This window comes from Streptococcus dentasini, from assembly GCF_053206945.1.
Window position 1 is genome coordinate 1 of record NZ_JBRUHS010000012.1, and the last position, 57,671, is coordinate 57,671.

Sequence of the window (57,671 nt, forward strand, 5' to 3'; positions counted from 1 at the left end):
ATCATGATGTCGTAGGTTCGAGTCCTACTGGCGGAGTTTAGTAGAGAGGAGGAAGTCCTTCTCTTTTTTTGTGTTTTGGTAGGCAGGCTAGGAGTTTGACTGGAGAACTTCATTTGTAAACTTTTTTACTTAGATAGGTGTGGGGGTTGACGGTTTAGGTGTGAGATGTTAAGATACTAATTGTTAACTAGTTAAGGAGTTTTTATGTCAGATTTAGCTCATCATTTAGATCGTTTTTTTAATACTATCCTACTTTTGGCTGAACATCAAAATGAGTTGTTGCTAGGGCGTTGTCAATCTGATTTGGAGTTGACTAATACTCAAGAACATATTCTAATGCTCTTAGCCCAAGAGCGTCTTACAAATTCTGAATTGGCTAAACGATTGAATATCAGTCAGGCAGCGGTAACTAAGGCGGTTAAGGCGATGATTAGACAGGATTTGCTGGTGACGACGAAAGATAGTGCAGATGCTAGGATTTCATATTATAGTTTGACAGAAATCGCCAAAAATGTGGCTCAGGAGCATGATGAGCATCATCAGGCGACCTTATCTGTTTATGATAATATTTTAAAGGATTTTTCTGTGGAGGACCAAGAGGTGATTGCATCTTTCCTTGAAAAACTAGAAAGGGAGTTTAATAAGTGAGATATATTACGGTTGAGAATCTGTCCTTTCAATATGATGCAGAGCCGGTGCTAGAAGGTATCTACTACCATGTCAATAGTGGCGAATTTGTGACGTTGACAGGTGAGAATGGTGCTGCTAAGTCTACATTGATTAAGGCTACCTTGGGTATCTTGAAGCCAAAACATGGACAAGTACATATTTCTGAAATCAATAAGGAGGGTAAAAAGTTGCGCTTAGCTTATTTACCCCAACAAATAGCTAGCTTTAATGCAGGGTTCCCCTCTACTGTTTATGAATTTGTTAAGTCAGGACGTTATCCTCGTAATGGCTGGTTTCGCAGGCTTTCTCAGCATGATGAAGAGCATATTAAGGTTAGTTTAGAAGCAGTAGGAATGTGGGAAAATCACCATAAAAAAATAGGAGCCTTAAGCGGGGGGCAAAAACAAAGAGCCGTCATTGCCCGAATGTTTGCCTCGGATCCGGATGTTTTTGTTCTTGATGAACCAACAACGGGTATGGATGCTGGAACGACAGAGACTTTTTATGAACTAATGCATCATAGCGCTCATAAGCATGGAAAAGCAGTTTTAATGATTACGCATGATCCTGATGAAGTTAAAGATTATGCTGATCGAAATATCCATTTGGTTCGTAATCTGGATTTGCCTTGGCGCTGTTTTAATATCCATGATAAGGAGGAGAGTGGAGCAGATGCTTGAGATATTTCAGTATGAGTTTATGCAGCGAGCGCTTCTAGCTGTGGTAGCAATGAGTTTTTTTTCACCAATTTTGGGTTTATTTCTTATTTTACGACGACAAAGTTTATTGAGCGACACTCTAAGTCATGTCTCCTTAGCTGGAGTTGCTTTTGGAGTTTTGTTGGGGTGGAATAAAACCTGGATGACTATCTTGGTTGTAGTTGTAGCAGCAGTAGCTTTAGAATACTTGAGAACGATTTATCGATATTATAATGAAATTTCTACAGCAATTCTGATGTCATCAGGCTTGGCTGTATCTCTCCTTGTAATGAGTAAAACGAGCAGTTCTAATATTAGCTTAGACCAATATCTTTTTGGCTCTATCGTTACAATTAATCAGGAACAGATTGCTTTCTTGTTTGCTATAGCTGTCCTTGTATTATTTCTTACCGTGTTTTTTATTCGTCCCATGTATATTTTAACCTTTGATGAGGATACAGCGTTTGTAGATGGTTTACCTGTTCGGTGGATGTCACTGGCCTTTAATATTGTGACTGGAGTTGCTATTGCTCTTATGATTCCCGCAGCTGGTGCTCTTTTAGTCTCAACTATTTTGATTTTACCAGCAGCTATTGCGATGCGCATGGCTAATAGTTTCAAGGGGGTCATCCTCACAGCTATTGGGATTGGCTTTATTGGTATGTTTCTTGGTATCGTTCTCTCTTATTATTGGGAGACGCCAGCTAGTGCTACCATCACTGTTATTTTTGTTGCTATCTTTTTATTTGTGAGTCTGTTAGATCGCTTTGTCAAAGAGTAAAAGAGTTTGGGAACGGGATTGCTCCTAGTATCATAATAAGGAGAAAAAACAGCAGTTTTACCTCCGAACAAACTCTAGATAATTCTGCAGCCCAAGCCTCGCCCCTCACCTACGTCATTGGTCATAAAAGCTAAGATACTAAGGCCGTAAAATGCGACTAGGATTTTAAGAAGACGGCGCTGTGTGCTTGCACACAAGGAAACATACCTAAATCCTGAGTTTCTAGCTTGTGCTTACCTAACAAAAATATAAGAAAAAATCCCTTTGCTCTGAAGGGATTTTCGTGTATAAAAGCTAAGGAGCATAACTCCACAAGAATAGCTTCTGGACAGCAAAAATGCGGGTTTACCAGCCGTTAGTTTTTATGATTTACTTTTGGTTTAGCATTGACGAGGTCCTTAGGGGCAGTCTCCATCAAGGTTAAAAAAGTTTTGGCAAAAATCTCCGGTGGTTCAGGAAAATCCTCAGCTACCCACTCACCGACTAAGGCAAAAATGTAGTTGATGACAATCTTAATCATGCTGGGCGTCATCAAGGGACTTTTATTAATAATATAGATATCATCTGCTTCTAAGAGGAGCTTCAAATAACTCTCTTCAAGAAATTTGAAGGCTCTGCCGTCAATAGAGGTGTGATAGAGGATCCGCGCTTGTATCCGCTTTTGATAGACTTTGGGAATAACGTCTCTAGCGACAGCCTCGTAAATAGAATGAATACTAGGATCAGCCAGGCTTCGTTTAAAGGTCGCAAAGCCTTCCTCCGTCATGGATCTATGGATATAATCGAAGATCTCATCCACGCTACTGAAATGCTTTTGGTAAATAGCCTGTCGTGACATCCCAGCTTCCCTTGCGATTTCTGTCATCGTAAGGGTATTTTTGTCTGGATTTTTAGAAGCAATTCTAAATACAGCATTGATAATACTTTCTCTACTACCTTGAACCATAGTTCCTCCTTGTATGAAGCTAATCTTATAAAAAAATTGACAGGCTGTCAAATGTCCTCTCAAACTCAGGTCTTCTTTCACTTGGAGGCCCTTTGTTATAAGGCTTATGAACGAAAACTAGCTTGACAGGTTGTCAATTTTTAGGTCTTTAATAGCTGATAAAATTCTCTTATAATATCTAAGGTCGGTAAATAAATTAAACAGGGTTGCGACTCTGGGAAAAAGCAGGCAACTGTTTCAACTTTAGCAGATTACAGGCGCGACTTTTAAGTATAACATTTTCCCAGCGGACAAACGTCCTCGTCAGCTTTCCTGTTTTTATACGGATTTTTTACGCTCTTTGCGATGCTTCATTTCATTTGGTTAGTCGATCGTACTCACCAAACGAAGTTAGCGGGAGAGGTAGCCAATTCACTCTAGTGATTGGCGTTTGGTATCAAGTGCGAGGCGCTTAGATAACAATGCTCTGCCGTATCTTGATAATTGAACCCGCCTACGACTCTGTGAAATTAGACTCGCCCTCCTAGAATCTTCGGGGATTCTTCGTCAGGCTCCCTAAATTTCTTTGAGGCGCTTAACGGCTTGGTATCTTAGTAACTGAACACGAAGCTAATCTCTTCGGAAAAAAGATCGACTTCCTTGTGTCCAAGGATACGGTGCCTGTCGACTATTTTTCGGTCAGAGATTTTCGCTTAGCGAACCGCTTCTTTGTATCTTAACTTAACTGAACACGGGCTAAAAGCTCGGGATTTAGACAAGCTTCCTTGTGTGCTAGCACACAGCGTCACCGTCCTAAAATCCTAGTCGCTTTTGACGCCCTTGCGACACTCCGTTTGGTTAGTCGATTTTACTAACCAAACGGAGTTAGTGGGAGAGGTAGCCAATTCACCATAGTGATTGGCGTTTGGTATCAAGTGCGGAGCACTTAGATAACAAGCCTTTACCGTATCTTAGTAATTGAACACGGGCCTAATTTCCTCGGATAAAAGACCGACCTCCTCGTGTGTTAAGCACACGTCGTCACTCTCCTATTTTTCTGTCGGAAATTTTCGCCAAGCGAATCGGCCCTATGTATCTTAATAAAGGAGATATTACCAATGGCTTATATTGAAATGAAACATTCTTTTAAACGTTACCAAATGGGGGACACGGAGATTGTTGCTAATAAGGATATTACATTTGAAATTGAAAAAGGAGAATTAGTGATTATTCTAGGAGCTTCTGGTGCTGGTAAATCAACGATCCTCAATATCCTAGGCGGTATGGACAGCAATGATGAAGGGCAGGTCCTCATTGATGGGACGGATATTGCTAATTTCAACTCCAAACAACTGACAGATTATCGGCGGACAGACGTGGGTTTTGTCTTTCAGTTTTATAATCTTGTCCCGAATTTGACGGCCAAGGAAAATGTCGAGCTGGCTTCAGAGATTGTTACTGACGCCCGTGATGCTGCTGCAACTTTAAGAGAAGTTGGTTTGGGACAGCGTCTTGATAACTTCCCAGCCCAGCTTTCGGGTGGGGAACAGCAGCGGGTTTCCATTGCTCGAGCTGTGGCTAAAAACCCCAAGATCTTGCTTTGTGACGAACCGACGGGGGCTCTGGATTACCAGACAGGAAAGCAGGTTCTGCAGATTCTGCAGGATATGTCTCGCAAGCAAGGAGCAACTGTTATCATCGTGACTCACAACTCAGCTCTAGCCCCAATTGCTGATCGGGTTATCCATATGCACGATGCTAAAGTGAGCGCTATTGAGTTCAACGATCATCCTCAAGATATTGCTAGTTTGGAATATTAGGAGGCATTTAGATATGAAGAGAACATTTTGGAAGGATATTCGGAAATCTTTCACAGGTTCTAGCGGTCGTTTTATTTCCATTATGACCCTGATGTTCCTAGGCGCCTTTGCCCTGATTGGACTCAAGGTGACTGCCCCTGATATGGAACGGACGGCTAGTGATTATTTGCAGCGTCATCATACCATGGACCTCTCTGTTATCGCTAGTGCTGGCTTCAGCCAGACCGATCAAAGAGAATTAAATAGGATCAGAGGGGCCAAGGTCGAATATGGCTACATGACAGATGTTAGTATCAAAGGAAAAGACGATGCAGTGCAGATCTTTTCCAAAACGGATACATTATCGTCTTATAAGATAGTATCAGGAAAACTGCCTAGCAAGCCTGATCAGATAGCTTTATCATCATCTCTAAAAAAGGATTATCAGCTAGGCGATAAGATTAGCTTCACCCAAAAATCCCAAGGGATTCTAAAGCATACAACTTACAAGATTGTAGGTTTTGTCAATTCTTCTGAGATTTGGTCAACAAAAAATCTCGGAACTTCTACAGCAGGAGATGGTGATTTAGCTGCTTATGCTGTCACGACAGCAGACAGTTTTGCAAGTGATGTTTATAATTTAGCCCGCTTACGCTACCGAGATTTACAATCCCTGAATCCCTACGCTAGTGACTATAAAAAGAAGCTAAAGGAAAAGCAAGAAGCCTTGGATGATAGCCTGCTGGATAATGGGGAGCAGCGTTTAGCCGCTATAAAAAAGGATAAACAGGCAGCGCTTGCCAAATCCCAATCTCAGGTCGATCAAGCTAAGAGTCGACTGGAAGCGCAGGAGCGGCAGTTAGTTTACCTAAGCGGTCAGCAATTGCAGGCTGCAGAGGCTGCCATAAGTCAAGGCAAGACCAAGCTGGCTAAAAGTCAGGCCAGTATCCAAAACGCTAAGGCTGCCCTAAAAACACTGCCAACTCCTAGCTACAGGTCTTACAGTCGTACGACCTTACCCGGAAGTAATGGTTATCGGACCTATGGTGATATCAGTCGTAATATTGATCGCATCGGTGACATCTTTCCCGTTGTTCTCTACCTTGTAGCAGCTTTGGTGACCTTTACGACCATGACCCGCTTTGTCAATGAGGAACGCAACAAGGCTGGTATTCTCAAGGCTCTAGGATACTTTGATGGCGATGTTCTCAAGAAATTTGTTATTTATGGGCTTGTTGCTGGCTTATTGGGAACCCTTATTGGTGTTTTGGGCGGGCATTATCTGTTACCTTATATCTTGACTCAGAATCCTGCAAAATTGACCACATTGGGCCGGCCGCATTTTTATTTTTATTGGTCTTATACTGTTTTATCCCTGCTCTTAGCCCTTATCAGTGCTGTCCTTCCTGCCTTTTTGGTTGCTAGACGAGAATTAAGAGAAAAACCAGCCCAGCTCTTGCGTCCTAAACCCCCAGTCAGCGGTTCTAAGATTTTACTGGAGCGAATCAGTTTTATCTGGCAGCGCTTGAGCTTTACTCAAAAAGTTACGATTAGAAATATCTTCCGCTACAAACAGCGAATGGTCATGACCATCTTTGGCGTTGTTGGCTCTGTGGCCCTGCTATTTGCTGGTTTGGGGTTGCAATCGTCCTTAGGAAAAATCGTAGAGCGCCAGTTTAATCAGCTGACCCCTTACGATATGCTGATTCTGCGCAATGATCAGGCCAATCAAACAGAAAAACAGCAAGTTGATGACTTTTTGAATTCGGACAAGGTAGTTGATTATCAGGCTGTTCATACTCAGACCATTGATGAAAAAATTAGCGGTCAGGATGAGAAGAAAAGCATTACCATCATGTCGACGGACCAAAAAGATTTTGGCTCCTTTATCCGCCTGCGTGATCCTAAAACTAATAAATCGCTTGATCTGGATCATCAAGGTGCTTTAATCTCCAAAAAATTAGCAGCTTATTATGGTGTTAAAAAAGGCGACACCCTTACCCTAAAAGATGACCACGGCCATTCACGAACCATTAAGGTTGCAGGCCTAGCGGATATGAATGTTGGTCACTACATCTTTATGTCGGATAGTTACTACCAAAACGTTTTTGGTCAAAAAGCAACTCATAATGGTGAACTGATTAAGTTGAAGGATGGCTCCCAGTCGGATATTTCCAAACAGTCTAGCCACTTGTTGAATTTAGCAGGTGTTGCTTCCCTGACACAAAACTCATCCATGATTACGATGGTGAAGACAGCCGTTAATGGCCTCGATTCCTCCATGACCATTCTCATTGTGGTTTCCATCGTTCTAGCTATTGTTATCCTCTATAATCTGACCAATATTAATGTCGCTGAACGTATTCGGGAATTATCAACTATTAAGGTTCTAGGTTTTCATAGCCGAGAGGTCATGATGTATATCTATCGTGAAACCATCTTGCTATCGGTTATTGGTATGATTTTGGGTTTGGTTAGCGGCTATTATCTGCACCGCCTAATCATCACCATGATGAGCCAGGATACAGTCTATCCTAGCCAAGTAGATATCCATGTCTATCTAGTGCCACTAGCAGTGATCATCTTCATCCTCATTACCCTAGGTTGGGTCGTCTATCGCAGACTAAAAACAGTCGATATGCTGGAAGCCCTCAAAGCGGTAGATTAGCAGTAATAAATGTGATGAATAACAGGGAGTGGGACAAGGGGGTAATGACTTTGTTCTCCCGACACACAAGCTCTTGCTAGGAGTGCAATTCTCCCAGCGAGGGCTTTTTGGACCATTCATTTATGGTTTTCGTTTAGCAAAATCGACAAAGTGAAACTTTTCGAGTAAATGTCGGCTTTCCGTAAATTGGAACTGCTGACCATCCGCCAAATAAACGCGCGATCGGATAGATACGACATGGTGCTCACTACCCACATCAAGCCAAATTTTATCCTGCTCACTCATCTGTTCAATGGTGATTTCCTTTTCGGCGGTATCGATAAGAAGGTGCAGCTGATTTTCTAGGTAGTCATAAAGCGAGCGCTGAGCGATTTCCTTGGTTATCTGTTTAACCAAATCTGTTAGCAGGTAGTCAATGTCCAAAACCGAAGCAGTTCCATTGACAAGACGCTGCCGGGTGATACGCCAGACCTGCTTGCCAAGGGGAAAACTCGTCAGATCCCTTAATTTTTGGTCAACAATCAGGCGATCTAGAGACAAAACTCTGGTTTGGGATTCTAACCCCAGCCTGTCTACTAGTTCTTGGTAGCTGGTTAAATGTGACACAGGGAAATTAAAATGCTGACGGCGCAGAACTAACGTCTGTCTTCCTTGGGACTTCTGAACTAAACCTGTTTTTTCAAGTAACTTTAAAGCCTTGCGGACAGTATCACGACTGACTTTATAAGTTTTAGCCAAGTCGTTTTCGCTGGGTATTGCCGTCTCAGGCTGGTAGAAACCTTCAGCAATCTTTCTTTCTAAATCCTGAAAAACCTTTTGGTATTTTTTCATTAATAGTACTCCTTTAATTAAGATACAAAGGGCGTGAAGAAAGCGAGAAGAAAATAGGAGCCTAACGCTATGCGATTTTGCGCATAAGGCAGGCTATCTTTTTCTCGACGCTTTTAGCCCGTGTTCAGTTACTAAGATACAAAGGGCGTAAAAAACGACTAGGATTTTAGGAAGGTGACGCTGTATGCTGGCACACAAGGAAGCTTATCTAAATCCCGAGCTTTTAGCACGTGTTCAATTATCAAGATACAAAGGGCGTTTGCGGATTAAGCAAAATAGGAGGTTCAACTAGGAGTCTCAGAACTCAGGGAGAAACTCTTTTTTTTTTGACAAAGTCTCTAGCTCGATCTCAATTAATAAGGCTTGTTTTTAGTTTACCATACAAGTTGAAGAAAATCGCTAAAAAATCAAAGAAATTTCCCAGACAAGTTGCAAGTTTTAAACTCAATAGGATAAAATGAAAGCGTAAACAAAAAGAAGGTGCAGGATAAAATTGCTGCTGATAGTCATCTTTACCTCTTCTTTCTGCAAAAGTTGATTCAGATTGAGGCTGAGTAAAAACTCGTCCAGTCCTCGTGCTTTTGAAGCAGCACTTCAGGCGATGGTTGGCAGGCATTCCCTGAGTCACAAAGCCAATATGGAAAAGCTAGCCAACTGCACAGGAACTTGGAGAGTCTGGAAATAGACAGTCTGAGGTGTGAGTTTTAAAAAGGAGTAGGCAGATAACTTGGGGAGAGCGATTTCAGGCTATTGCCCAGAGATCAAGCGATTGAAGATGCCCTATTTTCTTAAAGCTGCTAAAAAGCAAGGGCGACCCTGTTACAGTTTTATCTATTCATTTGCCTAGTTTTTCAGATTGCCGAAATCATCAACTGCTGCTTTAAACTATTTTCACTGTAGGGACTGCAAGGCCAACAGCCTTTGTCTCAAATTAATCTTTTATCATAAAAGGAGTTCACATGGGAAAATTTGAACAAGATGCCCGCGAGATGCTGGAAGCAATCGGGGGCAAGGAAAACGTTGCCGCAGTTACTCACTGCGCGACCCGTATGCGTTTCGTTTTAAACGATGAGAGTAAGGCAGATGTTGAGCGCTTAGAAGCTATCCCTGCTGTCAAAGGAACCTTTACCAATGCTGGTCAATTCCAAGCCATCATCGGTAATGATGTTCCAATCTTCTATAACGACTTTACAGCTGTATCGGGAATTGAAGGAGTCTCCAAGGAAGCAGCTAAAACAGCAGCTCAGAAAAATCAAAATTGGCTGCAGCGCTCCTTGGCCATGCTGGCGGAAATCTTTACGCCAATTTTACCTGCCATCATTGTTGGTGGTCTGATTCTTGGCTTTCGCAATATCTTGGAAGGGGTCCAGTGGTCAGCCCTTGATGGCAAAACCATTGTAGAAGTTTCCACCTTCTGGCATGGAATCAATGATTTCCTCTGGCTGCCGGGTGAAGCTATTTTCCAATACCTGCCAGTAGGAATTACTTGGTCGGTCAGCCGCAAGATGGGAACCAGCCAGATCCTAGGGATTGTCTTGGGGATCTGCTTGATTTCGCCTAATCAGCTGCTCAATGCCTATGACTTTGCCTCAACCCCAGCTTCTGTAATTGCAGAAAAATGGACTTGGGATTTCGGCTTTTTCACTGTTGAGAAAGTTGGATATCAGGCTCAGGTTTTACCTGCTCTCTTGGCTGGTCTGTCTCTGGCATATCTGGAACGCTTCTGGCGCAAGCATATCCCAGAGGTTGTCTCCATGATTTTCGTACCCTTCCTATCCCTAATGCCAGCCTTAATCTTGGCTCATACAGTTTTAGGACCAATCGGTTGGACCATTGGCAGAGGCATTTCCTTTGTCGTTCTGGCTGGTTTGACAGGTCCTGTCAAATGGCTCTTTGGTGCTATCTTTGGTGCCCTCTATGCCCCGCTGGTTATTACAGGTCTCCACCACATGACCAATGCTATCGATACTCAACTGGTTGCCGATTCTGGAGGTACAGGCCTCTGGCCGATGATCGCTCTCTCTAATATTGCTCAAGGTTCAGCTGTTCTTTCCTACTATTGGATGAACCGCCACGATGAACGTGAGGCGCAAATTTCCCTACCTGCTGCCATCTCAGCTTATCTGGGCGTTACAGAGCCTGCCCTTTTCGGTGTCAATCTAAAATATATCTATCCATTTATCGCTGGAATGATTGGTTCTTCTATCGCTGGTCTTCTCTGTACGACTTTCAATGTTACCGCTAACGCCATCGGTATCGGTGGTTTGCCGGGAATTCTATCTATTCAGGCTAAGTATATGATTATCTTTGCCATCTTGATGGTTATTGCGATTGTAGTACCTTTTGTCCTAACTGTGGTCTTTCGCCGTATCGGCCTCTTTACCAAGACGGAAGATGCAACTGTCAAAGCACCTCAAGTAGATGCTGTTGCAGAAGCTAAGAAAACAACAGAAGTTGAAAGCGGTACCTTGATTGCGGTGCAAAGTCCGCTCCAAGGAACAGTAGATGTGCTCAGTCAAGCACCTGATCCAGTTTTTGCACAAGGAGTGATGGGGCAAGGTGTTGTGATTGAACCAAGTGAAGGGGAATTGGTTGCCCCTGTTGATGCCACCGTCTCTGTACTCTTCCCAACCAAACATGCGGTTGGTCTGGTGACAGATCAAGGCTTGGAAATGCTTATGCATATTGGCATGGATACCGTTAATCTTGATGGGCAGGGATTTACAGCCCACATTAACCAAGGTGACCGAGTTAAGGCTGGCGATAAATTGATTAGCTTCGATATTGAAGCGATCACAGCTGCTGGCTATCCTGTCGCAACACCAGTCATTGTAACCAATCAAAATGACTTTCAAACGGATGCTTTAGGCAGCTTACCACACGATGTCAAACGCGGTGATGAGCTCCTAACAGCAAGTAAACTTTAGACACAAAGTCGTTAGTGTTCCAAAGGAATTTAGGAAATAGAGTGACGATTCACTGAGAATCTAGCGACATTTATCTAATTCCACAGGAACGTAGGCGGGTTCAATTAACAAGATACTAAGGGCGTCCGCGGATCAAGCAAAAATAGGAGGTTCGACGAAGACGCTTGCGTCTAGGAAGAAACTATCTTTTTTGCACAATCCGCAGCCCGTGTTCAGTTAACAAGATACGGCAGAGACTTGTTTGTTATTTAAGGAGTCAGTACTTGATAACAAGCATCAATCACTACAGTGGCTGGCCGTCTACATTTAAAATAAATATGGTTTAAGAAGTTGTTTTGAAAATCAGAGGGGCTGGGACATTGTCTCAACCTCTCTAACTATATAAAGGGAAAGGAAATATATGACATTTGATAAGAGAAAAGTCGTCTACCAAATCTATCCAAAATCATTTAAAGACACAACTGGTAAGGGTACCGGAGATTTGCGCGGCGTCATTGAGAAACTGCCCTATTTAGCTGATCTAGGAGTAGATATGGTCTGGCTCAATCCTTTCTACCCAAGCCCCCAGCGGGACAATGGTTATGATGTGTCAGATTATACGGCTATCAATTCTGATTTTGGGACTATGGCTGATTTTAAGGAGATGATTGCCACTGGCAAGCGTCACAATATCGACTTCATGCTGGATATGGTCTTCAATCACTGCTCGACAGATCATGAGTGGTTTCAAAAAGCCTTAGCCGGCGATCCCTACTACCAGGACTTCTTTATTATTCGCGATCAGCCGACGGATTGGCGTTCTAAGTTTGGCGGCTCTGCCTGGTCTCCATTTGGAGATACAGGCAGATACTACCTCCATCTTTTCGATGAAACCCAAGCTGATCTCAACTGGCGTAATCCAAATGTTCGTGCGGAAATTTTTAAAATTGTTAATTTCTGGCGGGATAAGGGAGTCAAAGGCTTTCGCTTCGATGTTATCAACTTGATTGGTAAGGATGAGCTTCTGGCGGACTGTCCAGTAGATGATGGAAAACCAGCCTACACAGACAAACCCATCGTTCATGACTATCTGCGTATGATGAACGAGGCCAGTTTTGGTCAAGACGATGATTTTATGACCGTCGGTGAAATGAGTTCAACGACTATTGAGAGTTGTATCCTGTATTCGGCTGAGGAACGCCATGAGCTATCTATGGCCTTTAACTTTCACCACCTTAAGGTAGACTATAAGGACGGTCAAAAGTGGTCTATCACTCCCTTTGACTTTGAGGAGCTCAAAACTCTCTTTCACACATGGAATGAGGCGATGAGCAAGGCCAATGGTTGGCGGGCGCTCTTTTTAAACAACCATGACCAACCGCGGGCGCTCAACCGCTTTGTCGATGTTAAGCATTTCCGCAATGAAGGAGCGACCATGTTAGCTGCTAGCGTTCACCTATCACGCGGCACCCCTTATATCTATATGGGTGAGGAAATCGGTATGCTTGATCCCGATTTTGACAGCATGGATGACTATGTAGATGTCGAGAGCATCAATGCCTATCAGATCATGTTGGATCAGGGCAAGACAGCAGAAGAGGCCTTTGCCATTATCAAGGCCAAATCACGTGATAACTCCCGTACTCCTATGCAGTGGGATAATTCTGCCAATGCTGGCTTTACTACTGGCACCCCGTGGCTTAAGGTCAGCAAGTCTTACCCTGACATCAATGTAGAAAAAGAAAAAACGGGTAAAATTTATCCCTTCTACAAAGAACTGATTCGCCTGCGTAAGACTATGCCTCTGATAGCAGAAGGAAGTTATAAGGCGGCCTACAAAGACAGTCAGCAGGTTTATGCCTTTGAGCGTCAGCTTGATGGTGAGCACCTGCTGGTCCTCAATAATTTCTACGCTCAAGAGGTGACGTTGGAATTAGACCCAGCCTACCAAAATGGGCAAGTACTCCTCAGCAATTATGACGGTGATGTATTAGGGGAGACCATCACTCTCAGAGCTTATCAAACGCTAGCTATTCTGGTTAAAGACTAAGGAAAAGAGTCAAAGCAAGAGCAATTCTGGCTGGGACAGACCTGCACTGGCTATTCGTTTATATCGCGTTTGAGCATTAGTATCTTGCTAATTAGGCTCGACTTAACAGCTCGGACTTTAGAGATAGGTCGCCTTGCTTATAAGCAAACTGTCACCTCCTAAAATTCTAGTTGAGGGTCTTAGTGTCTTATAGAGCTGAACACGAGGCTATTCTTCTCAAAGAAGGTCAACTTCCTTGCGTCTAAAGATGCGGCGGTGGTGGCTTATGTCGCCTATTTTTCAGCCAAGCCAGAGAGTTTCCCCAAACAAGTCGCTTCTTTGTATCTTATACTTGCCTTGGAGTTAACTCCAAGTGATAAAATATATAATAAACAGCCTGCTTTAGGGGCTTATTATCTCAATCTCGATTGGAGGAAAATCTATGTTTGATTATACTTTAGCCAATGGTCAGAAAATCCCAGCTATTGGATTTGGGACTTGGCAAACACCAGATGGTGATGTCGCTGAAAGTTCTGTCAAGGCGGCTATTGAAGCCGGTTATCGCCACATTGACACGGCTGCTTTCTATGGTAATGAAGAGTCTGTCGGCCGTGGTATCAAAGCTGCTGGTGTACCTCGTGAGGAGCTTTTCATTACGACTAAACTTTGGAACAGCAACCACTCTTATGAAGCTGCCAAGGCAGCTATCGATGAGTCTATTGCTAAGCTGGACTGCGATTACTTGGATCTTTATCTTATTCACTGGCCAAATCCAAAAGCCTTCCGTGATAACTGGAAAGAAGCTAACGCCGGTGCATGGCGTGCCATGGAAGAAGCTGTAGAAGCTGGCAAAATTAAATCTATCGGTGTTTCTAATTTTTTACCTCACCACTTAGATGCTCTGCTGGAAACAGCCAATATCAAACCAGTTGTCAACCAAATCTACCTCAGCCCAAGCGTCCAACAAAAAGAGTTGGTGGCTTATAATCAAGAGCATGGTATCCTCAGTGAAGCTTACAGCCCGCTAGGAACAGGTAAGATTTTTAGCATTGAGTCTCTTCAAGACCTGGCTGCTAAATATAACAAAACCGTTGCTCAAGTGGTTCTGCGCTGGAGTTTGCAAAAAGGTTTCTTACCGCTGCCAAAATCAGTCCACCAAGATCGTATCGTCGAAAATTTCCAAGTCTTTGACTTTGAATTAACAGCTGATGATATGGCAATGATCGATGCCCTCGAAGGCCAAGCAGGAGAAGCACCAAAACCAGATGAAGTAAACTTCTAATAGAGCTAAAGAATCATATATGAAAAGTGTTCTGACTAATCAGAGCACTTTTTATTATTTTTTCAAATATATCCTTGACAGATATATCGGGGCATGATATATTTATTACATGAACTGATATATCGCATAACGATATAAGGAGGAAATATGAGTACACAGGCACTAACAGAAGCAGTTTACTATATCCTGCTGGTCTTACTTGAGCCAAAGCACGGCTATGGGATCATGCAGGAGGTAGAAGAACTGTCCAAAGGTCGCATTAAGTTGGCAGCTGGCACGCTTTACGGGGCGCTAACCAACCTGCAAAAAAAGGGCTGGATCGTCCTTGTTTCAGAGGTCAAAGAACGCAAGAAAAAAGAATATTTGATTACTGAACGAGGAAAAAAAGCCCTAGAAGCAGAAATCAGACGTTTGGAAGAACTGGTCAATAATGGTCATAAGCATTTGAAAAAATAGGAGAAGAACAATGGAGAAAAAAGTAAGGAAATTTTTTGGATTCGGTGATTTTCAAAAAGAAGAAGATTGGCTCAATGACATGAGTGCACAAGGGTGTATATAGCTATATCTTTGAGCCTTGTCAGCCCTCTCAGTATACTTATCGTCTGGATTACTTTGGCCGCAAGAGTAAAAAAGAAGTGGCGGACTACAGTGAGCTTGTCCAAGAGACAGGGGCTGATTGTGTCGAGCAATTTAATCATTGGGGCTATTTCCGACATACAGAACCTGATTTCAAGCTTTACTCAGATAGCGCCTCAAAACGAAGATTTTTAAATGAAATTTTGGCAGTATTGACTGCGTTTATTCCCGGCCTAACATTGTCTGTATACGCCGCGTCGTCATCGCTGACCCCCTTAATGACTATCGTCATTTGGGTCATGTGTGGCTTAGCCTTACTTCTCCTTCTAGGTCAAATCATCAAGATTCAGCGCCTCAAACATGACCTCAAAAAATCCAGTCAACCAGATATCTTTGAAGACGGTGAGGTATAAAAAGAAAGGAGTCATTCAATGAAAGGACTAAAATCAAAAATAGTATTACTATCGGGGATTATCTTCGGTATTATAGCGTCCCTAAGCGTTATCATGTATATCGTTTTTAAGGGGACATTGACTTCGGTAGATCATCTATGGCTCTGGTCAGTTTTAGTACTTGCCCTGATTGCAAGTGGCAGCGCCATTGCCAACCTGATTATACAGACAAAAAGTCAGGATGAAAAATCACGTCTTGTAAAATCAAAGGATAGGTAGGGGCTACCAATCAGCAGCGGTTCATTTGGACTGGGCAAAAACTTGTCCAGTCTCCCTGTTTTGGAATAAACTCTTGGCGCAGGGGTAAGACTTCTTGGCTACTCTTAGCCCACTGCGCCAATCTGGTAGATCTAGCATAGCGCTAACGGGTCTGGGCTTTTGTCTTGGGCTCTTTTTGTCTGTTCACTGGAGTATACATTTAAATAGATAAATATTTTATATATTTGTCTTGACATCTCTGAAGGATAGCAGTATATTTTATATATATAAAAAAATTATATATAAATGAATTGATGGTAAATCTGAGAACGACGTGACCTAATTGTATTAATACTTATTTGCTTAGTGCTAGGAGGTAGTCTTATGAAACATCGAGTTACAAGCTACTTAATTTGGACATTTGCCTGGGCCTGGGGATTTTGGGGACTGGCTATTGTACTCAAGACATTAGATTATGATGCTGGGTACATGCTTATGCCCCTGATGACCTTAGCGAGTTTTGGTCCCTTTTTAGGAGCCAAAGCTGCTCTTAATCTAACATGGAGGGACCTTCCGCATTTTCTGTTTTCAGGAACGAAAACCTCTTGGAAACTTTTGTTACCCTTTATTGGGCTACTGATCTTAAGCTCGTTTTTATTATCAGGCGGCGATCCTGTCGGCCAGGCTCCTTTATGGTTATTGCCGATTGATTGGGTGATCAATATCGTTATTATCACCTTGATTGGCGGAGGCAATGAAGAGCCGGGGTGGCGTGGCTTCTTGCAGCCGGAGCTGGAAAAGGTCACAAATGTTCCCTTAGCAACATTCTTGGTAGCTGTGATTTGGACGATTTGGCATCTGCCCTTGTGGTGGTTGGATAGAGGTCAAAATTCCTTCTTAGTATTTTTTATCAGTGTGCTCTTTCTGGCATTATGGCTGGCATCCTTACGTCGGGCGGGAGCATCTGTCCTCATCTGTGCCCTATTTCATGCTGCTGTTAACCGTATTCCTATTACCTTTAATGGTGTTTATGGGCTTTTATCAGTTGGTGATATGCACCAAATCTCAGTACCTTACCTGATTTTAGGTCTTTTAGCCCTAACAGCTTACAGCATACTTTTAATATCAAGGAAGGCTCAGAAAGTTGAAAAATACTAAGAGTGAGACAAAAACTGAGTAAAAATTGAGGCCTGATATAAATGTTGGAGACGTTTAAAGATTATCTTCTGGCTAATAAAGTGAACTGTTGCTGAATGTTTAACCGTTCAGGGTGAAATAACGACCGTTCACGACATAGACAAATAGAAGCAAAGCGGATTTGTTATAATTTGTCTATCAGAATGATAAAGGGACTATGGGAAAAATCATGAGACCATTAAATAAAGATATAACTAGGAGGTATCATATATGAACAAAATTGCTATAGAAATAAGACAATTATCGAAGGACTTTCAAATTGCTAAAAATAAAAAGATTGAAGTTTTAAAAGATATTTCTTTCACGACTCGCTATGGGGAGTTTATCTCTATATTGGGGATTAGTGGTTCAGGAAAGTCCACCTTACTCAACTGTATTTCCAGCCTATCAGAGCCAAGTCAGGGAGAGGTCAAGATCAATCATCGCAATCCTTATCAATTGAGTAATGGCAGGCTCTCAAAACTGCGTAGAGAAGAAATTGGTTTTATTTTTCAGTCCTACAATCTAGTCCCCGCTTTACCAGTGATAGAGAATATTGCCCTGCCACTTAGATTATCGCATAAGAAAGTTGATAAAGATACCATCAAAGCATTATTGGATCACATGAATTTCCAAGCTGACCTAATGGCGCCTGTATCGACCCTATCAGGCGGTGAGAAGCAGCGGGTAGCCATTGCTCGAACTCTGCTTTCTGATAGTCAAATCGTTTTTGCGGATGAGCCCACAGGTGCTCTAGACAGTTCCTCACGCACCATCATTTTTGACATGCTGCGGGAACTAGCTAATCAGGGGAGATGTGTCATCATGGTCACCCACGATATAGAGCTAGCTAGTCAGACAGATAGAGCACTGATTTTAAGAGATGGCAGGTTAGATCAGGAATTGCTAAAACCTTCTGCAGAGCTGCTTTATCAGGCCCTTGAGGTAAAAGATAGCGAGGCATCCTGATTATGTTAAAACTTATCTATTATCAATTCAGTTACTCTAAGAAACAATGGCTGAGTATCTTACCCTTATTCTTTGCTTCTAGCTTATTGGTTGGTATCTGTTTAGTAATTGCTTTTAATGTACGAGAGCACCATCAAGTATTTAACAAAGTGGGTACGCCGGCGCCCATATTTGTTGGACCAATAATCTTTGGTGGTGTGACGCTATTATTTTTAATCTCTGGTTTAATTAAATTGTTACTCCAATTTTTTAAAGAGGATTATCGCTTATGGGTGGTTAATGGAGCCAGTCGCATCCAATTATCTTTTCTGATCAGTGGTCAGTTGACCCTTTTAGCTAGTTTAACCAGTGCTATAGGCGGCAGTTGCGCCATTTTCTGTGCACGCTGGTACTATAGTTATGTGCAAACCTTAGTTGGTAAAGAAATGTTACCGACCATTCCCATTGCCTTTAACGGTTTATCTTTTCTACTAACTGTTATCATCTTAGCTACGGTTGCCTTTCTTGGTGGCTTTATCCATTCCTATAGGATATTAAATAAAAATGCCTTGCTTGGAGATAGTTTTGACTCAAGTAAAGGCAAACTTCCTAAAATAGCGAGACTCAGCTGTCTTCTTATTAGCTTAGTCCTTTGGTTAACATTAGCCTGGCCATTCCTTTCTATCACTAGTAAAACTAGATTGAGCGAGAGGCTGTTGATGCAAATAGACAGTTCGATTCTTCTTATTTTAGCCTTACATATCATTATTTTAAACTTGATGTCACCCTATATTCAGGTAAGGTTGACCAAGTGGCTATTAGGCTGGTCATCCTCTTACAATGCTGTCCTGGCTAAGTGGACCATCTTGCAGGATAGGGACTATTTAAAATCTTTAACGTCCTCAATAGCTATCATGGCTAGCCTTATTTCACAGTTTATGATTCTTTCAGATGTTGCTTACTCGAACTTCTCAAGTGAGGCGGGTAAGGCTGAAACAATGGCGGTTCTATTATTCTTTGTAGCAGGTCCCCTTATTGTCGCCTTGGCCAATATCTTATCCATAACCATTCTCTCCTCTATCAATGAATACCAGACGGTCAAACAATGGGCGACTCTGGGTATCTCCCATAAGCAGGCTATGCTTATCCGATTTACCCAATCTCTGGCCTATGGTGGTGTGACACTGGTGACGACCCTGATCTTTAATATGGTCTTTTTTTACCTCATGCGAAAAGAAGCCCTGTTATTAAACTATGAGGAGATTAAGTACAGCAATATTTACCTATACGCTGTCGCCATTACGGTGATGATGTTTGTCTTTGTATTTGTCACAAAAGCTATTGCAGACTTAAGAAATCAAGGGAAGACTGTGAAGTAAGTTCAATAATATAATTGTGGGGAACTACTATAGTCTCTGATTATGATGCTTTTGAAAAAAATCAAGAAAGAGACCGCTAACCATCGATAATCTTCCGCTCAAAAGTTCCACATTATGTAGCTAGACATCCCTCAAAAGTCCTCATTTTGGGACTTTTTTGTTACAATAGAGCCACTGATATTTGAAAGAGGAGATTTTTATGGTACGTTTACAAGATGATTTTTTTGATGCGGTTAATGGTGAGTGGGAAAAGACTGCCGTTATACCTGATGATAAGCCTCGTACGGGTGGCTTTTCGGATCTTTCTGACGCTATTGAGGAGCTGATGCTGAATACAACGGATAAATGGCTGGCAGGCCAGAACTTACCTCAGGACAGCGTCCTAGAGAACTTTGTCAAGTTCCACCGTCTGGTGGCTGACTATGATAAACGTGAAAAGCTGGGCGTAACGCCTGTGCTGCCCCTGATTGAAGAGTATCAAGCTTATGCATCTTTCTCAGACTTTGCTGCACAAATTGCTAAACTAGAAATGCAAGGTAAGCCTAACCTCTTGCCTTTTGGGGTCTCACCGGACTTTATGGATGCTAGAACCAATGTTCTCTGGGCAGAGGCGCCATCCACCATCTTGCCGGATACGACTTATTACGCTCCAGATAATGATAAGGGGAGAGAGCTTCTGGCTCTCTGGCGCCAGTCCCAAGAGGAGCTTTTGTCTCAATTTGGTTTTTCTGACAGCCAAATCAAGGATATGCTGGATAAGATTATCGCTCTTGATGCGAAGTTAGCCCAATACGTTCTCTCTAACGAAGAGTCTTCTGAGTATGTCAAGCTCTACCATCCTTATGATTGGGCAGAGTTTATCAAGCTAGCTCCTGAGTTGCCTTTAGATGCTATTTTCAGGGATATTTTAGGACAGTTGCCAGACAAGGTCATTGTTCCTGAGGAGCGCTTCTGGACCGACTTTGCCAAGGACTATTATAGTGAGGCTAACTGGCCATATCTCAAAGCTGTTCTAGTTCAAAGTGCCGCCACAGCCTACACCTCCTATCTGACTGATGATATCCGTGTTATGGCCGGTGCTTATAATCGTGCTCTCTCGGGGACGCCTCAGCCCATGGACAAGAAGAAAGCAGCCTATTATCTGGCTCAAGGCCCTTACAATCAAGCTATTGGCCTTTGGTATGCTAGTCAAAAATTCTCCCCTCAAGCCAAGGCAGATGTTGAGGCTAAGGTAGCTACTATGATTGACGTCTACAAAGATCGCCTGTCTCAGAATAACTGGTTGCAGCAGGAGACAATTGATAAGGCGATTACCAAGTTAAATGCTATTACGCCGCATATTGGCTATCCAGAAAAACTCCCGGAAACTTATGCTAAAAAGGTTATTGATGAGGATTTGTCTCTGCTTGAAAATGCCCAGAAGCTAGCTGAGATTTCGATTGCCCACAGCTGGAGTAAGTGGAATCAGCCTGTTGATCGCAGTGAGTGGCACATGCCAGCCCATATGGTTAACGCTTACTATGATCCTCAGCAGAACCAAATTGTTTTCCCAGCGGCTATTTTGCAGGCACCTTTCTATTCGTTGGAGCAGAGCTCATCGGCCAACTATGGCGGTATCGGAGCAGTTATTGCTCATGAGATTTCTCACGCATTTGACACTAATGGCGCTTCTTTTGATGAGAATGGCAGCCTGAAAAATTGGTGGACCGACGAAGATTATGTAGCTTTTAAAAAGCGCACAGATAAAGTTGTAGAGCAGTTTGACGGTATCGATTTTGCCGGCGGTAAGGTCAATGGCAAATTGACAGTTTCAGAAAATGTGGCTGACCTAGGTGGTTTGGCAGCAGCTCTCGAGGCCGCAAAAAGAGATGCTGATTTCTCTGCTGAGGACTACTTTACTAATTTTGCAAGAATTTGGCGCATGAAGGCGCGTGAAGAGTATCTGCAGCTCTTAATTTCTATCGATGTCCATGCTCCTGGGAAACTTCGCACCAATGTTCAAATACCAAACTTCGATGAATTCTTTGAGACTTTTGATGTTAAAGAAGGCGATGATATGTGGCGGGATCCGGAAGATCGTGTCGTTATTTGGTAAAAAATAGTTGGATCCTTTAAAATATTAAGGACACTTTAAGTAAGATTGAGTATACTATAGTCAATCCTAAATAAACTTTTCTTTTTCATAATCTCCGGGAAGTGCCTAACCGTTTGGTTAGGTTCTTTCTTTTTGTAAAGTTTAGTGGCTCCTTGTCAACTGTAGTGGGTGATGAAAAGCTATATTCTGGAGAGAGCTCGATTAGTTCTCTCCTTTTTGATGGTTAAGATAAGAAAAATCCCTTTCTTGAAGTTAAGAAAATGGCGATAGCCTAATCCTTGACGGTTATGGATAGGCGTGTATACACTGGATCAGGCCGCTTATATGATGATGCTATAAAAACATATATAAGTAAAAGTTATACTCCGCAGTAAGAAATATAGATTAGGCAGAGCTAGTAGGAAGTGGTATCATTAATAAAAACTCAGCTCTTAAGTCTTGCTACAGACTTTTAAGCCTAATTTCCAGAAAGGACGGCTGCTTATGTTGAAATGGTTCAAGTCACTCCTTATTTACGAAGAGTTAGAAAATGAGGAATATATCTATCGGCTTGCTGGCCTTGATTATCAAGGCTATCTATCTCAGGAAGCTGCGGTCTTACTGCGACCAGCTGATGCTTTATAAGAAATAATTTATCGGATTAAGTAGCGTTAAATATACTTTTAGGGGGATTGGTCATCTGTAGACAGCAGATAACCAATCCTTTTTATATGGATTATATGGATGTAGGTAGAATAACTTTGAATAGTTAAATTGATAAGTTGAGCCTATCGCCATGATAAAAAAATTCAAATCCGACTCTACCTTGGTGATTCAGTGGTATCTCAAGCCCGATCTTAAGGGGCTTGTTTCAGAGTGATAAGGAGAAACTATGGCTATATAGCTTTTATATATTATACAAGCTCTAATTTTGGGAGTATGATGATTAGCAACAAGCTCAAATGAGCAGACATTAAATCTTACGGCTATTAAGGAGGATGGTTTATGAAAAATATTAAAGCGATTGTTGGTCTGGTTATTGTTGTTATTTTAGTTATTGCAGTAGTTTTGGGTCTTAAAAAGAATGAGCAAGCCTCATCAGGTGGATCTGCTGATGAAAAGGTTATCCGAGTTGGAACGACTGCACAAACTTATCCTAACTCTTACAAAGATGATGCAGGTAATTTGAAGGGTTTTGATGTTGAATTAACTGAGGCTGTTGCAAAAGATCTAGGCTATAAGGTTGAGTGGAAAATCATTGGAGATGTTCCAGGCCTGTTGTCGGCGATAGATTCTAAAAAAATTGATACCGTCGCAAACGGGATTACAATCCTGCCAGAGCGTGAAAAACTTTATGATTTTTCAAAACCAGTTGGCTATTATGCAGCGCAAATTGCCGTTAAGACAGACTCGCCTTATCACTCTGTAGCGGATCTAGAGGGAAAAACCGTCTCGGGGACGCTTGGTTCTAGCAATATTACTCTGTTAGAAGATTATAATTCTAAGGTAAACATCAAGACTTATGATGATCGCAGTGCTGTTTTTACAGACGCTGATAAGGGAACTGTTGATGGCGTGGTTAATCAAAGGCAATTTTTGCAGCAAACGATTAAAGAACAAAAATTGGATCTACGTATTATTGATGAAGTCATTGGCTGGAATGTTTCTGCTTATCCATTCGCCAAAACGAAAGAAGGTCAGAACTTAAAATCAGACTTCAATAAAACCATTAAAAAATTACAAAAAGACGGCACAATCACTAAGTTATCCAAAAAATATTATGGGGAAGATGTGTCGAAAAAATCAGAGTAGTCACTAACTAAAGAGAGGTAACCGTATGGATTTGCGATATATGTTCGAGATTCTTCCCAGAATAGCAGCCTATCTGCCAGTTACGATTCTAATGGCCATAATATCCATGTTGCTGGCATTGATTCTAGGTGCAGGGCTGACCTATCTCTATCAAAATAAGTTGTTTCGCTGGTTGGTAGAGCTTTATTTGCTGATATTCAGAGGCTTTCCTACTATTGTTATTCTATTTGTCATTTATTTTGGCCTACCCCAGCTGTTGGGAGTAGGGTCTAGGTGGTCTGCTAATTTAGTGGCAACTCTAGCTCTAGGCTTAAAGCAAGCGGCCTACAGCATTGAAGTTTTTCGCTCTAGTATCAATGCAGTTGATATAGGCCAGCTAGAAGCAGGTCTAGCCATTGGTTTATCTCCTTTTCAAACCTATAGACGTATCATCATTCCTCAGGCTGTGCGCACTATGATACCACCGCTGGGCAATAACTTTGTAAGTCTGTTAAAAGAGACCTCGCTAGCCTTTTCCATTGGTGTAACGGAAATCTTCGGTGAAGGAAAGATGATTGCTTCTCAAAATTTTCGATATTTCGAAATCTATTTTCTGGTAGGAGTTCTCTATGTCTTGATTATTTTTGTCTACAGTCTTTTCCAAGAGTATTTAGAGCAACGTTTTAGCCAATATTAATATTAAGGAGGGAATATGTCAGAATCTATCTATTTAACGACAGCTAAGCAGGTATCCAACTATTTAGAACGTTATAAAGTTGAGAAAGACGGTGGTATTTACTGGGACATTAGTAAGGCTTTTCAGGGGGAGTGGGAATACTACGATGAGATCTCTCTCTATGCCGGCAGTAGTGGCATTATCAAATACTATATTGACCTCTATCGTGCTACAGCAGATAAGGTCTACTTGGAAAAGGCTAAACAAGCTGGGCGTTATATCCTGAATCGCTTAGATAAAAGCGACCAACTCATCGGTCGGGCCTTCTCAAAGTTTGCGATGACGACTGGTCTAGGTGGAGTTGCCTTCATCCTTGATGAACTCTATGATTTAACAGGGGATAAGGCCTATCATGATGCTGTGGAAAAGATTATCAGAGAAATAGTCGTGACTGATGACGGACGAGGAGCATGGAGCGGACAGGTAGGAATTACTGCAGATGGGGGAACAGCTCTCTTGCTCTTACGTCTAGCTGACAAGTATCCTGTGAATGGGCTGCAAGAGCGCTTGGAGCGCTTTGGTAGTTTTATCCTAACGCAAAAGAAAGTAGATGATGACGGTCAAGTTTACTACCTAGGTATGGAGCAACGCTTTGTCAATGGTCCGCATGATAAGTTTAATTCTGGTTTTCCTTTGGGACCTTCAGGTGTAGCTTATGTCCTTTTGAAACTGTGGGAAAAAACAGGAAAAGAAGAATTTCTAGAAGGTATTCAAGGAATTACGGAGTTCTATCACCATCATTCGGTGGATGATAAAAAGATTTTCCTTCCTCGCTTATTGCCAGACGACAATCACATCTGCTATGTCGGATACTGTGCTGGACCGGCAGGGACAGCTCGTTATTTCTATGAAGGGTACCTTAGAACTGGTGAACAGCACTACTTAGATGATTTTGAAAATGCAATCGCTGGTCTAACCTTAGTCAAGGCACCTTATGAGCGTTCAGCCGGCTACTGGGAAGTTGATAACTATTGCTGTGGAACAGCAAGTATCCTGCAATTGTTTATTGCTGCCTATATTGTAACTGGCAAGACTCGTTACCTTACATTAACCAAGGAAACTGGTGACATTCTAGTGAAAAGGGCAGAGCGTCTAGGTGAGGGAGTTTATTGGAAGCAAGCGCTTGAACGAAAAAATCCTGACAAAATCACGGTTGCCCTCGGTTACTATGATGGTATTGCTGGTATTGCCTCCTCGCTTCTTCAGTTGGACAGCTTATTAAATGGTCATTTAGACGTTATCCGCTTTGTAGATGATCCATTTCCGAGCAGATGGGAGGCTTAAATGATTGAAAGAACGATTCGTCAAAGTCCAGCAGAATATATTAATCAAGTAGGAATTCTCAAAGAATTACCAGATATACTTAGCTCGCATGACTATCAGAATCCGGTTGTTTTGACGGATAAAATCGTTTGCGAAGTCATCAAACCTTATTTGCCTCAAGGATTTTTAAACCAGTATCCTATCGCATGGTTTGAGGGAAATGCTACGCAATCTGAGATTGATCGTTTAACAGGTGTGATTGAAGGCAGAGGAGTTATTCTAGCATTTGGCGGAGGACAGCTTATGGATACGGCCAAGGTTGTTGCCGATAATTTAGAAATTGCCTTGATTAATATTCCGACGTTGCCTTCTAACTGTGCGGCTCTGACAACAAAAAGTATTCTTTACTCTGAAGGTGAGCATGAAATGGTTGGAGCTCATAGACAAAAGCAGGCTGTCAGTATCGTTTTGGTTGAGCCCGAATTATTAAAGCATGCACCCTATGAATACATCCTGTCAGGCATTGGTGATACGCTTGCAAAGTTTTATGAAATTCGCTTACGCTTGACGTTTGAAAAGACGTCTTTGATTTCTAGGGCCATAGGGAAATTTTACTTAGATATTTGTCGAGAGCAGATGCTGAAGGTAACAGATATTTCTGAATTGACGGGTGAAGCTCTCACGAACTTTTTAGATACTATATTCTTAGTAGCCGCTTCTGTCGATGGCATAGCCGATTTTGATGGCCGCAGCGTTTTGGCACATGCCTTTTACAATGCTTATGTCAAGTGGCAAAAAGGGCCTAAAAAAACGCACGGCGAAGTTGTCGCACTCGGTAATCTCTTTCAACTTTATGTTGAAGGGAACCAAGATGACTTAGTGGCTGAGGTACTTTCTTACCATAAAAAAGTAGGCTTGCCTATACATCTTGAGGATGTTTACTGGGATATTGATGAAGTTAGCGATTTTGCTGATTATATCTGTAATCCAGAAGACAGCCGAGTACAGTCATTGTTTCCAGGTTTATCTAAAGAGAAAGTGCTGGGTGCTATACAACAATTAAGGGGGGAGTAGATGTTTCTTAAAGCAGCTGAGCGAATGTCAGGTCGCGGAGACCATTTTTTAGCTAATCAACAAGAAATAATTAAACGTCTGCGTGAAAAGGGGAAGGAAGTAATTGATCTCGGTCGTGGGAACCCTGATCAACCTACTCTTTCTCCGATCGTCGATCATTTCCAAGAAGATGCAAAATTACCGAGTAACTTTGGCTATCCGCCGTATGGAGGTAAGACAAGCTTTAAGGCAGCTATTCGTGACTTCTACAAAGAAGAGTACGGTGTCGAGCTTTTGCTAGATGAGATTACAGTTTTTTCTGGTTCTCTTGCTGCCCTAACAGCTTTGCCCATGGTTCTAGCTAATCCAGGCGACTCAGTCCTAGTACCTGATCCAGCGTTTTTCGGCTATGAAGCAGGTGTTAGGATGGCGGGGGCGCAGACCATTAAAATGGCCTTAACAGCTGAAAATAACTATCTGCCAGATTTAGATAGATTGGACAGGGAGATACTTGCTAAAACTAAGTTGATGTTTTTGAACTACCCCCATAATCCAACAGGTGCTGGCGCAACCCGAGAATTTTTTGACCAAGCTGTTGCTTTTGCTAAACATAACAATATTGCTGTGGTTCATGACTTTGCCTACGCTGATATTAGTTTTGATACCCCTTCCCCAAGTTTTTTTGCAGTCCCTGGGGGCAAAATCAGTAGGTGTTGAAATTTATACCCTATCGAAAACTTTTAATATGGCGGGCTGGCGGATAGCCTTTGCAGTTGGTAACAAGGACATTATAAAGCTTTTGGAGCAGTACATACGCTCATCAGTAGGAGGTACTTTTGGAGCTGTCCAAGATGCAGCGAGTTACGCCCTGAAGCATACAAGAGAGGAAAGGGATGGCTTGAGAAGACTCTATAAAGAGCGCCGTCAGCTGGCGATGCGTTTATTGAAAAATTATGATATTTCGGTCTCACCTTCAAGTGGAACATTTTTTCTCTGGATTACTCTGCCTCAAGGTTGGGATGACCTAGCTTTTGCAAATGAGCTGTTAAAGGTGCATGGTCTAGCAGTTGTTGCAGGCTCAGCATTTGGAGCAGCAGGACGTGGTCATATCCGAATCAGTCTCGTATCTGATACAGCTGTTCTGAGACAGGGGATAGAAGAACTCGGGCGTTTTATGAACATGAAAATAGAGGGGGATAAGGATGCTGAAGGTTTCTAATCTTAAAAAATCATTTGCTGATAAAAAAGTTCTTGATGGTGTAGATTTAACAGTCAAGAAAGGGGATGTCGTTGCTATATTAGGACCATCTGGCTCAGGGAAGACAACCCTTCTTCGCAGCCTCAACTATCTAGAGCAGGCTGATAGTGGTCAAATAAATCTAGATGGCCATGTTTATGACTTAAGTCATTTGACACGAAAGGAGATCCTTGAAATTCGTAGGAAAACAGCGTTTGTTTTTCAAAACTATAATCTCTTTGCCAATAAAACAGCTCTAGAAAATATTACAGAAGGATTAGTTGTTGCAAGAAAAGTCCCTAAAGATGAGGCTATCAGAATTGCGGAAGAATCCTTAAAAAAAGTGGGACTCTTGGATCGCAAAGACTACTATCCTAGTCAACTGTCAGGGGGACAGCAACAGCGTATTGGCATTGCCAGAGCGATTGCGGTAAGACCCGATATTATCTTTTTTGATGAGCCAACATCAGCCTTGGATCCTGAGCTGATTGGTGATGTCTTAAAGGTTATGAAGACCTTAGCTGATGAAGGAGTTACTATGGTTGTGGTAACTCATGAGATGAGCTTTGCGCGCGATGTAGCTAATCATGTTATTTTCATGGCAGATGGTCATATCGTTGAGCAAGGCAGTCCTGAAGTTATTTTTGTACATCCCAAACAAGGGCGTACCAAGCAGTTTTTGACAAGAATTATCCCAGAACTGAATGTAGATCCTGTGATATAAGTAAGTCTCGGAACTTTATTAGAACGTGATTGGACAAAGAGTCTTCTTCACTTTAAATAGAGTGGAGGAGACTTTTTTGGTAGTCAAAAAGCCCTATAATCTTACCCACTACAGAAATTATAGAGCCATTAGTCATCAAGCTTGTACAGGCAAATACCTTTCTTGTCTATGACCTAAACAGAAGTTCCCATGGATAACGCCTGCCTTGGATGCTCGTAACTATAAGTCACCCACTACAGTTTATAAAGGGCCAAATAAAAAAGACCTGACTCCCGTGTCATACAGGAAAACAGGTCTTACAATAATGGTATAAGTCTCTGCTAAACTTATATAAGCATTAAGTCCCTTGGTTGACATCCTCAACAACATCCTGAACCATTTGGTTATAGGTGTCAATGCGCGGCAGATTATACTGACTCTGTACACTAGCAAGGTCGGTAGAATTAGACGGATCTACAGTCGTTCCGTCAGTTAGATTGACCTGATAGGACCCATCCTCATAAGTAGTAAGAGAAATCCCTGTATCCGTTGTCAGGAAATAGGTCTCATCAGTATAGGTCCGCGCTTCAGCACCTTCTGAAGATTTATAGTAGTAAGTATTATCAGCGTAGGTCGTTAAAGTTGAGCCATCATCATAGGCTGCTTTGAAGGTTTGATTTTCATTAACCGTTACTTTGGTTCCTTCTGGAATAGTATATTGGCCTGGGGAGGCCTTAACAATAGTTGTCTCTAATGGAACAGTGGTAACATCACTACTTGGAGTCGACGAAGCAGCAGTATCTTGACTGCTGGACTGGGTATTCGTTACTAGGGCTGTGGCGTCAGTTCTAGCCTTATCAAGATTAAGAAAAACAGCCAGAACAGTCGCTGCAGCAACTGTTAAAGTCAAATAGGTCAATTTTTTCATAATCATAAACATCTCCTTAGCTTGTATTATACTAGAAACACAAAAATAAGGCAAGATTTAATTAAAGAATCTCAGCCTTTTAAATAGTTTGTAATAATGATAAGAAAAGGAAATATCCCCCACTCTTTACCCACGCCAATAAATGTCTTTTACTGTTCAAAACTGATGGCTAAAATAGAAAGCCTTGAAGAGGCTTTTCAACGGATTAAGTGCTACGAGTAGCGTTAACACTAGAAGGCGGTAGACGGATTTGAACCGACGATCAAGCTTTTGCAGAGCCGTGCCTTACCACTTGGCTATACCGCCTTATAACGCATTATATTTTATCTTAAATTCTTGTCCTAGTCAAGTCAAATTAGCTTGATTTATCCTATGAAATTTGCTATTATGGTAAGGTCGCCAGTTAGGTGATAATACTCATCCTGGATGAATCGTGAGTCTGTTGCTCTTAGAGTTGGCTTGCGAGCTGAAATCCAAGAGAGGAAAAAAACAATTTAAAGGAGAAACTACTCATGGCAGTAATTTCAATGAAACAACTTCTTGAGGCTGGTGTTCACTTCGGTCACCAAACTCGCCGCTGGAACCCTAAGATGGCTAAGTACATCTTTACAGAGCGTAACGGTATTCACGTTATCGACCTTCAACAAACTGTAAAATTGGCTGATCAAGCTTACGATTTCATTCGTGATGCAGCAGCGAACGAAGCAGTGATCTTGTTTGTTGGTACTAAAAAGCAAGCAGCTGAAGCTATCGCTGAAGAAGCTACACGTGCTGGTCAATATTTCATCAACCACCGTTGGTTGGGTGGTACCTTGACAAACTGGGATACTATCCAAAAACGCATCGCACGCCTCAAAGAAATCAAACGTATGGAAGAAGAAGGAACTTTTGAAGTTCTTCCTAAGAAAGAAGTTGCCCTTCTTAACAAACAACGTGCCCGTCTTGAAAAATTCTTGGGCGGTATCGAAGATATGCCACGCATCCCAGATGTGATGTACGTTGTTGATCCACATAAAGAACAAATCGCTGTTAAAGAAGCTAAGAAACTTGGTATTCCAGTTGTGGCTATGGTTGATACCAACACAGATCCAGATGACATCGATGTTATTATCCCAGCCAATGATGATGCTATCCGCGCCGTCAAGTTGATCACTTCTAAGATGGCAGATGCTATCATCGAAGGAAACCAAGGTGAAGACAGCTCTGTTGAAGAAGAACTGGCAGCTAGCGAAAATGCTGCAGATTCAATGGAAGAAATCGTTGAAGTAGTTGAAGGCGACAACGAATAAACTTTAGAAAATGAAAAAGCCTAAAGGGCAGGGCTCAGCCCTCGCTCTTTTATATTAAGATATGAGCTCGTAAAAAGCGGCTGAGGATTTAGGAAAGTACCAGTTTCGTGTGCTTGAGCACAAAGTGACTTATCTCAAATGTCGGGCTTTTAAAACGTGCTTGATTTTAAGACACTAAACCGTCAGCGATACGATATAAATAGTGAGGGCAACGAGGATGCATGGGCATTCAAGAAAGCTTCATCTTTTACACAGTGTCGTGGATGAGTTCAATTATTATTCATATATTATTTGGAGGATGAATCATGGCAGAAATTACTGCAAAGCTTGTTAAAGAATTGCGTGAAAAATCTGGTGCTGGCGTCATGGACGCTAAGAAAGCACTTGTAGAAACTGATGGCGATATCGAAAAGGCGGTCGAGTTGCTGCGTGAAAAAGGTATGGCTAAGGCTGCTAAAAAAGCAGACCGCGTTGCCGCTGAAGGCTTGACAGGTGTTTACGTTGCTGGTAACGTAGCTGCAGTTGTTGAAGTTAACGCTGAAACAGACTTTGTTGCGAAAAATGCTCAATTTGTTGACCTTGTTAATGAAACGGCTAAAGTGATTGCTGAAAGCAAACCAGCTAACAACGAAGAAGCTCTTGCACTGGTAATGCCTTCAGGTGATACACTTGAAGCTGCCTATGTAAACGCTACAGCGACTATCGGTGAAAAAATCTCATTCCGTCGTTTCCAAGTATTGGAAAAGGCAGATAATCAAGTTTTTGGCGCTTACCAACACAATGGTGGCCGTATCGGTGTTATTTCCGTGGTTGAAGGTGGCGATGAGGCTTTGGCTAAGCAAGTCTCCATGCATATTGCAGCCATGAGTCCTAAAGTGCTCTCTTACAAGGAATTGGATGAGCAATTCATCAAGGACGAATTGGCTCAAATGAACCACAAAATCGATCAAGATAACGAAAGCCGTGCTATGGTTAACAAACCAGCTCTTCCGCACTTGAAATACGGCTCTAAGGGTCAATTGACAGATGATGTGCTTGCTCAAGCAGAAGCGGACATCAAAGCTGAATTGCAAGCTGAAGGCAAACCAGAAAAAATCTGGGATAAAATCATCCCAGGTAAAATGGACCGCTTCATGTTGGACAATACTAAAGTTGACCAGGAATACACATTACTTGCCCAAGTGTACATCATGGATGACAGCAAGACGGTTGAAGCCTATCTTGACTCAGTAAATGCCAAAGTTACCGAATTTGCGCGCTTTGAAGTTGGTGAAGGTATCGAAAAAGCTTCTAATGACTTTGAAAACGAAGTTGCTGCAACAATGGCTGCTGCCCTTAATAATTAAGGTATTAAGCCTTTTACGCTCAAAGCAAAATAGGGATGTAGAGGCAAACTTTGGGAAGCTTTCCTCCTTTTGCAAGTATTGCAGGCTGCTTTTATTCTAAAAATACTGGGTTCATAGAAGCAACTAAGATTTTAAGAAGGTAGCCTTGCGTACAAGGAGGCTTATCTAGATACCGAGTTTAGAGCGTATTCAATTTAGCACAGAGAGTGAGGCCCAATCAGTAAATCGTGGTAAAATCACGATTTTGATTTTCCTCGCTCTCTTATTTTATGGTTCAAACCTCTGCCACTTTCTTGTTTTTAGGTGGCAGGCCTTGGCAGTCTATCCCCAGACTGCCAAACTCCACTGGACTGTTTAAGAGTCGTCTAAAAATAGGACTGCACCTCAAGATAAGGATCGCCAACCACTGCGTCGATCTAGTAAATCTAGGATAATGCTAACGGGTCTGGACTTTTCTCCCAGACTCTTTTTAATTCCAAAAGTTCGGGAATTAAGCCTTTCGCCCCGAATATTCGTAGAAAAAAGCTTATTTATATGATAAAATACTAACAATATTAAACGAAGAGGTGTTTAACATGAAAGCGATTATTACCGTTGTTGGGAAAGATACCCAAGGAATTGTGGCTGGCGTTTCAACTAAAATAGCTGATTTAGGTCTTAACATTGATGATATTACTCAAACTATTTTAGATGAGTATTTTACGATGATGGCCATAGTTTCTTCAGAAGAGAAGAAGGACTTTGCTATTTTGCGCTCTGAGTTGGAAGCGCTAGGAGAGAGGCTGCAGGTTAAGATTAATATTCAAAGCTCTGCTATTTTTGATGCCATGCACAATTTATAAGGGGGTAAGGAAATGGATATTAAGCAGGTCACAGAAACCATAGCCATGATTGAAGAGCAGAATTTTGATGTTCGTACCATTACCATGGGTATCTCTCTTCTTGATTGCATTGATTCAGATATCAGTAGAGCTGCTGAAAAAGTCTACCAAAAAATTGTTGATAAGGCGAGCAGGTTGGTTGAAGTTGGGGATGAAATTTCAGCTGAATTGGGGATTCCAATTGTCAACAAACGTATCTCTGTAACACCTATTTCCATCATTGGCGCAGCGACGGATGCGGACAGTTATGTTCCTTTAGCTAAGGCGCTGGATCGCGCAGCCAAAAAGATTGGTATTAATTTTATCGGCGGTTTTTCAGCATTGGTGCAAAAGGGCTATCAAAAGGGAGATGAAATTCTCATCAATTCTATTCCCCAAGCTTTGGCTGAGACTGACTTTGTCTGTTCATCTGTCAATATCGGATCAACCAAGTCTGGTATCAATATGACTGCAGTACGTGATATGGGGCGCATTATCAAGGAGACTTCGGCAGCTTCTGAGATGGGCCCTGCTAAGCTGGTTGTTTTTGCCAATGCTGTTGAGGACAATCCTTTCATGGCAGGTGCTTTTCACGGTGTAGGTGAAGCCGATGTTGTCATCAATGTTGGTGTCTCAGGACCAGGGGTGGTTAAGCGTGCTTTGGAAAAAGTTCGCGGTCAAAGCTTTGACGTTGTCGCTGAAACAGTTAAAAAGACAGCTTTCAAAATTACTCGAATTGGCCAACTAGTAGGCAGTTTGGCGTCGGAGCGCTTGGGTGTTAAGTTTGGTATTGTTGATCTGTCGCTTGCTCCGACTCCGGCAGTCGGCGATTCAGTTGCTCGAGTTCTTGAAGAAATGGGGCTGGAGGCAGTCGGCACTCATGGGACAACGGCAGCGCTGGCTCTGCTTAATGACCAAGTCAAAAAGGGCGGTGTTATGGCCTGCAACCAAGTTGGCGGTCTATCCGGTGCCTTTATCCCTGTGTCGGAGGATGAAGGGATGATTGCAGCAGTGCAAAGCGGTTCTCTGAATCTGGAAAAATTAGAAGCAATGACAGCGATTTGTTCGGTTGGTTTAGACATGATTGCTATTCCCGAGGAGACCCCAGCAGAGACTATTGCGGCCATGATTGCTGATGAGGCAGCTATCGGCGTAATTAATCAGAAAACAACAGCGGTGCGCATTATTCCTAAAGGAAAAGAAGGCGATATGATCGAATTCGGCGGTCTGTTGGGCGCAGCCCCGGTTATGTCTGTCAACAAGAAATCATCTGCAGATTTTATTGCGAGAGGTGGTCAGATTCCTGCCCCTATTCATAGTTTTAAAAATTAATTATTGGACACCTATTTTTTGATAGGTGTTTTAATTGGCTTAAATTTGGTATAATAATAAAAAACTCGGGAGAAGGTCTTATTATGGCAAAAACACGACTATTTATTGCCCGTCACGGGAAAACCATGTTTAATACAATTGGTCGGGCGCAGGGGTGGTCAGATACACCCTTGACGAAAGATGGAGAAAAAGGAATCAAGGAGTTGGGTCTTGGCTTGAAAGCGGCCGGTTTGCATTTTGCTGCGGCTTACTCTAGCGACAGTGGCCGGACTCTACAGACGATGGAAATTATCCTGAGTGAACTGGGGCAAGAGACGATCCCTTATAAGCGGGATAAGCGGATTCGAGAGTGGTGCTTTGGTAGCTTGGACGGAGGGTATGATGCTGAACTCTTTAACGGTGTTATGCCACGGGTTTTTGATAAGCCTATTGAAGAGCTGACATATAAGGATATGGCTGATGCTATTTTAGCCGTTGATACAGCAGGCTGGGCTGAGCCTTGGGATGTGCTGAGGGAAAGGATCCTTTCGGGATTTACCGATATTGCTAAGGAAGTTGAGAGTCAAGGGGGTGGTGATGCTATCGTAGTTAGCCACGGTATGACTATCGGCACACTGATGGGACTGCTGGATTCAACTTTACCGCGCAGTCTAGCTCTAGATAATGGCAGTGTTTGTCAGCTGACTTATGAAGAAGGTCGATTTCATATTGATGCTATCGGTGATATGTCTTATCGCCAAAAAGGCAGAGAATTGTTAGAAAAGGAAGTGTATGAAAAGTCGTAATCGCAATCTCTTGGTAGCTTTTATCGCTGCCCTGCTAATTATTTTTGGTGTTGCCTATGTTCGTGATAAACAAGAATCTCACCAGTCTCAAGTCAATTCGTCTTCTCATCAATCTGCTATGAAAGAGTCTAAAGCAACTGCAGAATTACCAAGTGTTTCAGCAGACGATTGGCAGCTGATTCTTGTCAATCGGGATAATCTTACAGAAGAACTTAATCCTGAATTGACTTCAGTGGATAATATAGAGGTGGATTCTCGGATTGCTGATAATGTTAGAGATTTTTTAGCGGCGGCCCAACAAATTGATAGCAGTGAGCATTTGATTTCAGGCTATCGCAGTGTCGCCTACCAGGAGGAGCTCTTTAGTTCTTATGTTAAACAAGAAATGTCCAGTGATCCTAGTTTGAGCGAGGATGAGGCCAAGGAAAAGGTCAAAACCTATTCGCAGCCGGCAGGTGCTAGTGAACATCAGACAGGTTTAGCTATTGATATGAGTACCGTTGACAATCTTAACGAAAGCGATCCAACTGTTGTTTCTCAAATTAAGAAGTTGGCCCCCCGATATGGTTTTGTGTTACGCTTTGAAAAGGGCAAAAGTGACTCAACAGGCGTAGACTATGAAGACTGGCATTTCCGCTATGTCGGTAAGGCCTCGGCCAAATATATGACGGAGCATGATCTAAGCTTGGAAGAGTACCTTGCAGTGCTCAAGAAGAAATAAGTAAGGAGGTATATTTATGAGAACTAGGCTAAAATTTCGGCCTTTTATAATTGTTTTTGGCTTTGTTTTAGCCCTTATCCTTTTGCCCTTGCTTTTTAACATGAGAACTAAGGCTGCCAACACTAAGGTGGTATCTCACTATAGTCAGGAAGCTTTTATCAAGGAGGTTGCTCCAACTGCTCAAAAACTATCCAAAGCGTATGGAGTCAAAGCTTCTATTATCATTGCCCAGATGGCTCAGTCGTCTGACTATGGCTCTAATTTACTAGCGGTGCGTTATCACAACTATACAGGTATGTTAGCACAATCAGGACAGGCAAGGATTGTTTTAACGACTCAGTCTTACGAATCGGGTCAATGGCGGACAGTTAAGCAGCCTTACGCCATTTATACGGACTGGCAGAGTAGCCTTTCGGCTTATATGGAGGCATTGAGTTCTGGACTGTGGGGGACCCAGCTTTATACAACAGTAGCAACAGCTGAGGAATACACGACTGCTGTTCAAGCCTTGCAAAAAGCTGGCGTTAGTCCTGATCCTCATTATGCGGATAAACTGACTGCTATTATTCAGAAGCATCAGCTAACAAAGTATGATAAATGAGGTGGATGGAAGGTTCCTAACCTATTGCCCAATTGCAGAAGAAATAAGTTTTTTAGCACTCTTTTTGAAAGAGTGCTAATTTTTTGAGTTTTTCCCTTGACATCAATTTTTAGAGCAGTATAATAGAAACATAAGTTAGCACTCGTGTCATAAGAGTGCTAAATCTGACAGGAGGTGTTGGGGATGATTACACAGCGTCAAAATGATATTTTGTCTGTCATTATTGAATTGTTTACACAGACTCATGAACCTGTCGGATCAAAGCTTTTACAGAACTACATTGCTTCTAGCAGTGCTACGATTCGTAATGATATGGCTGCTTTAGAAAAAATTGGTTTATTGGAAAAAGCTCATACATCAAGTGGTCGCTTGCCCAGTCGTCAAGGTTTTCAATACTATGTCAATCATTTGTTAAATCTTGAGCGTGTTGATGAAGCGGATGTCTATGAGGTCGTCAAGGCTTTTGATTTTGAATTTTTTAAATTAGAGGATTTGTTACAAAAGGCTAGTGATATTTTGGCGAAGCTGACTGGCTGTACTGCTGTTGCTCTGGATGTTGAACCTAGCAATCAGCGCTTGAGCGCTTTTGATATTGTAAAGCTCAGTCACCACGATGCTCTAGCTGTCATGACTTTTGATGATTCCAATACTGTTACAAGTCAGTTTGCTATTCCCAAGAATTTTCTTGATGAGGATTTAGCCACTTTAAGCAATCTGGTATGTGAACGCTTTTTAGGGCAAACAGTGATGGAAATTCATTATCGGATTCGAACTGAGATCCCGCAGATTGTCCAACGCTATTTCAAGGTAACAGATAATGTCTTGGAATTATTTGAACATATCTTTAAGGAAATGTTTGTAGAAAAACTGTTCTTATCTGGTAAAGAGAATCTCCTCAGATATGCTGATGTTAAAACCTATCGCTTGTTTGATAATAATCAAGAGTTGGCTCTGGATATTAGAAAACAATTTCAAGATGAGCAGCCTTATGTTATTCGATTGGCTGAAGAAAATCAACAAGGGCTTAAGGCTTTGACTCAGTTATCCTACAAATTTTTAATCCCTTATCGTGGATTCGGTAGCTTGAGTCTTATGGGGCCTGTTACTGTAGATTATCAGCGGACTTTGGGACTTCTTAGCATTGTTAGTCGGGTTTTAACGATGAAGTTAGCGGATTTTTATCGCTATCTTAGCAGTAATCATTACGAGGTAAATTAAATAGGAGGCATTATGTCAGAAGATATTAAAAAAGAAAACGAAGAGGCTGCTGAAGAGACAGTGACAGCGGTTTCTGAAGATGAAGAAAATCAACAGGAGGCGACTGTAGTCGATAATGATGAAGAGGCTCCTGAAAAATCAGAACTTGAAGAAGCTCTTGCGAAGGCAGATGATTTTGAAAATAAATATCTGCGGGCTCACGCGGAGATGCAAAATATTCAGCGACGTGCCAATGAAGAGCGCCAGCAGCTGCAAAAGTATCGTTCACAGGATCTAGCTAAGGCGATTTTGCCTAGTTTGGATAATTTGGAGCGTGCTTTAGCGGTTGAGGGCTTGAGCGATGATGTGAAAAAAGGCTTGGAAATGGTACAAGAAAGCCTGATCCAAGCTCTCAAAGAAGAAGGTGTGGAAGAAGTAACAGTCGAAAGCTTTGATCACAATTTTCACATGGCAGTGCAGACCTTACCAGCTGACGATGAGCACCCAGCAGACAGTATTGCAGAAATCTTCCAAAAAGGCTACAAACTGCACGATCGGCTGCTTCGGCCAGCTATGGTGGTGGTGTATAACTAGTCAATAATGATGGGCATTAAAACGCCTCATCATTATACGGCAACCGCTATGGCGGATTGCCTAGACTCCTTACTAGCTCGATAGCAAAATGGTATTGATTTTGTTATCAAACTAGTAACAGACTGACTTGTCCGAAATGACAGAAAACTAGTAAATAACGAACAAGAATAATAATTTAAATTTTGAAAGGAATTGAACGTTAATAGCAGTCGCTGGACTGTTTCAATGTTCTTGGTATCTTGTATTATGTCTAAAATTATTGGTATTGACTTAGGAACAACAAACTCAGCAGTTGCCGTTCTTGAAGGAACTGAAAGTAAAATTATCGCTAACCCAGAAGGTAACCGTACAACTCCTTCGGTTGTCTCATTTAAAAATGGGGAAATCATTGTCGGTGATGCCGCTAAGCGTCAAGCAGTAACAAACCCAGATACGGTTATTTCCATTAAGTCTAAAATGGGAACCTCTGAAAAAGTTTCTGCCAATGATAAAGAATATACTCCTCAAGAAATTTCAGCTATGATTCTGCAATACATCAAGGGATATGCTGAAGATTATCTTGGTGAAAAAGTTGAAAAGGCTGTCATCACTGTTCCGGCCTACTTCAATGATGCGCAACGTCAAGCAACTAAAGATGCTGGTAAAATCGCTGGTCTTGAAGTCGAACGGATCGTCAACGAACCAACTGCAGCAGCCCTTGCTTATGGTCTTGATAAACAAGATAAAGATGAAAAAATCTTAGTGTTTGACCTTGGTGGTGGTACCTTTGATGTCTCGATTCTTGAATTGGGTGATGGTGTCTTCGATGTATTGGCGACTGCTGGTGACAACAAACTAGGTGGTGACGATTTCGACCAAAAAATCATTGATTTCTTGGTTGATGAATTCAAGAAAGAAAACGGAATTGACCTGTCAACTGACAAGATGGCTCTGCAACGTTTGAAAGATGCTGCCGAAAAAGCTAAGAAGGACTTGTCAGGTGTCACCCAAACACAAATCAGCCTGCCTTTCATCACTGCGGGTGATGCTGGACCGCTCCACTTGGAAGTCTCATTAACACGTGCTAAATTCGATGATTTGACTCGCGATCTTGTTGAACGCACCAAGACCCCTGTTCGCCAAGCATTGTCTGATGCTGATTTAAGCCTGTCAGAAATTGATGAAGTCATCTTGGTTGGTGGTTCAACGCGTATCCCTGCTGTTGTTGAAGCAGTTAAGGCTGAAACTGGTAAAGAACCAAACAAATCTGTAAACCCTGATGAAGTGGTTGCTATGGGTGCTGCTATTCAAGGTGGTGTGATTACTGGCGATGTCAAAGACGTCGTGCTTCTTGATGTTACCCCACTGTCACTTGGTATCGAAACTATGGGCGGTGTCTTCACGAAGTTGATTGACCGCAACACAACTATCCCAACCTCTAAGTCACAAGTCTTTTCAACCGCAGCCGATAACCAACCAGCCGTTGATATCCACGTTCTTCAAGGTGAACGCCCAATGGCAGCGGACAACAAGACTTTGGGACGCTTCCAATTGACCGATATTCCAGCTGCTCCTCGTGGTGTGCCACAAATCGAAGTAACATTTGATATTGACAAGAACGGTATCGTATCTGTTAAGGCTAAAGACCTCGGTACGCAAAAAGAACAACACATCGTTATCAAGTCAAATGACGGTCTTTCTGAAGAAGAAATCGATCGTATGATGAAAGATGCGGAAGCTAATGCTGATGCTGATGCTAAGCGTAAAGAAGAAGTTGACCTCAAGAATGAAGTTGACCAAGCGATCTTTGCAACAGAAAAGACCATTAAAGAAACTGAAGGCAAAGGCTTCGATAGCGAACGTGACGCAGCCCAATCAGCTCTTGATGAATTAAAAGCCGCTCAGGAATCAGGCAATCTTGACGACATGAAGTCTAAACTTGAAGCTCTCAATGAAAAAGCTCAAGCTCTTGCGGTAAAACTTTACGAACAAGCTGCTGCTGAGCAGCAGGCAGCTGCCGGAGCAGAAGGTGCGCAAGCAACTGACTCAGCTGACAATAACGGTAATGGTGGCGATGATGTTGTAGATGGGGAGTTCACGGAGAAGTAAAATTACGATAAACTTCAAAGGAGATAGGAGAGAGCCATGTCAACGATTTATACAACTAATGAGTGGAAAGGCTATGGCAAGCAAAATTATTACTGGAACGAGTACAGACTTGAGGATGATGAAGTTTTAAAATATAAGTGTCACAGGTTCAAATTTTTTGATGGTGATGAAAACGTGTGGGAAGAGACAGAGAGTCTACAAGATTCTTGGAGAATTGATGATCCAGATATGCCAGAATGGTTACAAAACTACTTGTGATAGGAGCAAGGAATGAGTTTACAAGATTTATTGGGAAAAATTACTGATTCAATATCTGTATTATTAGATCAACAGAATCGTGATTTACAAATCAAACATTTAAAAAAAGTAAATCAAAGACTAAAATTTGAACGAGATAATGCTATTGACTTAAATAATAAAAAGGATGATTTTGTAAAAAGTTTAGGAGGCCGTCTTCTTCAAAAGGGAGATCCAGAGGGGGGCGCTTATTGTCGGACTATAGGAAATATAAAAATAGTAAATAACTTTATTAATCAGAGGTTGCAACCCAGCCTCTGTTTTTGAGAATAAGGCAAAAATCGATCAGCAGAGTTGTGATTTCGTCGTCTCACCTCTATAAGAGTGATGAGGACAGGTCACAAACAAAAGTGCTGTAAACTGCTTCCATCAGCTACTTTGACTAATTATTTCTTTACAATTTTGATAGCGATTTTATCAATTTTCGGTAAGGATTTTCCAAGCTTAAACAGAAAGAAATACAGGTGTTCTCAACTGAACGCGGACTAAGAACTGTGCCAAAAAGATAAACTTTATCTAGATGCAAGGAATCATCGGACAGTTTTCTATTTTTTAAGTCTCTTAGGAGTTTGTCCACAGAAAAAACCTTTATAGAAAGGAATTGAACCCGCCCTAAAAATTTGTGTGAAAAGATAAATCGTCTAGAAAATCAGGATTTTCTGTTTTCTCATAGTACATCAATAGAAAGGAATACAAGTTCGTTTATTCGAACACAGGCTAAAAACCTAGTGAAAAAGATAAACTTCCTAGTGTGTTTGACACACTGCGTCAGTTTCCTATTTTCATACGGTTTTCTTAACGCCTTTTGTATCATAAATTATGAACAATCAAGAATATTATGACCGTCTGGGGGTGTCCAAGGATGCCTCGCAAGATGAAATCAAAAAAGCCTATCGTAAGATGTCTAAGAAATACCACCCAGACATCAACAAAGAGTCTGGGGCTGAGCAAAAATACAAGGATATTCAAGAGGCTTACGAAACCTTGGGAGACGAGCAAAAACGTGCTGCTTATGATCAGTATGGACCAGACGGTGCCAATGCAGGATTCGGTGGCGGTTTTGGCGGTTTCGATAGCGCAGGATTCGGTGGTTTCGAAGATATCTTTTCCAGTTTCTTTGGTGGAGGTACTAGCCGCAATCCTAATGCGCCACGTCAAGGTGATGATTTACAATATCGCTTGAACTTGAAATTTGAAGAGGCGGTTTTTGGGGCTGAAAAAGATGTTACCTATAATCGGGAAGCTGAGTGTCACACCTGTCATGGTTCTGGGGCCAAGCCTGGAACGAGTCCCGTGACCTGCAGTCGATGTCACGGTCAAGGTGTGATCAATGTAGATACTCAAACGCCCCTTGGTATGATGCGCCGCCAGGTGACTTGTGATGTCTGCCATGGTACTGGTAAGGAAATTAAGGATCCATGTACGACTTGTCAAGGTAGTGGTCATGAAAAGAAATCACATAAGGTTTCTGTTAAGGTGCCAGCAGGTGTTGAAACTGGTCAACAGATCCGTTTGCAAGGTCAAGGGGAAGCAGGGTTTAACGGCGGTCCTTACGGTGATCTCTTCGTTATTATTAATGTCTTACCAAGCAAGAAATTTGAACGTGATGGTTCAACTATTTACTATACCTTGAATATCAGTTTTGCCCAAGCTGCTCTTGGAGATACTGTTGAGGTACCGACAGTCCATGGTGATGTTGAAATGACGATTCCTGAAGGTACTCAAACGGGTAAAACTTTCCGTCTCAAGGGTAAAGGAGCTCCTCGTCTGCGCGGGGGCAGTCAGGGAGATCAGCATGTAACGATTAATGTTGTCACTCCTACTAAGCTTAATGAGGCACAAAAAGAGGCTCTGCTGGCTTTTGCAGCAGCTAGCGGCGAAAGCAGTATTCAACCTAAGAAAAAAGGATTCTTTGATAAGGTTAAAGACGCCTTTGATGGTGAATAGATTTATAATCAAAGGGCAGATATTTAGAACAAGCTCATTAAGTTATCAAAATCAAAAGAAACTATTCCCGAATGTAGCTGTTCCTACATAAAATGGAATAGTTTTTATAGGTTCAATCTGTCCCCAGACAGATTGAACCTTTTTCTCTGGGCGAGACTGATTAATCATGCTAAAATAAGGCTATGGTAAGATATAAGGCGATTATCTCTTATGATGGCACCTTGTTTGCTGGCTTTCAGAGGCAGACTAAGGAACGGTCAGTTCAAGAAGAGTTAGAAAAAACTTTGCAGCGGCTAAACAGTGGTTTCCCTGTAAAGGTACATGGAGCTGGACGAACGGATAGTGGCGTTCATGCCTATGGGCAAGTCATTCATTTTGATTTACCTCAGGTTCGTGATGAAGAAAAGCTGAGGTTTGGGTTGGATACTCAGTTACCTGAAGATATTGATGTGGTTAGTGTTGAGCAAGTGACTGATGATTTTCATGCTCGCTATCATAAGCATAGTAAGACGTATGAGTTTCTTGTTGACATTGGCCGTCCTAAGAATCCTATGATGCGGGCCTATGCAACGCACTATCCTTATCCTATTGATTTGGCTGCTATGCGGGAAGCTATCAAAGATTTAGTGGGCACCCATGATTTTACTGGCTTTACAGCTTCAGGGAGCTCGGTGACTAATAAGGTGAGAACGATTACAAAGGCAGAGGTGATGGTTGATGCCAAGACTGGCTTTTTAGTTTTTACTTTTACTGGTAATGGCTTCCTCTATAAGCAGGTGCGCAATATGGTAGGAACTCTCTTGAAAATTGGCAATGGGCGTATGCCTGTAAATCAGGTTAGGACAGTATTAGAGACAAAGGATCGTAATTTGGCTGGGCCGACAGCTGCTGGCAACGGCCTTTATCTGAAGGAGATTATCTATGATGACTAATGTTTTGGCTATTTCGGGAAACGATGTATTTAGCGGGGGTGGTCTTTACGCAGACCTCAATACATATACAGCTAATGGCCTGCGTGGTTTTTTGGCAGTAACGTGTTTGACAGCTATGACAGAAAAAGGCTTTGAGGTGTTTGCGACAGATGGACAGGTCTTTAAGGCACAGTTGGATAGCCTGAAACCTGTTGCCTTTGGAGCTATTAAACTGGGATTATTGCCAAATACTGCCATTGCCACCCAAGCATTGAAATTTATAGAAGACCACAAGGGAGTACCAATCGTTTTAGACCCTGTTTTGGTCTGTAAGGAAAAACACGATGTCGCAGTCAGTGCATTGCGTGATGAATTATTAAAATTTTTCCCTAATATCACTATAGTGACTCCGAATTTATCAGAAGCCGAGTTGCTTGCCCAGCAGGAAATCAAGACACTGGAAGATATGAAATCTGCAGCTAAGACTCTTCATCAACTTGGTGCTCCAACAGTTGTTATTAAAGGGGGCAGTCGCTTGGATTCTGAGAGAGCTGTAGATCTTTTCTACGATGGGGAAGATTTTAGAGTTTTGGATTACCCTGTGCTTGACAAAAACAATGTCGGAGCAGGGTGCACCTTCGCGTCTAGTATTGCTAGCCACTTGGTTCTTGGCAAGGAGATTTTCGAGGCAGTAAGGATATCTAAGGACTTCGTTTATCAAGGTATTCAACATTCTGATCAGTATGGAGTAGTACAGAATTATGAGGCAAATTAGACTACATCAATTAACACTTCTAGCTTTGCTAGCGGCACTTAGTACGGTATTAGGTTTTATTCATATTCCCTCTCCAACTGGTTTTTTGACCTTGCTGGATGCAGGAGTTTTCTTTACCGCCTTTTATATGGGTAGTCGCGGCGGAGCAGCCGTCGGGGGGATATCTGCTTTTCTTTTAGATCTATTGTTGGGCTACCCCCAGTATATGTTGTTTAGTTTGCTAGCTCATGGTTTGCAGGGACTCCTTGCTGGTTTACAAGGAAAATATCGCTTTGTTGGAGTGCTGTTGGCCTCTATAACTATGGTCGGTGTTTATGTTTTAGCTGCTTTGATACTTGGTTATGGCTGGGGAGCGGCTGTCGCCGGGATATGGGGGAATTCTTTTCAGACGATACTTGGTGCGGTGATAGGCTTTATAGCTTTTAAGCTGTTTTCAAATTTATTTCCTAAGAAATGAGGTTATGATGGATTTAGACCTACTGAAAAAACAAACAGAAGGAATTATTGTAGATATATTGGAACGCTCTGCGATTAAACCGGGACAGATTTTTGTCCTAGGCTTATCTTCCAGTGAGGTAGCTGGTGGTCGCATTGGCCAAAACTCCAGCTTAGAAATTGGTGAAGTCGTTGTACAGACTGTCTTAAATGAGACGAAAAAGCGTGATGTCTATTTAGCTGTTCAGGGCTGTGAGCATCTCAATCGAGCCCTAGTCGTAGAAGAGTCTGTTGCAGAGGAAAAGCAGCTGGAGGTGGTTAATGTGCTTCCCAGTCTTCATGCTGGCGGCAGTGGTCAGCTAGCCGCATTTAAATTTATGGAGCACCCTGTTGAGGTTGAAGAGCTTGTTGCGCATGCAGGTCTAGATATTGGTGATACCTTTATTGGCATGCATGTTAAACGTGTTCAAGTTCCTCTGATTCCCATTCAAAGGGAACTCGGAGGAGCTCATGTAACAGCCCTTGCTAGCCGCCCAAAACTCATCGGAGGCGACCGGGCTCTGCATGAAAAAGATTCTATTCGAAAAGCCTAAAAGCTGATAATGTGGTAGTTGTTTGCTGTCATAAAAAGAGCTGGACTTAAGCTCAGCTCTTTGATGTTGGTGGAATGATGTGGGCACTGGGGGTGGGGAGTGTCATGCCCTCTTTCAATAATGCCTCCTGATAAAGACGGAAAAATTTGGAGTAGATACGAAACTGTTGCCCATTTTGCACAAAAATATCTACTCGAAAAACGAATTGCCCATTGATAGCTGTTCGGGGACCTAAGATATTAGGGACCCCTACAATTTCTGGATTGCTAGGAACCTCTTGGCTATTAACCTCCTTGATGATCTGAGTCACACGATCAAGATTCGTGGTGGCATAGATAGGAATGTCAACTTGAGCCCGCATATCTCCGCGAGATTGGTTGCTGACCAGCAAAATTTGCCGATTTGGAATGAAATGCAGTGTTCCGTCAAAATCTCGAATTTCTGTCGTACGAATCCCCACGCTGGACACTGTTCCTGAAACAGAGTCTACCGTTACGGAATCTCCAACATCAAATTGCCGCTCAATAAGGATGAAAAAACCATTGACGAGATCAGACAGAAAACCTTGTGCTCCTAAACCGATAGCCAAACCTGCAATCCCTGCTCCGGCAATTAGACTAGAGACAGGTAGGCCTAGGATAGCTAAGATCCAGTAGATAAGCATGAAATAGAGCAGGTAACTCATAATGTTGTGGAAGAGCTTTATCAAGGTTTTACGCCTTCCTTCGGTTTGCCCCAACAGACGGGGAGAACGTTCAAAGAATTTTTTAAAGGCCCAGTCTGCAATACGTTTACCGATAATAAAGACGAAAATCAGCAAAGCGAGTGATATAACTTTGGACAGCAGTGTGACTGCCATATCTTCCAAATGGAGTGATTCCCAGTATTTGTTTAAGATATTCATAGAGAAATCCTTTCTGCCTATTAGTCTAACAAATTTTTGCGGAAGTAGCAGTTTTTAGTTGATAAGCGGGGAATTTCGCATAAAAAAACTTTTAAAACCCCCTAAATTATGATAGACTAAGGTGTATTACGATTTTTTAAGGAGATAAAGATGTCTGTATCATTTGAAAACACGGCTGCTAACCGCGGTGTGCTTACATTTACAATCAGTCAAGAACAAATTAAACCAGCTCTTGACACAGCCTTCAATAAAGTAAAAAAAGATTTAAATGTTCCTGGGTTCCGTAAAGGGCATATGCCGCGTGCTGTCTTTAATCAACGCTTTGGCGAGGAAGCGCTTTATGAAGATGCCTTGAATAGCATTTTACCTACAGCTTACGATGCAGCTGTATCTGAAAGTGGGCTTGATGTCGTGGCTCAACCTAAAATTGATGTTGATTCAATGGAAAAGGGGCAGGATTGGGTTATCAAGGCTGAAGTTGTAACTAAACCAGAAGTTAAGTTGGGTGACTATAGGAATCTTGAAGTTTCTGTTGAGGAAACGAAGGAAGTGTCGGAGCAAGAAGTTAACGACAAAATCGAGCGTGAACGTAACAATTTAGCTGAATTGACTATTAAGGATGCTGCTGCTGAAAATGGAGATACCGTTGTTATTGATTTTGTCGGTACCGTTGATGGCGTGGAGTTTGATGGTGGCAAGGGAGACAATTTCTCTCTTGAGCTTGGCTCAGGCCAATTTATTCCAGGCTTTGAAGAACAGTTGGTTGGCTCTAAAGCTGGTGATGAAGTAGAAGTCAATGTAACCTTCCCTGAGGATTATCAAGCTGATGATCTTGCTGGTAAAGACGCAGTCTTTGCAACAACAGTGCATGAAGTTAAATCTAAAGAAGTTCCAGAACTTGATGATGAGTTAGCTAAAGATATCGACGAAGAAGTGGAAACACTCGATGAGTTGAAAGCTAAATACCGCAAAGAGTTAGAAGCTGCTAAAGAAATTGCTTATGACGATGCTGTTGAAGGCGCTGCGCTTGAATTGGCTGTTGAAAATGCAGAAATTCCGGAACTACCAGAGGAAATGGTACATGATGAAGTTCACCGTGCGATGAATGAATTCTTGAGCAATATGCAACAACAAGGAATTTCACCTGATATGTATTATCAACTGACAGGTACGACTGAGGCCGATCTTCACAAACAATATGAAGCAGATGCTGATAAACGTGTGCGTACAAACCTTGTTATCGAAGCGATTGCAGCTGCTGAAGGATTTGATGCAACAGACGAAGAAATTGAAAAAGAGATTACAGATCTTGCTGCGGAATATAATATGGATGCTGAACAGGTTCGTTCACTGCTTTCGTCTGACATGCTGAAACATGATATCACTATGAAGAAAGCTATTGAAACTATTACTAGTTCTGCGAGTGTCAAGTAGTTTTTATCTTGACTTTGTTGATGAGACTTGGGGAGAACTCCAAGTCTCTCGTTTTTTAGCTGTTTAAATTCGGCTGCTCATAAGATTAGAATAACGCTGAGCTAGTTGATAGAAAGCAGGATCCAGGGCATCGTGAAGAGGTTATTATGATAAAGTTGATTATTTTTGATATGGATGGTGTCATTGTTGATACAGAATATTTAGATTTTCAACTGCAACAGAATTATATTAAACAGATTGCACATAATCCCTCACAACTGACTTTTAAGGATTTCTCGGAGCTGGTTGGACGCTCTGGACAAGACCTCTTAGAAAGAATAAAGCGTCTCAGTCAGACGTCGCTTTCCCTGAGTGAAATTGCAGCTGGACTAGGTGAGATTGAGAGGGTAAAATATCGCAAAGAAAATTGTTTGTCTCTGTTTCGTAAAGATGTTTTGGCTGTTTTAGAGTATGCTAGGGCAGAGGGAATCGCCTTAGCTCTTGCCTCGTCAACAAAAAGAGATTATATTAAAACTGTTTTAACAACTTGCGGTATTAAGGAGTATTTTGATGCTATTGTCAGTGGCGAGGATTTTGAAAAGAGTAAACCAAATCCAGAAATCTACTTGGCGGTTCTTGAGCGTTTGGCTATTTCAAGTGGGGAAGCACTGGCTATTGAAGATTCGCCTTCAGGGATAGCAGCGGCTAAAGGCGCAGATCTGACGGTCCTTGCTTATCGAGAAGATCGCCTCGGTATTGATCAGTCGCTGGCTGATTATATGGCCGAAGATATGCGGGATATCTTGGCTTTTGTTAAAAAATCAACCAGTTAGACTAGTTTGTTTTTGGATGTATAAAGAAAATCATTTTTGACTTACTACTAAAAATATCGTAAAATATAAGTTAATGACAAAATAAGGAGAACGGCCTTGGAATTAGAAGTATTTGCTGGACAAGAAAAGAGCGAACTGTCAATGATTGAAGTTGCCCGTGCTATTTTAGAGACACGTGGTCGCGATAATGAAATGTACTTCAGCGATTTAGTCAATGAGATTCAAAACTACTTAGGAACATCTGATGCTGATATTCGCTATGCTCTGCCATTTTTCTATTCAGATTTGAATACTGATGGCAGCTTTATTCCTCTAGGTGAAAATAAATGGGGACTTCGGTCATGGTATGCCATTGATGAAATTGATGAAGAAGTGATTACACTGGAAGAAAATGGTGAAGACGTTCCTAAACGTAAGAAAAAGCGTGTTAATGCCTTCATGGATGGGGATGAAGATGCTATCGATTATAATGATGATGATCCAGAAGATGAGGATGACTTTACGCCAACAGATGTTGAGTACGATGAAGAAAATCCTGATGATGAGAAATCAGAAGTTGAGTCTTATGATTCAGAAATTAACGAAATTATCCCCGATGAAGACGTAGACGAGGATACTGTAGATTTAAATGAATCTGATGACGAAGAAGATGATGAGGACGACGAGGAAGCTTGATTTTCTGATTGACAAAAGCCTCTGGATAATCTATACTAATTATCGGGCACCTCTTTTAGAGGTCGGAATGCTCCCTAGGCAAATAGGGGGCTATTTTTATTTTTAAAAGTAAAAGCCTTGTGTACTATAAAATAAGGCTGGCTGTGTGTCTAGCTGTGCCGTTTGAGATAATAAGGAGTGTGTATGACAAAGTACATTTTTGTTACAGGTGGTGTTGTTTCTTCGATTGGTAAGGGAATTGTAGCGGCCAGTCTTGGACGGCTGCTTAAAAATCGTGGACTAAAAGTTACAATTCAAAAATTTGATCCTTATATTAATATTGACCCAGGGACAATGAGTCCTTATCAGCATGGTGAAGTCTATGTGACAGATGATGGAGCTGAAACAGATCTTGACCTTGGTCACTATGAACGCTTTATTGATATCAACCTTAATAAGTATTCAAACGTTACAACAGGAAAAATTTACAGCGAGGTTTTGAGAAAAGAGCGTAAGGGTGAGTATCTTGGTGCCACTGTTCAGGTTATTCCCCATATTACGGATGCCCTCAAGGAGAAAATTAAGCGTGCCGCTACAACAACAGACTCTGATGTTATTATCACTGAAGTTGGCGGAACAGTCGGAGATATTGAGAGTCTGCCATTTTTAGAGGCTCTTCGCCAAATGAAAGCAGATGTGGGCTCTGATAATGTTATGTACATTCATACAACATTGCTTCCTTACCTTAAAGCTGCTGGTGAGATGAAGACCAAGCCCACTCAGCATTCAGTCAAAGAATTGCGCGGGCTAGGGATTCAGCCTAATATGCTGGTTATTCGGACAGAGCAGCCAGCGGGGCAGAATATTAAAAATAAATTAGCGCAGTTTTGTGATGTGGCGCCAGAGGCTGTTATCGAGTCCCTTGATGTTGATCATATCTATCAAGTTCCCCTTAATATGCAAGCACAGGGTATGGATCAGATTGTCTGTGACCATTTGAAATTAGATGTACCTGAAGCGGATATGACCGAATGGTCAGCTATGGTTGATAAGGTCCTTAACCTCAAAAAGACCACTAAAATCGCTTTGGTTGGTAAATATGTTGAGCTGCCAGATGCCTATCTTTCAGTTGTCGAGGCGCTTAAGCATTCAGGCTATGTCAACGACTCTGCCATTGACCTTCAATGGATCAATGCTAACGATGTTACAGCTGAAAATGTTTCTGAACTCCTTGGTTATGCTGATGGCATCATTGTTCCTGGTGGTTTTGGTCAACGCGGGACTGAAGGTAAAATTCAGGCTATTCGCTATGCGCGTGAGAATGATGTTCCGATGCTTGGTATCTGTTTGGGCATGCAGCTGACTTGTGTAGAATTTGCTCGCCATGTTCTTAATATGCAAGGTGCTAATTCCTCAGAGCTAGATCCAGATACAGCTTATCCTGTCATCGATATCATGCGCGATCAAATCGATGTTGAAGACATGGGGGGGACTCTTCGTCTGGGTTTGTATCCATGTAAACTTAAGTCTGGCTCAAAGGCTGCTGCAGCCTATAGCAACCAAGAGGTTATTCAGCGCCGTCATCGTCACCGCTATGAGTTCAATACTAAATTCCGCGAGGATTTTGAAGCAGCTGGTTTTGTTTTTTCAGGCGTATCACCTGACAATCGCTTGATGGAGGTTGTTGAGCTACCAGATAAAAAGTTTTTTGTCGCAGCTCAATACCATCCAGAGTTGCAAAGTCGTCCTAATCGTGCTGAAGAACTTTACACAGCCTTTGTAACAGCTGCAGTTGAAAATGCTAAATAAAAGAAATTATTTGAAAACGACTCTAGCCTTCGGGCTAGGGTTTTCTTCTCACTTTTTAAAATCTATTTTGAAGGTCTCTGAAAAAATTAAAAAATGTTATTGACAAGAAAAATCTCCCTTGATATAATAAATTCTGTTGTAAGAACAGCGGAAATGGCGGAATTGGCAGACGCGCAGGACTAAGGATCCTGTGACCGCTTTAGGTCGTGAGGGTTCAAGTCCCTCTTTCCGCATTGAAAGATAAGCAGGCGTAAGGTCTGCTTTTTTGTTTTATATGAGGAGATTGAAAGGAGGAAGAAAGTGGATATCGAGGCGATTACAGCTTACATGGCAGAACATTTGGCGGATGACATTTCCTTGGAGAAAGTCGCCCAGCATTTTCATTATGCGCCGTCCTATTTTTCTCGGCAGTTTAAAACAGTGACTGGTGTGACTTTTTGTAAATATTTAGAATCCATGCGGATCCAGGGCCGGGATGAGAAAGTTATTGGCCGAAGAAGGCAATATAACGCATATTGCTGGTCAGGTTGGTTACGACTATAGCAGTAATTTTTCAAAAATATTTCGCAAGCAAACAGGGAGCTTAGCTAAGGCTTATAAGTCTTCGGCTAGTTTGGCCTATAGGTTTTTAAAAGATTTTATAAACCAAAGAGAATCTTCACTATCACCATTTTAAAGATATAAGGGCTAATAATCAGGTTAAGATTAATCTCATCTATCCAAAAGATTATGTGCCAGAATTAGTTTTTGTCGGCCTCTTTCCTGACCCTCTGCCAATCAAGTACCTATTGTAGGGCTGGTAACGACAGCAACAAAAGGTCTTTGTCTGGATAGGGTACCAGCAGGGAGCTATTATCTACTTGCTTGTGATCTTGCTACAAATACCAATTTTTCTTCTACTTTTATCATGCTGGATATTTATCGTAGTAGGCATGATAGCCTCTTAATCTTTGATGAGGATTCTAGTTATACTGTTAATCTTTTGATGGATGAAAAGGCAACCCCATCATCCTTTAAATACGGTCAATCTGCCGAAGTTAATTATGGACAGCCTTTTAAAGAAGTCAAAATAGGATAAATTTTATAAGGCCATATTTGCTATACTCAGTCTATAAGAATGATAAAGGATTCTAAGATTAGGTTCACTTAGATAGAAACTTTATCAATTGAAATAACTCATATAGAAGCATAGGAGGCGACATCATGACTAAGGTAAATGTATTTTTGGGATTTAAGGACCAAGTTGAGGAGGCTTTTCAACTCTATAGTCGGGTGTTTAATAGCGCGATTGAACGCATTCTTAGAGTAAAGGGACTTGCCTAATGGCACTGATTTTTCAGGTGAAGCAGGTGAGAAAGTTGCTTGGATGGCTCTTCAATTGGGGAATATCCAGCTCTGGGGTGAGGATCGCGGTTACTTTGCCCAATACGGGACAGACGTTGCAGACTTCAATCAAATTCCACGGCAGTTTATCTCTGTTTATATGGCAGATGAAGCAGAAGCGGATCGGACGATGGCGCAACTGAGTCAAGGAGGTAATATCATTCTGCCCTTTGCCCCGAATTTTTTCAGTCCTTATTATGGTCGTGTGATAGATCGTTATGGTATTGGCTGGGAATTGTTGGTAAGCCCGTAAAGATTGAGTTAGATTCGTTAAGGTGAAAGTATGGTGTACGATAGACAACTTGCGGATACTGTTCGCAAGGAGCTGGAGCAGCAGCTTGGGCCGGAATTATTTGAAGATGAGGTGTTTGAGAAAAAGATGTTTGGTGGCTTAGCTTTTATGGTCAGGGGGCATCTTTGCCTCACGATTAGCGGTCGAAAAGGTGTATGCCTGATGGTTCGGGTTGGTAAAGAGAGTCATGACGATTTGCTAAAGAGAACAGGTGCCTCCACACTATGAAGAGAGGAAAACCACGCAAGGGCTATCTGGATTTGGATGAGAGAGGGCTAGGAGCGTTAGACTATTGGGTTGGTAAAGCGCTGATGTTTAATAATACATTGCAAAGGTAAAAAAGTTTTATTGTAACTTATCTCAATGTACATTTTTTGATTTAAAAAGTGATGAGCGGCATCGGTATCTTTGTCTTGGAAAACGCTTTAATCTTTTGTTGAGACTAGTTTTTTAATGTGATTTGTGCTAGAATGAACATGTAAACGGGTTCAGCCCGAAAAATAAATAGGAGGCCTTTATAATGGCAATCGTTTCAGCAGAAAAATTTGTCCAAGCAGCTCGTGACAATGGTTATGCAGTTGGTGGATTTAACACAAACAACCTTGAATGGACACAAGCAATCTTGCGAGCTGCAGAAGCTAAGCAAGCGCCAGTATTGATCCAAACTTCTATGGGTGCTGCTAAGTACATGGGTGGTTATAAACTTTGCAAGACTCTCATTGAAAATCTTGTAGAGTCAATGGGTATTACTGTACCAGTTGCTATCCATCTTGACCATGGTCATTTCGATGATGCTTTGGAGTGTATTGAAGTTGGCTACACTTCTGTTATGTTCGATGGTTCACATCTTCCAATAGAAGAAAATCTTGAAAAAGCTAAAATTGTTGTTGAAAAAGCGCATGCTAAGGGTGTATCAGTAGAAGCAGAAGTTGGAACCATCGGTGGTGAAGAAGATGGTATCGTTGGTGATGGTGAGTTAGCGCCAATCGATGATGCTAAGGCAATGGTTGCCACTGGTGTAGACTTCTTGGCAGCTGGTATTGGTAACATTCACGGACCATATCCAGAAAATTGGAAGGGCCTCCATCTTGATCACCTTGAAAAATTGACTGCAGCTGTGCCTAATTTCCCAATCGTATTGCACGGTGGATCAGGCATCCCTGATGATCAAATTCAAGCAGCTATCAAACTTGGTGTTGCTAAAGTTAACGTTAATACTGAGTGTCAAATTGCATTTGCAAATGCAACTCGTCAATTTGTACGTGAGTACGATGCTAACGAAGCTGAATATGATAAGAAGAAACTCTTCGACCCACGTAAGTTCTTGAAACCTGGCTTTGAAGCTATTACAGCCGCAGTTGAAGAACGTATTGATGTTTTCGGTTCCGAAAACAAAGCTTAAGCTATAAAATTTAGTGATAATATGCCCCTGCACAAAAGTGCGGGGTTGTTTTTTGAGATCGCTTCTTACTGTTGTTGGAGGCTAGTCTTTCTTGAAATTCAAAATATGTATGAAATAGCTTGTCAAGTCAGGCTAATTCTGGTAGACTGGTATGGTATGTGGTGCTAGCACATCCGTAAAAAATAATGTGGGAGGAAAGAGTAAGATGGCAAAAGTATGTTATTTTACAGGACGTAAGACAAAATCTGCAAACAACCGTTCACACGCAATGAATAAAACTAAACGTGTTGTGAAACCAAATTTACAAAAAGTAACCATTTTGGTTGACGGTAAGCCTAAAAAAGTTTGGGCTTCAGCCCGCGCCCTTAAATCAGGGAAAGTAGAACGCGTTTAATAAATCAGAGCCTAGAGGCTCTTTTTTTATTCCCGGACATGGTGTAACTAGGTGGGAGAGTATTAGTTTGTAAGTGTCGCTACCGAGGGATAAGACTGTATTCTTTGTACTTTAGTCTTAGATTATGATAGAATAAAGTGATAAAAACTTGAGAGGTAGCAGTATGACTGTAAAGATCAATACAAAAGATGGTCAAATTGAGTTATCTGATGACGTCATTGCAACCGTTGTCGGTGGTTCAGCAACAGAAATTTTTGGTGTTGTTGGTATGGCAAGTAAAAGTGCCATCAAGGATAATTTTCAAGCTCTTTTGCGCAAGGAGAATTATTCAAAGGGTGTTGTCGTTAAATCGTTGGAGGATGGTATTACGGTTGATGTTTATACTGTCATGAGCTACGGTGTCAAGATTAGCGAGGTCTCAAAAAATATTCAGGAGCGTGTGAAGTTTAATCTTGAGAATCAATTGGGTATTCATGCTAATGTAGTTAATGTTTATATTCAAAATATTAAAGTTGTAGGAGAAGATTAGTGTCAAATATTACGACAAGCTTATTTCAAGAAATGGTGCAGGCTGCGGCTACTCGTCTTGGAAATCAAGCAGAGTATGTAAATTCATTGAATGTCTTTCCTGTCCCTGATGGAGATACTGGTACCAATATGGGGATGACTATCGAAAATGGTGCTAAAGCCGTTGCTGATCAACCGGCTTCTACAGTCGGTGGAGTAGGGCAGATTTTATCCAAGGGGCTTTTAATGGGAGCGCGTGGGAACTCTGGCGTTATCACATCACAATTGTTCCGTGGATTTGGCCAAGCCATTAAAGATTTAGAAGAGTTAGATGGTAAAGCCTTGGCTAACGCCCTTCAGGCAGGTGTAGAGGTCGCTTATAAAGCTGTTATGAAGCCTGTAGAAGGGACTATCCTGACGGTATCAAGAGGGGCTGCCATCTCTGCTATGAGGAAGTCTGAGACCACTAATGATGCGACTGAGGTCATGCGGGCTGCCCTTGATGGTGCTAAGGCGGCTTTAGCTAAAACACCTGAGATGCTACCAGTCCTTAAGGAAGTGGGAGTAGTGGATTCAGGAGGGCAAGGGCTGGTTTTTATCTATGAAGGTTTCTTGTCAGCCTTGACTGGGGAATACATGGCTTCTGAAGAGTTTCAAGCAACTCCTGCTAATATGACTGAAATGATTAATGCTGAACATCATAAATCTGTAGCTGGACATGTGGCTACGGAGGATATTCAGTACGGTTATTGTACGGAGATTATGGTGGCGCTGCGTCAGGGGCCAACTTACGTTAAAGATTTTGATTATGAGAGCTTCCGTAATTATCTAAACGAGCTTGGGGATTCCCTCTTAGTTGTTAATGATGATGAAATTGTTAAGGTTCATGTCCATACAGAGGATCCTGGCCTTGTTATGCAGGAAGGTTTGAAATACGGGGCACTTGTCAAGGTAAAAGTAGATAATATGCGCGGACAGCATGAAGCGCAGCTGAAAAAGGAAGAAGCACTTGAAGCCCCTGTACAGACTGAAAAGAAAGAGTATGGCTTGATCGCGGTTGCGGCTGGTAATGGTTTGGCTGAAATTTTTAAATCTCAAGGTGTGGATTATGTTATTTCAGGCGGTCAAACGATGAATCCGTCGACGGAGGATATCGTTAAGGCGATTGAATCTGTTAATGCTGACAACATTCTTATTCTTCCTAACAATAAGAATATCTTTATGGCTGCTCAATCTGCTGCAGAGGTTGTAGATGTTCCGGCTGCTGTTGTTGAAAGTCGAACGGTGCCTCAAGGTTTAACTAGTCTACTGGCTTTCAATCCTGAAAATAATTTAGAGGATAATGTAGCAGCCATGTCGGCCAGCTTGTCAGAGGTCGTTAGCGGTAGTGTAACCTTGGCGGTTAGAGATACGACCATTGACGGTCTAGAGATTCATAAAGACGATATACTTGGCATGGTTGACGGTAAAATCCTTGTATCTAATCCAGATATGGAAGCGGCCTTGCTTGCTACTGTGGACAAAATGATTAACGAGGATAGTGAAATTGTGACGATTTACATCGGTGAAGATGGCAATCAAGAATTAGCTGAAAAACTGGCTGAGATTTTAGAAGCTCAGAACGAGGATATTGAAGTGGAGCTTCATGAAGGAAATCAGCCTGTTTATCCTTATATTATGAGTGTTGAATAGTGCTTCTAAGAGTTTTCTCTTTGATTAGTATCCTTTTAATTCTTGCTAAAATAAATTCCCTCCCGCTTTTATTAGAAAGAAGTAGGGGATTTTTATTTATAAAAGAAAACGATTTTCTTAGTGTATTGGACTTGCAATATTCTTAGAAAATGTTATTATAGAAATCAAGAATTTTGAATTGTTAGAATTTTCTATAAAACTCTGAAAAAGGAGGTAGTATGAATCAAGTTTCGTTAGAACAGGCTAAGACAGGGTCTGATTTATTGTTAGATACTCTAGTGGAGCTGGGAATTGATACTATTTTCGGTTATCCTGGAGGAGCGGTTCTTCCTTTATATGATGCAATTTATCAGCACGATGATATTAATCATATCCTTGCTCGCCATGAGCAAGGCGCCCTTCACGAGGCAGAAGGATTTGCTAAGTCAACTGGGAAAGTTGGTGTGGCTGTAGTAACTAGTGGACCTGGTGCTACTAATGCTATCACTGGTATCGCTGATGGTATGAGCGATAGTGTACCTATGCTGGTTTTTACTGGGCAGGTAGCCATGGCTGGTATTGGTAAAGATGCTTTTCAGGAAGCAGATATCGTTGGTATTACAATGCCAATTACAAAATATAATTATCAAATTCGAGATGTAGCAGAGATACCGCGTATTGTAAAGGAAGCCGTTCATATTGCAACAACAGGACGACCTGGTCCAGTATTGATTGATCTTCCTAAAAATGTCTCTGAGACCAAGGTGACTAGCTACAATGATCCTGAAGTGAACTTACCTAGCTATCAACCGACGATTTTGCCAAATGCTCTTCAAGTTAGAAAACTATTGGCCCAGCTGAAAAAAGCTAAAAAACCTTTAATCATTGCTGGCGGTGGCGTTAATTATGCTGGTGCTTCTAAAGAATTAGTAGCTTTTGCAGAGCGTTATAATATCCCAGTTGTTTCCACGCTTCTGAGTTTGGGAACGATTCCGATTGGCCATCGTCTAGCATTGGGGATGGGAGGGATGCACGGCTCCTATGCTTCGAATATGGCGATGACGCATTGTGATTTTATGATCAACTTTGGATCGCGCTTTGCGGATCGCCTAACAGGTAATCCCAAGACCTTTGCTAAAGATGCAGTTGTAGCCCATGTAGATATTGATCCGGCTGAGATCGGCAAGGTTGTCCAGACTGATATTCCTATTGTTGGTGACGCTAAAGAAGCTTTGAAACTTCTTTTGGATGAAGAGACAGTTCGGACGCATCATGACAGTTGGACTGAGGAAGTATTGGCTAATAAAGCTAAGGCTCCATTTAGTTACAAGTTTGATAGTGATATTATTAAGCCCCAGCATGCTATTGAAACTATCGGTAAATTAACACAAGGAGAAGCTATCGTAGTGACAGATGTTGGGCAGCATCAAATGTGGGCTGCTCAGTTTTACCCTTACAAGAATGAGCGTCAGCTTATCACATCGGGTGGTTTGGGAACGATGGGATTCGGTATACCAGCTGCAGTGGGCGCAAAGT

General features: G+C 41.9%; 57 protein-coding genes and 2 tRNA genes (1 of these 59 running past the window's edge). 54 read left to right on the forward strand and 5 right to left on the reverse strand.

Going from position 1 to position 57,671, the window contains the following annotated elements:
- Positions 1 to 204: 204 nt before the first annotated feature.
- The 3 genes from ACVR1G_RS08855 to ACVR1G_RS08865 are packed head-to-tail and all read left to right on the forward strand — an operon-like array spanning position 205 to position 2,148.
- Positions 205 to 648 (forward strand): zinc-dependent MarR family transcriptional regulator, encoded by a 444-nt coding sequence (locus tag ACVR1G_RS08855; RefSeq protein ID WP_447452817.1) that lies wholly within the window; start codon positions 205 to 207, stop codon positions 646 to 648.
- On the forward strand, positions 645 to 1,349 hold the full coding sequence (locus ACVR1G_RS08860) for a metal ABC transporter ATP-binding protein (protein WP_447452818.1): 705 nt from the start codon (positions 645 to 647) through the stop codon (positions 1,347 to 1,349). The genes ACVR1G_RS08855 and ACVR1G_RS08860 overlap by 4 nt, the downstream gene beginning before the upstream one ends.
- Positions 1,342 to 2,148, forward strand: a complete 807-nt coding sequence (locus tag ACVR1G_RS08865; RefSeq protein WP_447452819.1) for a metal ABC transporter permease — start codon at positions 1,342 to 1,344, stop codon at positions 2,146 to 2,148. The genes ACVR1G_RS08860 and ACVR1G_RS08865 overlap by 8 nt, the downstream gene beginning before the upstream one ends.
- Positions 2,149 to 2,503: 355 nt before the next feature.
- Here the strand turns inward: ACVR1G_RS08865 and ACVR1G_RS08870 are convergent, their stop codons facing one another.
- On the reverse strand, positions 2,504 to 3,094 hold the full coding sequence (locus tag ACVR1G_RS08870) for a TetR/AcrR family transcriptional regulator (protein WP_447452820.1): 591 nt from the start codon (positions 3,092 to 3,094) through the stop codon (positions 2,504 to 2,506).
- A gap of 1,097 nt (positions 3,095 to 4,191) precedes the next feature.
- On the opposite strand from ACVR1G_RS08870, the gene ACVR1G_RS08875 reads away from it, so the two are divergent.
- Together ACVR1G_RS08875 and ACVR1G_RS08880 are read left to right on the forward strand one after the other, a co-directional pair.
- Positions 4,192 to 4,893 carry an ABC transporter ATP-binding protein gene (locus tag ACVR1G_RS08875; protein WP_447452821.1) on the forward strand — a complete coding sequence of 234 codons (702 nt, stop codon included), beginning with the start codon at positions 4,192 to 4,194 and terminating at the stop codon, positions 4,891 to 4,893.
- Between the two features lie 13 nt (positions 4,894 to 4,906).
- Positions 4,907 to 7,540 carry an FtsX-like permease family protein gene (locus ACVR1G_RS08880; RefSeq protein WP_447452822.1) on the forward strand — a complete coding sequence of 878 codons (2,634 nt, stop codon included), beginning with the start codon at positions 4,907 to 4,909 and terminating at the stop codon, positions 7,538 to 7,540.
- Positions 7,541 to 7,660: 120 nt separating this feature from the next.
- On the opposite strand, the gene treR is transcribed toward ACVR1G_RS08880, so the two are convergent.
- Positions 7,661 to 8,371, reverse strand: coding sequence for a trehalose operon repressor (gene treR / locus ACVR1G_RS08885; protein WP_447452823.1), 711 nt, complete (start codon positions 8,369 to 8,371; stop codon positions 7,661 to 7,663).
- 959 nt (positions 8,372 to 9,330) lie between these two features.
- Between treR and treP the strand changes: the two genes are divergently transcribed.
- From treP to ACVR1G_RS08975, 18 genes are all read left to right on the forward strand, one after another.
- On the forward strand, positions 9,331 to 11,298 hold the full coding sequence (treP, locus tag ACVR1G_RS08890; RefSeq protein ID WP_447452824.1) for a PTS system trehalose-specific EIIBC component: 1,968 nt from the start codon (positions 9,331 to 9,333) through the stop codon (positions 11,296 to 11,298).
- Positions 11,299 to 11,698: 400 nt separating this feature from the next.
- A complete protein-coding gene (treC, locus tag ACVR1G_RS08895) occupies positions 11,699 to 13,327 on the forward strand; it encodes an alpha,alpha-phosphotrehalase (RefSeq protein ID WP_447452825.1) in 1,629 nt (542 codons plus the stop codon).
- A gap of 421 nt (positions 13,328 to 13,748) precedes the next feature.
- Positions 13,749 to 14,588, forward strand: a complete 840-nt coding sequence (locus ACVR1G_RS08900) for an aldo/keto reductase (RefSeq protein ID WP_447452826.1) — start codon at positions 13,749 to 13,751, stop codon at positions 14,586 to 14,588.
- Positions 14,589 to 14,735: 147 nt separating this feature from the next.
- The gene (locus ACVR1G_RS08905) at positions 14,736 to 15,044 is read left to right on the forward strand and encodes a PadR family transcriptional regulator (RefSeq protein ID WP_447452827.1); all 309 of its coding nucleotides are present in this window, start codon (positions 14,736 to 14,738) and stop codon (positions 15,042 to 15,044) included.
- A gap of 83 nt (positions 15,045 to 15,127) precedes the next feature.
- Positions 15,128 to 15,577, forward strand: coding sequence for a DUF2812 domain-containing protein (locus ACVR1G_RS08910; protein ID WP_447452828.1), 450 nt, complete (start codon positions 15,128 to 15,130; stop codon positions 15,575 to 15,577).
- 18 nt (positions 15,578 to 15,595) lie between these two features.
- The gene (locus tag ACVR1G_RS08915) at positions 15,596 to 15,835 is read left to right on the forward strand and encodes a hypothetical protein (protein ID WP_447452829.1); all 240 of its coding nucleotides are present in this window, start codon (positions 15,596 to 15,598) and stop codon (positions 15,833 to 15,835) included.
- Positions 15,836 to 16,198: 363 nt separating this feature from the next.
- The gene (locus tag ACVR1G_RS08920) at positions 16,199 to 16,972 is read left to right on the forward strand and encodes a CPBP family intramembrane glutamic endopeptidase (RefSeq protein WP_447452830.1); all 774 of its coding nucleotides are present in this window, start codon (positions 16,199 to 16,201) and stop codon (positions 16,970 to 16,972) included.
- Positions 16,973 to 17,221: 249 nt separating this feature from the next.
- Positions 17,222 to 17,959, forward strand: a complete 738-nt coding sequence (locus tag ACVR1G_RS08925) for an ABC transporter ATP-binding protein (RefSeq protein ID WP_447452831.1) — start codon at positions 17,222 to 17,224, stop codon at positions 17,957 to 17,959.
- A 2-nt stretch (positions 17,960 to 17,961) separates the two neighbouring features.
- Positions 17,962 to 19,317, forward strand: a complete 1,356-nt coding sequence (locus ACVR1G_RS08930; protein WP_447452832.1) for an ABC transporter permease family protein — start codon at positions 17,962 to 17,964, stop codon at positions 19,315 to 19,317.
- A 199-nt stretch (positions 19,318 to 19,516) separates the two neighbouring features.
- The gene (locus ACVR1G_RS08935) at positions 19,517 to 21,412 is read left to right on the forward strand and encodes a M13 family metallopeptidase (protein ID WP_447452833.1); all 1,896 of its coding nucleotides are present in this window, start codon (positions 19,517 to 19,519) and stop codon (positions 21,410 to 21,412) included.
- Positions 21,413 to 21,895: 483 nt separating this feature from the next.
- Complete coding sequence (locus ACVR1G_RS08940) at positions 21,896 to 22,036, forward strand: hypothetical protein (RefSeq protein ID WP_447452834.1); 141 nt, start codon at positions 21,896 to 21,898, stop codon at positions 22,034 to 22,036.
- 360 nt (positions 22,037 to 22,396) lie between these two features.
- On the forward strand, positions 22,397 to 23,203 hold the full coding sequence (locus ACVR1G_RS08945; RefSeq protein WP_447452835.1) for a transporter substrate-binding domain-containing protein: 807 nt from the start codon (positions 22,397 to 22,399) through the stop codon (positions 23,201 to 23,203).
- Between the two features lie 25 nt (positions 23,204 to 23,228).
- Positions 23,229 to 23,879: an amino acid ABC transporter permease gene (locus ACVR1G_RS08950; protein WP_447452836.1), complete on the forward strand. Its 651-nt coding sequence runs from the start codon at positions 23,229 to 23,231 to the stop codon at positions 23,877 to 23,879.
- A gap of 15 nt (positions 23,880 to 23,894) precedes the next feature.
- Complete coding sequence (locus ACVR1G_RS08955) at positions 23,895 to 25,202, forward strand: lanthionine synthetase LanC family protein (protein WP_447452837.1); 1,308 nt, start codon at positions 23,895 to 23,897, stop codon at positions 25,200 to 25,202.
- Complete coding sequence (locus tag ACVR1G_RS08960) at positions 25,203 to 26,255, forward strand: iron-containing alcohol dehydrogenase family protein (RefSeq protein ID WP_447452838.1); 1,053 nt, start codon at positions 25,203 to 25,205, stop codon at positions 26,253 to 26,255.
- The gene (locus ACVR1G_RS08965) at positions 26,256 to 26,951 is read left to right on the forward strand and encodes an aminotransferase class I/II-fold pyridoxal phosphate-dependent enzyme (RefSeq protein ID WP_447452839.1); all 696 of its coding nucleotides are present in this window, start codon (positions 26,256 to 26,258) and stop codon (positions 26,949 to 26,951) included.
- Between the two features lie 28 nt (positions 26,952 to 26,979).
- Positions 26,980 to 27,453 (forward strand): aminotransferase class I/II-fold pyridoxal phosphate-dependent enzyme, encoded by a 474-nt coding sequence (locus ACVR1G_RS08970; protein ID WP_447452840.1) that lies wholly within the window; start codon positions 26,980 to 26,982, stop codon positions 27,451 to 27,453.
- A complete protein-coding gene (locus ACVR1G_RS08975) occupies positions 27,437 to 28,195 on the forward strand; it encodes an amino acid ABC transporter ATP-binding protein (RefSeq protein ID WP_447452841.1) in 759 nt (252 codons plus the stop codon). Before ACVR1G_RS08970 ends, ACVR1G_RS08975 begins: the two co-directional genes overlap by 17 nt.
- Before the next feature lie 337 nt (positions 28,196 to 28,532).
- Here ACVR1G_RS08975 and ACVR1G_RS08980 read toward each other — a convergent pair whose 3' ends face one another.
- Both ACVR1G_RS08980 and ACVR1G_RS08985 read right to left on the reverse strand, forming a co-directional pair.
- Positions 28,533 to 29,108: a hypothetical protein gene (locus ACVR1G_RS08980; RefSeq protein ID WP_447452842.1), complete on the reverse strand. Its 576-nt coding sequence runs from the start codon at positions 29,106 to 29,108 to the stop codon at positions 28,533 to 28,535.
- A 229-nt stretch (positions 29,109 to 29,337) separates the two neighbouring features.
- Positions 29,338 to 29,408 (reverse strand) — tRNA-Cys (locus tag ACVR1G_RS08985).
- 206 nt (positions 29,409 to 29,614) lie between these two features.
- Between ACVR1G_RS08985 and rpsB the strand changes: the two genes are divergently transcribed.
- The 17 genes from rpsB (at position 29,615) to ACVR1G_RS09070 (ending at position 44,873) form a co-directional block, all read left to right on the forward strand.
- The gene (rpsB, locus tag ACVR1G_RS08990) at positions 29,615 to 30,391 is read left to right on the forward strand and encodes a 30S ribosomal protein S2 (RefSeq protein ID WP_447452843.1); all 777 of its coding nucleotides are present in this window, start codon (positions 29,615 to 29,617) and stop codon (positions 30,389 to 30,391) included.
- 305 nt (positions 30,392 to 30,696) lie between these two features.
- Positions 30,697 to 31,737, forward strand: a complete 1,041-nt coding sequence (gene tsf / locus ACVR1G_RS08995) for a translation elongation factor Ts (RefSeq protein WP_447452844.1) — start codon at positions 30,697 to 30,699, stop codon at positions 31,735 to 31,737.
- 575 nt (positions 31,738 to 32,312) lie between these two features.
- Complete coding sequence (locus tag ACVR1G_RS09000) at positions 32,313 to 32,579, forward strand: ACT domain-containing protein (protein ID WP_447452845.1); 267 nt, start codon at positions 32,313 to 32,315, stop codon at positions 32,577 to 32,579.
- Positions 32,580 to 32,591: 12 nt separating this feature from the next.
- Positions 32,592 to 33,929 (forward strand): PFL family protein, encoded by a 1,338-nt coding sequence (locus tag ACVR1G_RS09005; RefSeq protein ID WP_447452846.1) that lies wholly within the window; start codon positions 32,592 to 32,594, stop codon positions 33,927 to 33,929.
- A gap of 83 nt (positions 33,930 to 34,012) precedes the next feature.
- On the forward strand, positions 34,013 to 34,714 hold the full coding sequence (locus tag ACVR1G_RS09010; protein WP_447452847.1) for a histidine phosphatase family protein: 702 nt from the start codon (positions 34,013 to 34,015) through the stop codon (positions 34,712 to 34,714).
- Complete coding sequence (locus ACVR1G_RS09015) at positions 34,701 to 35,435, forward strand: M15 family metallopeptidase (RefSeq protein ID WP_447452848.1); 735 nt, start codon at positions 34,701 to 34,703, stop codon at positions 35,433 to 35,435. The genes ACVR1G_RS09010 and ACVR1G_RS09015 overlap by 14 nt, the downstream gene beginning before the upstream one ends.
- A 16-nt stretch (positions 35,436 to 35,451) precedes the next feature.
- Positions 35,452 to 36,036 (forward strand): glycoside hydrolase family 73 protein, encoded by a 585-nt coding sequence (locus ACVR1G_RS09020; protein WP_447452849.1) that lies wholly within the window; start codon positions 35,452 to 35,454, stop codon positions 36,034 to 36,036.
- 183 nt (positions 36,037 to 36,219) lie between these two features.
- Positions 36,220 to 37,254, forward strand: a complete 1,035-nt coding sequence (hrcA, locus tag ACVR1G_RS09025; RefSeq protein ID WP_447452850.1) for a heat-inducible transcriptional repressor HrcA — start codon at positions 36,220 to 36,222, stop codon at positions 37,252 to 37,254.
- 12 nt (positions 37,255 to 37,266) lie between these two features.
- Positions 37,267 to 37,827, forward strand: coding sequence for a nucleotide exchange factor GrpE (gene grpE, locus ACVR1G_RS09030; protein WP_447452851.1), 561 nt, complete (start codon positions 37,267 to 37,269; stop codon positions 37,825 to 37,827).
- Positions 37,828 to 38,073: 246 nt separating this feature from the next.
- Positions 38,074 to 39,915 carry a molecular chaperone DnaK gene (dnaK, locus tag ACVR1G_RS09035; RefSeq protein ID WP_447452852.1) on the forward strand — a complete coding sequence of 614 codons (1,842 nt, stop codon included), beginning with the start codon at positions 38,074 to 38,076 and terminating at the stop codon, positions 39,913 to 39,915.
- Between the two features lie 36 nt (positions 39,916 to 39,951).
- Entirely contained in the window at positions 39,952 to 40,173 is a 222-nt protein-coding gene (locus ACVR1G_RS09040) for a hypothetical protein (protein ID WP_447452853.1), read from the forward strand.
- 12 nt (positions 40,174 to 40,185) lie between these two features.
- Positions 40,186 to 40,479 carry a hypothetical protein gene (locus ACVR1G_RS09045; protein WP_447452854.1) on the forward strand — a complete coding sequence of 98 codons (294 nt, stop codon included), beginning with the start codon at positions 40,186 to 40,188 and terminating at the stop codon, positions 40,477 to 40,479.
- Positions 40,480 to 41,031: 552 nt separating this feature from the next.
- On the forward strand, positions 41,032 to 42,159 hold the full coding sequence (dnaJ, locus tag ACVR1G_RS09050) for a molecular chaperone DnaJ (RefSeq protein WP_447452855.1): 1,128 nt from the start codon (positions 41,032 to 41,034) through the stop codon (positions 42,157 to 42,159).
- Positions 42,160 to 42,341: 182 nt separating this feature from the next.
- Positions 42,342 to 43,091 carry a tRNA pseudouridine(38-40) synthase TruA gene (truA, locus tag ACVR1G_RS09055; RefSeq protein ID WP_447452856.1) on the forward strand — a complete coding sequence of 250 codons (750 nt, stop codon included), beginning with the start codon at positions 42,342 to 42,344 and terminating at the stop codon, positions 43,089 to 43,091.
- Complete coding sequence (locus tag ACVR1G_RS09060; protein ID WP_447452872.1) at positions 43,084 to 43,845, forward strand: bifunctional hydroxymethylpyrimidine kinase/phosphomethylpyrimidine kinase; 762 nt, start codon at positions 43,084 to 43,086, stop codon at positions 43,843 to 43,845. The genes truA and ACVR1G_RS09060 overlap by 8 nt, the downstream gene beginning before the upstream one ends.
- Positions 43,832 to 44,302, forward strand: coding sequence for an ECF transporter S component (locus ACVR1G_RS09065; RefSeq protein WP_447452857.1), 471 nt, complete (start codon positions 43,832 to 43,834; stop codon positions 44,300 to 44,302). The genes ACVR1G_RS09060 and ACVR1G_RS09065 overlap by 14 nt, the downstream gene beginning before the upstream one ends.
- 7 nt (positions 44,303 to 44,309) lie before the next feature.
- Complete coding sequence (locus ACVR1G_RS09070; protein ID WP_447452873.1) at positions 44,310 to 44,873, forward strand: TIGR01440 family protein; 564 nt, start codon at positions 44,310 to 44,312, stop codon at positions 44,871 to 44,873.
- 52 nt (positions 44,874 to 44,925) lie between these two features.
- Here the strand turns inward: ACVR1G_RS09070 and ACVR1G_RS09075 are convergent, their stop codons facing one another.
- Positions 44,926 to 45,777: a mechanosensitive ion channel family protein gene (locus ACVR1G_RS09075; RefSeq protein ID WP_447452858.1), complete on the reverse strand. Its 852-nt coding sequence runs from the start codon at positions 45,775 to 45,777 to the stop codon at positions 44,926 to 44,928.
- Between the two features lie 150 nt (positions 45,778 to 45,927).
- Between ACVR1G_RS09075 and tig the strand changes: the two genes are divergently transcribed.
- From tig to ACVR1G_RS09145, 14 genes are all read left to right on the forward strand, one after another.
- The gene (tig, locus tag ACVR1G_RS09080) at positions 45,928 to 47,211 is read left to right on the forward strand and encodes a trigger factor (protein WP_447452859.1); all 1,284 of its coding nucleotides are present in this window, start codon (positions 45,928 to 45,930) and stop codon (positions 47,209 to 47,211) included.
- A 146-nt stretch (positions 47,212 to 47,357) separates the two neighbouring features.
- Entirely contained in the window at positions 47,358 to 48,023 is a 666-nt protein-coding gene (locus tag ACVR1G_RS09085) for an HAD family hydrolase (RefSeq protein ID WP_447452860.1), read from the forward strand.
- Positions 48,024 to 48,119: 96 nt separating this feature from the next.
- Positions 48,120 to 48,698: a DNA-directed RNA polymerase subunit delta gene (gene rpoE / locus ACVR1G_RS09090; protein WP_447452861.1), complete on the forward strand. Its 579-nt coding sequence runs from the start codon at positions 48,120 to 48,122 to the stop codon at positions 48,696 to 48,698.
- Positions 48,699 to 48,881: 183 nt separating this feature from the next.
- A complete protein-coding gene (gene pyrG, locus ACVR1G_RS09095; protein WP_447452862.1) occupies positions 48,882 to 50,486 on the forward strand; it encodes a CTP synthase in 1,605 nt (534 codons plus the stop codon).
- Positions 50,487 to 50,633: 147 nt separating this feature from the next.
- Positions 50,634 to 50,719 (forward strand) — tRNA-Leu (locus ACVR1G_RS09100).
- A gap of 67 nt (positions 50,720 to 50,786) precedes the next feature.
- On the forward strand, positions 50,787 to 51,029 hold the full coding sequence (locus ACVR1G_RS09105) for an AraC family transcriptional regulator (RefSeq protein ID WP_447452863.1): 243 nt from the start codon (positions 50,787 to 50,789) through the stop codon (positions 51,027 to 51,029).
- 364 nt (positions 51,030 to 51,393) lie between these two features.
- Positions 51,394 to 51,564: a hypothetical protein gene (locus tag ACVR1G_RS09110; protein WP_447452864.1), complete on the forward strand. Its 171-nt coding sequence runs from the start codon at positions 51,394 to 51,396 to the stop codon at positions 51,562 to 51,564.
- Positions 51,565 to 51,801: 237 nt separating this feature from the next.
- The gene (locus ACVR1G_RS09115) at positions 51,802 to 52,122 is read left to right on the forward strand and encodes a VOC family protein (RefSeq protein ID WP_447452865.1); all 321 of its coding nucleotides are present in this window, start codon (positions 51,802 to 51,804) and stop codon (positions 52,120 to 52,122) included.
- Between the two features lie 30 nt (positions 52,123 to 52,152).
- Positions 52,153 to 52,389, forward strand: a complete 237-nt coding sequence (locus ACVR1G_RS09120) for a hypothetical protein (protein WP_447452866.1) — start codon at positions 52,153 to 52,155, stop codon at positions 52,387 to 52,389.
- Positions 52,390 to 52,681: 292 nt separating this feature from the next.
- Positions 52,682 to 53,563, forward strand: a complete 882-nt coding sequence (locus ACVR1G_RS09125; protein WP_447452867.1) for a class II fructose-bisphosphate aldolase — start codon at positions 52,682 to 52,684, stop codon at positions 53,561 to 53,563.
- A 205-nt stretch (positions 53,564 to 53,768) separates the two neighbouring features.
- Positions 53,769 to 53,957, forward strand: a complete 189-nt coding sequence (rpmB, locus tag ACVR1G_RS09130; RefSeq protein WP_165212339.1) for a 50S ribosomal protein L28 — start codon at positions 53,769 to 53,771, stop codon at positions 53,955 to 53,957.
- Positions 53,958 to 54,120: 163 nt separating this feature from the next.
- Positions 54,121 to 54,486, forward strand: a complete 366-nt coding sequence (locus ACVR1G_RS09135) for an Asp23/Gls24 family envelope stress response protein (protein WP_002960106.1) — start codon at positions 54,121 to 54,123, stop codon at positions 54,484 to 54,486.
- Entirely contained in the window at positions 54,486 to 56,156 is a 1,671-nt protein-coding gene (gene fakA / locus ACVR1G_RS09140; RefSeq protein WP_447452868.1) for a fatty acid kinase ATP-binding subunit FakA, read from the forward strand. The genes ACVR1G_RS09135 and fakA overlap by 1 nt, the downstream gene beginning before the upstream one ends.
- A 218-nt stretch (positions 56,157 to 56,374) precedes the next feature.
- Positions 56,375 to 57,671: the 5' portion of an acetolactate synthase large subunit gene (locus tag ACVR1G_RS09145; protein ID WP_447452869.1), read on the forward strand. 407 nt of this gene lie beyond the right edge of the window; the window shows 1,297 of its 1,704 coding nt (coding positions 1-1,297); it begins with the start codon at positions 56,375 to 56,377; the stop codon falls past the right edge of the window.

Coding starts and splice junctions, on each gene's coding strand:
- ACVR1G_RS08855 (WP_447452817.1), top strand. CDS start 205: ATGTCAGATTTAGCTCATCATTTAGATCGTTTTTTTAATACTATCCTA.
- ACVR1G_RS08865 (WP_447452819.1), top strand. CDS start 1,342: ATGCTTGAGATATTTCAGTATGAGTTTATGCAGCGAGCGCTTCTAGCT.
- ACVR1G_RS08870 (WP_447452820.1), bottom strand. CDS start 3,094: ATGGTTCAAGGTAGTAGAGAAAGTATTATCAATGCTGTATTTAGAATT.
- ACVR1G_RS08875 (WP_447452821.1), top strand. CDS start 4,192: ATGGCTTATATTGAAATGAAACATTCTTTTAAACGTTACCAAATGGGG.
- ACVR1G_RS08880 (WP_447452822.1), top strand. CDS start 4,907: ATGAAGAGAACATTTTGGAAGGATATTCGGAAATCTTTCACAGGTTCT.
- treR (WP_447452823.1), bottom strand. CDS start 8,371: ATGAAAAAATACCAAAAGGTTTTTCAGGATTTAGAAAGAAAGATTGCT.
- treP (WP_447452824.1), top strand. CDS start 9,331: ATGGGAAAATTTGAACAAGATGCCCGCGAGATGCTGGAAGCAATCGGG.
- treC (WP_447452825.1), top strand. CDS start 11,699: ATGACATTTGATAAGAGAAAAGTCGTCTACCAAATCTATCCAAAATCA.
- ACVR1G_RS08900 (WP_447452826.1), top strand. CDS start 13,749: ATGTTTGATTATACTTTAGCCAATGGTCAGAAAATCCCAGCTATTGGA.
- ACVR1G_RS08905 (WP_447452827.1), top strand. CDS start 14,736: ATGAGTACACAGGCACTAACAGAAGCAGTTTACTATATCCTGCTGGTC.
- ACVR1G_RS08915 (WP_447452829.1), top strand. CDS start 15,596: ATGAAAGGACTAAAATCAAAAATAGTATTACTATCGGGGATTATCTTC.
- ACVR1G_RS08920 (WP_447452830.1), top strand. CDS start 16,199: ATGAAACATCGAGTTACAAGCTACTTAATTTGGACATTTGCCTGGGCC.
- ACVR1G_RS08925 (WP_447452831.1), top strand. CDS start 17,222: ATGAACAAAATTGCTATAGAAATAAGACAATTATCGAAGGACTTTCAA.
- ACVR1G_RS08930 (WP_447452832.1), top strand. CDS start 17,962: ATGTTAAAACTTATCTATTATCAATTCAGTTACTCTAAGAAACAATGG.
- ACVR1G_RS08935 (WP_447452833.1), top strand. CDS start 19,517: ATGGTACGTTTACAAGATGATTTTTTTGATGCGGTTAATGGTGAGTGG.
- ACVR1G_RS08940 (WP_447452834.1), top strand. CDS start 21,896: ATGTTGAAATGGTTCAAGTCACTCCTTATTTACGAAGAGTTAGAAAAT.
- ACVR1G_RS08945 (WP_447452835.1), top strand. CDS start 22,397: ATGAAAAATATTAAAGCGATTGTTGGTCTGGTTATTGTTGTTATTTTA.
- ACVR1G_RS08950 (WP_447452836.1), top strand. CDS start 23,229: ATGGATTTGCGATATATGTTCGAGATTCTTCCCAGAATAGCAGCCTAT.
- ACVR1G_RS08955 (WP_447452837.1), top strand. CDS start 23,895: ATGTCAGAATCTATCTATTTAACGACAGCTAAGCAGGTATCCAACTAT.
- ACVR1G_RS08960 (WP_447452838.1), top strand. CDS start 25,203: ATGATTGAAAGAACGATTCGTCAAAGTCCAGCAGAATATATTAATCAA.
- ACVR1G_RS08965 (WP_447452839.1), top strand. CDS start 26,256: ATGTTTCTTAAAGCAGCTGAGCGAATGTCAGGTCGCGGAGACCATTTT.
- ACVR1G_RS08970 (WP_447452840.1), top strand. CDS start 26,980: ATGGCGGGCTGGCGGATAGCCTTTGCAGTTGGTAACAAGGACATTATA.
- ACVR1G_RS08975 (WP_447452841.1), top strand. CDS start 27,437: ATGCTGAAGGTTTCTAATCTTAAAAAATCATTTGCTGATAAAAAAGTT.
- ACVR1G_RS08980 (WP_447452842.1), bottom strand. CDS start 29,108: ATGATTATGAAAAAATTGACCTATTTGACTTTAACAGTTGCTGCAGCG.
- rpsB (WP_447452843.1), top strand. CDS start 29,615: ATGGCAGTAATTTCAATGAAACAACTTCTTGAGGCTGGTGTTCACTTC.
- tsf (WP_447452844.1), top strand. CDS start 30,697: ATGGCAGAAATTACTGCAAAGCTTGTTAAAGAATTGCGTGAAAAATCT.
- ACVR1G_RS09000 (WP_447452845.1), top strand. CDS start 32,313: ATGAAAGCGATTATTACCGTTGTTGGGAAAGATACCCAAGGAATTGTG.
- ACVR1G_RS09005 (WP_447452846.1), top strand. CDS start 32,592: ATGGATATTAAGCAGGTCACAGAAACCATAGCCATGATTGAAGAGCAG.
- ACVR1G_RS09010 (WP_447452847.1), top strand. CDS start 34,013: ATGGCAAAAACACGACTATTTATTGCCCGTCACGGGAAAACCATGTTT.
- ACVR1G_RS09015 (WP_447452848.1), top strand. CDS start 34,701: ATGAAAAGTCGTAATCGCAATCTCTTGGTAGCTTTTATCGCTGCCCTG.
- ACVR1G_RS09020 (WP_447452849.1), top strand. CDS start 35,452: ATGAGAACTAGGCTAAAATTTCGGCCTTTTATAATTGTTTTTGGCTTT.
- hrcA (WP_447452850.1), top strand. CDS start 36,220: ATGATTACACAGCGTCAAAATGATATTTTGTCTGTCATTATTGAATTG.
- grpE (WP_447452851.1), top strand. CDS start 37,267: ATGTCAGAAGATATTAAAAAAGAAAACGAAGAGGCTGCTGAAGAGACA.
- dnaK (WP_447452852.1), top strand. CDS start 38,074: ATGTCTAAAATTATTGGTATTGACTTAGGAACAACAAACTCAGCAGTT.
- ACVR1G_RS09040 (WP_447452853.1), top strand. CDS start 39,952: ATGTCAACGATTTATACAACTAATGAGTGGAAAGGCTATGGCAAGCAA.
- ACVR1G_RS09045 (WP_447452854.1), top strand. CDS start 40,186: ATGAGTTTACAAGATTTATTGGGAAAAATTACTGATTCAATATCTGTA.
- dnaJ (WP_447452855.1), top strand. CDS start 41,032: ATGAACAATCAAGAATATTATGACCGTCTGGGGGTGTCCAAGGATGCC.
- truA (WP_447452856.1), top strand. CDS start 42,342: ATGGTAAGATATAAGGCGATTATCTCTTATGATGGCACCTTGTTTGCT.
- ACVR1G_RS09060 (WP_447452872.1), top strand. CDS start 43,084: ATGACTAATGTTTTGGCTATTTCGGGAAACGATGTATTTAGCGGGGGT.
- ACVR1G_RS09065 (WP_447452857.1), top strand. CDS start 43,832: ATGAGGCAAATTAGACTACATCAATTAACACTTCTAGCTTTGCTAGCG.
- ACVR1G_RS09070 (WP_447452873.1), top strand. CDS start 44,310: ATGGATTTAGACCTACTGAAAAAACAAACAGAAGGAATTATTGTAGAT.
- ACVR1G_RS09075 (WP_447452858.1), bottom strand. CDS start 45,777: ATGAATATCTTAAACAAATACTGGGAATCACTCCATTTGGAAGATATG.
- tig (WP_447452859.1), top strand. CDS start 45,928: ATGTCTGTATCATTTGAAAACACGGCTGCTAACCGCGGTGTGCTTACA.
- ACVR1G_RS09085 (WP_447452860.1), top strand. CDS start 47,358: ATGATAAAGTTGATTATTTTTGATATGGATGGTGTCATTGTTGATACA.
- pyrG (WP_447452862.1), top strand. CDS start 48,882: ATGACAAAGTACATTTTTGTTACAGGTGGTGTTGTTTCTTCGATTGGT.
- ACVR1G_RS09110 (WP_447452864.1), top strand. CDS start 51,394: ATGCTGGATATTTATCGTAGTAGGCATGATAGCCTCTTAATCTTTGAT.
- ACVR1G_RS09120 (WP_447452866.1), top strand. CDS start 52,153: ATGGTGTACGATAGACAACTTGCGGATACTGTTCGCAAGGAGCTGGAG.
- ACVR1G_RS09125 (WP_447452867.1), top strand. CDS start 52,682: ATGGCAATCGTTTCAGCAGAAAAATTTGTCCAAGCAGCTCGTGACAAT.
- rpmB (WP_165212339.1), top strand. CDS start 53,769: ATGGCAAAAGTATGTTATTTTACAGGACGTAAGACAAAATCTGCAAAC.
- ACVR1G_RS09135 (WP_002960106.1), top strand. CDS start 54,121: ATGACTGTAAAGATCAATACAAAAGATGGTCAAATTGAGTTATCTGAT.